This window comes from Blautia sp. MCC283 (assembly GCF_018785565.1).
In the GTDB taxonomy this organism is placed as follows: domain Bacteria; phylum Bacillota; class Clostridia; order Lachnospirales; family Lachnospiraceae; genus Blautia_A.
In genome coordinates, this window is the sequence record NZ_WQQB01000003.1 from 1 (window position 1) to 41,391 (window position 41,391).

Consider the following 41,391-nt stretch of genomic DNA (forward strand, 5'->3'; position numbering starts at 1 on the left):
ATTTAGAAGAGCTTTTAGAAGCTTAAAAAGTAGAAAAAAATAGAATTTGCAGTTGCTAACCATTCATGCGTTTGTCGTGAACCTTCCTACATATACATTGACAAATTTCCCTGTTATGATATACTTTGATGATAAAACTATTTTATATTAAAATCATTTAAAGAACGCAAATGAATGTGAGGATCTGATCATTATGAAGAATTTTAAAATCGGTGATAAACTTACGAAATTTCCCCTGATCCAGGGTGGAATGGGCGTTGGCATCAGCCTTGGCCGTCTGGCAGGCACCGTTGCAAAGGAAGGCGGGATCGGAATCATTTCCACCGCTCAGATCGGCTACCGGGAAAAGGATTTCGACCGGAATACCGAAGAAGCCAACCAGCGGGCTATCCTGTCCGAGATGAAAAAAGCACGCAGGATTTCTCCTGACGGTATCATCGGCTACAACATCATGGTTGCACTGAAGGAGTACGCATCTCATGTAAAAGCCGCTGTCCATGCCGGCGCTGACCTGATCATCTCCGGTGCAGGACTTCCTACAGAGCTCCCTGCTCTTGTCAGCGGAAGCAAAACAAAGATTGCCCCCATCGTCTCAACGGACAAATCTGCAAAGGTTATCCTGAAATACTGGGAAAGAAAGTACAAGCGCACTGCAGACCTTGTGGTGATCGAAGGTCCCCAGGCAGGCGGTCATCTGGGCTTCCACAAGGAAGAGCTGGATTCCTATACACCGGAAGCCTACGACAATGAGATCCGAAAGATCGTCCAGACTGTAAAAAGCTATGCCGCAAAATTCGGCACGGAAATCCCTGTAGTAGCTGCCGGCGGCATCGCCACGCACGAGGATGTAAAGCATGTCCTTGATCTTGGTGTGGACGGCGTTCAGGTCGCCACCCGTTTTATCCCAACGGAAGAATGTGACGCAGACATCCGGCTGAAAGAATCCCTGATCCACGCCGCAAAGGACGACATTGCCATTGTAAAAAGTCCGGTAGGTATGCCGGGACGTGCCATTATGAATCCCTTCATGCAGCACGTCATGGCCGGAGAAAAGATCCCGCACAGTCCCTGCCACCGCTGCCTTGCCAAATGTTCTCCCGGCGAGATCCCTTACTGCATTACAGACAAGCTGATCGCCGCCGTAAAGGGCGACGTGGAAAACGGCCTGCTGTTCTGCGGAGCAAAGGCCTATATGGCAGATAAGATCGAAACCGTGCACGATGTGATCGCTGATCTGTTTGGCACAGAATCGGAGTGCATCCGGCTGTCATAAAGATAAACCTGCGCGGTCAGGCACACCTAAACAAAAAGCCCCTGCTTTCATTGCTTTTCGCAGTGAAAACAGGGACTTTTTGTTTTTCTACCGGTTATCGATCTTTTCAGGGTACATGTCATGCTCTGTCAGACGTTTCCAGGCAATCTCCTCCCATCTGGTTCCGGTCTTTCCGTAATTGCAGTATGGATCAATGGAAATGCCGCCTCTCGGCGTAAATTTTCCCCAGACCTCAATGTATTTCGGGTCCATAAGCCGGATCAGATCCTTCATAATGATGTTCACGCAATCCTCATGAAAATCTCCGTGATTGCGGAAGCTGAAAAGGTACAGCTTCAGAGATTTGCTCTCCACCATTTTTTCACCGGGTACGTAGGATATCGTGATCGTCGCAAAATCCGGCTGTCCGGTAATGGGACAAAGGCTTGTAAATTCCGGGCAGTTAAATTTTACAAAGTAATCGTTGTCCGGGTGCTTGTTCAAAAATGTTTCCAGTACCTCCGGAGCATAATTGTCCGGATATTTTACTTTCTGATTTCCGAGAAGGGTGATCCCTTCTTTTTCCAGGTTTTCTCTGCTCATATTTTTTTCCTTTCTATGGTCAGGCGGATATTTATGATCCGATCTATCTGTCAAGTGCCGGGTCCTTCACTCCATTGAGACGGAATGCCTCTGCTCTGTCAATACAGGTTCCGCACACACCGCAGGGCTTTTCGCCGCCTTCGTAACAGCTCCAGGTCAGTTCATAAGGAACATTCAGCTCCAGGCCGGTTTTTACGACCTCTGCCTTTGTGCAGCTGACAAAAGGCGCCTCAACCTTCAGCTGGCCGCCGCTTCCCTGATAGATCGCCTCGTTGATCGCATTGTGAAACGCACTGCTGCAGTCCGGATATGCATTTCCGGCTGCATCATCCGCATGTGCTCCGTAATAGATCACACTGCAGTTTTTTGACAGCGCAATACTTGCTGCCGAGGAAAGAAATAATCCGTTCCGGAACGGCACATAGGTTGAAACCGGTGAGCCATCGGTTTCCTTCAGCTGCTCTGCATAGCTTTCGTGCGGGATCTCTCTGTCTGAATGCTTCAGCAGCGAGCAGTCACTGTACCGGAAGATCGGCTCCAGATCCAGATAAAGATGCTCCACTCCGTAATATTCTGCTGTTTTTCTGGCAGCCTCAATTTCTTTTGTGTGCTTCTGTCCGTAAGCTACTGTTAATGCAATTACATTCTCTTTTCCATATTTGTTTACGGCAAGCCCCAGGCAGGTGGTGGAATCCACACCGCCGCTTGCAAGTACAAGTGCTTTCATAGCGTTCTCCTTTTCTGCGGTATTTCTTGTTATATTGTGATATGTTTTCCTGTCATACTCCCCGTTTCTGCGGGTCCCAGATCACCTTATGAAGCTGGATCTGAAGCTTTACATCGTTGAGCTTTTTTTCCATAAGGAAATCCACGATCTCCACCGGCTGGATCCTGCCGAAAACAGGGCTGAAATAAACTGCCGTTTTTCCGACCAGCCTGTACTTTTCCAGGATTTCCAGAGCTTTTTCCATATCTCTGCGGCTGCTGACCACGAATTTCAGCGTATCCTCACTGCCCAGAAGCTCCAGATTGGAAAGGAGCATCTCTTTTTCCATGACGCTGTCCGGTGTTTTATAATCCATGGTAAAGGACGGACGTTTTTTTAATATATGATAAGGCTTCAGATCTACGCTTCCATTGGTCTCAATCTCCACCCGCTGGGATGGATCCTCCAGGATTGCCTCGATCAGCTCCTCCATGCCTTTCCGTAAAAGTGGTTCCCCGCCTGTAAGTGTCACATTTTTTACGCCTGTTTCACGGATCCAGGAAAGGATCTCTTCTTCTGTCAGCCTTTCACTCTCACATCCCGGCTCATTTGCCCAGCTGGTATCACAATAGCTGCACTGAAGATTGCAGCCCTTAAACCGGATAAAAGCGGCAAGCTCTCCTGCCCGTCTGCCCTCTCCGTTGATGCTGACAAATTTCTCTACAACCTGATAGGTACTCATAGCCATACCGCCTCCGTTTCTTCTTCCGTTTCCCGGTAAGCTGCACAGTTATTTGGTGTTTCGTAAACAACAGCTCTTTTTACAGGATAGCCCTTTTCTTCCATTTTCCTGAAAAAATACTCTGAAAAATTCTCTGCTGTAGGGCGAAAGGGAACCTTCACCAGATGAAAGCCTTCTTCATCCAGTGCTTCCAGGGTTTTCGGACGTAATGTATTTTCTTCATAGATCAGCGTGTGATCCATGGAATCTGCCAGCTCCCGAAGATCCTTTTTCAGATCTCCGAAGTCTACCAGCATCCCTCGCCCCTGGCCGTTTTTCTCCAGCTTCCGGCTTTCGATCTCAATCTCCACATGCCAGCGATGGCCATGGATATTGGAACATTTGCCGGTGTAACCGGACAGAAAGTGTGCCGAATCGAAATCTGCTTCTGTTTTTAACTGATACATAAATTTTTCCTCCTTCTGGATCTGTCACACCACCCGAATATTTCCATAAATAAAAAAAACCGGGATTCCCGGCCTTGATCCAGTTAAAGTAAAAAAAGGGCAGACCCGCCACGAGTCTGCCCTGATTCTCACATCTTCTTCAGCCCTGGTTTTATTTATAGACAGGATGGTACAAACGAACTGTCTTATATTAATTTGTATGGTATTTCCGGAGATACTGCATCAAACGATAAATCGAACCAGATCATCCGCGTTCGCTGCTCACTCATGAGCGCAGTCGCTCCGCAACGATCTATGGGAACTTTCAACTCCGGAATTACGGTAAATTTTCTGCAGAATTATCTTCTTCCGCAGCACTTCTTATATTTCTTACCGCTTCCGCACGGACACGGATCGTTGGGATAGATTTTTCTTGCAGATGCCGGCTGCATCGGCATTGCTGTCGGCACAAAGCTGTTCGGCATTGCAGTGTGCGGCTTGCCTGTGGCAAACGGCCATACTGCTCCTGAAATCTCATTCGGTGTGTAACCGCGGAATTCCAGCATTCTTGTGTTATTGTTTGCCTCCATGATCAGCTTTGTAAATTTCTCAAGCTGCTCATCGTTAAACTGGATCCCCTTCTGGTTCAGGTTTTCCATGATTGCTGACATTCTGCCATCCATGGAGCATTCTTTGTAAATAAAGAACAGTACCTGATCCTTCACTGCATCGGAAACCTTTATCTCATCCAGCAGGAATCTGCCCAGTCTCTGGTAAGAAGCAGATTTTGTTGGATACCCGTTTTCGGAATAATCCAGGATCTCATCTACAGACGGAATATAGAATTTCCGTCCACCCTGACGTCTCTCGATATCCTTGTAGATGTTATTGACCAGTGCGGATTTCAGAATCAGCTGATCCTCCGCAAGCTCACAGATACAGGCCTTCTCCGGAATGGTATGATACAGCTCGATGAAGCTGTCATATCCGATGTCAAAACCTTTTCTCTGCTTAAACATCTCATATACGGTCTTTGCCGGTGCAGATACATACAGATAGCTTACCATAATAAGGCAATCCTTCAGCCAGTTTACTTGGCTGCGAAGTGTCTGGAACTCCGGTGTATTGATCTGATCGTAAACAGCTGCAACCTCTGCCGGAACTTCTGCGTAATCATCACTGTAGGAAACAAGGTAGCCCATATCGTTCAGCCATTCTAATGTATTCCACTCATCCTCTGTAACATGGAAGCATTTTCTCTGAATAGCCGCCTCAAAAGCCAGTACCTCCTGATCGTCTGCTACGAGGAAGCTTGCTTTCATAACCTCCGGTTTAAGAACCTCTGCGGCAACCTTTGCGGCGATCTCTTCCTGATCCATTCCCTTGCAGTGAAGTCCAAGCTCACCTGCAATGCTGAGAAGGTCTTCTTTACGATAGGACATGAGGAAATCTTTTACTGTAGGATTTCTTCTGCTACCTGTGGCTGCCTCATCTGCTTTTGCAGCTCTGGCTGCTGCCTCTACTGCCGCTACTGTTGCAGCAATGTCTTCAGATGCTTTGGCTGTTTCCACCTCAGTTTCAACTGCTGCAGTGCATCCCAGCTCTGGTGCCTCTGTCCAGTACGGATCATCCTCACCCTTTACTTCTTTTACAATAGAAGGAGCTTCTGCTGTTCCCTCGTCTTTCTTCTCAATATCAACTCTGTATTCCGGAGCTTCCTTATCCGCACCATACTGACGGAAGGTAAACCATTTCTCAGAATCCATAAGCTCTGCAGTCTCTGTCTCGCCTGCATTTAATAATGTGAAATTATTCTTCACTTCTCCGTCACCGTTCTCACGGATCTGTACTTTTTTCTGAAAAAATTCAATCTCATATAGGCTGCCTGCCGGATACTGAACCAGTTTTTCAAGCATGGCTGCCATATTTGCAAATGTAACGTCAGCCGCAACAGTACAACGTCTCCATACCGGCGGTTTCGTTCCTTTTCTTGTGATTTTTAACTGATAAAACATTCCTGTGTTCCTCTCCTGTAAATATATGCCGGATCAGGAGATACGAATAACTCCTGATCCGGCGTAAGCAACTTCCCCTATGTTATACAAAAATAGAGAAATTGTCAATATTTGAGAGGCTTCTACAACACAATATCATATTTCTCAACCTGGATCACAGCATTTCCGTCACTGTGAAACAGGATCTCATCTGCTTCCACTGGTGTTGGGATCACGGTAGTCGCAGTTTTGCTTCCATCATTGATAAAAAGCTCTATGGAGCTTCGATCCAGGATAAAACGCAGCTTCAGATTTTGTCTGTCATCTGTGATCTGGAGCTTTCTTGTACATACAACATCACGCTGCACCCCGCTCCAGGTTCTGTCGATTTCCAGTATCTGTCTTTTTCGATCATAGGTAAAGACCGTTGTATATTCTTCATTGCGTGCAAGCTCGATCCGGAACTCATTGTACACATCCAATGCTTCCTGATTTGGATTTCCGGAGTTCCTGCTTCCATCCATGATGCCATCTGCGTTCTGCAGTTCCACAGTCAGATCGATCATTCGGCCACGGACGCCTTCAAGGCTTAAGCTCTCACCCACTTTTACATTCTCATAACAGCAACGGTTTTTCCGATAATTCTCAATTTCTCGGACCGGCTTCTGCCAGATCTTTCCGTCACGATATTCCAGCTCTCTCGGAAGAGTCATCATTCCCTGCCATCTCTGCTTTTCCTTGATCACACAGCTATCCCAGGATTTCATCCAGGCGATCATCACTCTTCTTCCATCTGGAAGAAGGGTTGTCTGCGGCGCATAAAAATCAAGTCCGTAGTCCAGACTTACCGGTGCGTCTTTTTCAAATGTATGTTTTTCGCTGTCATAATCTCCCGTAAAATACAGGGAATTATGTCCATTATGAAACTCATACCCTTTTGCCCGCATATGCTGCGGAGAACAGATCAGCACATGTTTATCCCCGAGCGGAAAGAAATCGGGGCATTCCCACATAACACCGATTTCTCCTGTGGAGTTCTCCGCAAGAATTGTTTCAAATTTCCATTCTTTCAGATCTTTACTGGAAAACAGAACTACCTGTCCAGGAATTTCTTCGCTGCGGCATCCTACGAGCATATAGTATATTCCGTTATCTTCCCATATCTTCGGATCGCGGAAATCAACTCTGCTGCATTTCTCCGGAAGCATATCCCCGGTGACTATCGGATTTTTCTCTGCCTTTACATAATCTTTTCCGTCACCCCAGGCAAGGCACTGATTCTGCCGGACTTCTTCTTTTCCATCAGGCAGCTTTTCTGTTGTAACTCCTGTGTAGATCAAAGCCTGTTTTCCATCCGCTTCAATAGCACTTCCGGAAAAGCATCCCTCTCGATCATATTCCTGATCCGGTGCAAGCGCTGCAGGAAGCTGCTCCCATCTGATCATATCCTCCGTCACACTATGGCCCCAGTGCATAGGGCCCCAGTCACGGCTGTAAGGATGATACTGGTAAAAAAGATGTACCTTTCCTTTAAAAACAGAAAATCCATTGGGATCATTGATCCAGCCAACCGGTGCAGATACATGAAAGGCCGGTTTCTCTTCCTGCGGGATATTTTTTGCTTCCTCTATTTCATAAAGACGTGCTTTTTCAAGTTTTTCACTCATACTCTGCTCTCTCTTTCTTTTTTATGTTTCTGACCGGTATCTTTTTCTGTTTTTATTTCTCTGTCTCACTAAGAGACTTCTGATACTGGTCAAAATATTTCTGTTTGATTGCCAGATAATCAGACAGTCCATACTGCTCCATCTTTTTCAGATAGGAATCCCATTCTTTATCGATGCCGCCATTCAGGATCCAGTCTGCTTTTTTCTGTTCCGCATACTTCTTGATATCTGTGTCGTACTGAGATACCTTATTGGTATCATCAATACTCATAAATACATTCGGATACACATATTTACTGTTCATATCCTTAAGATATGTTTCGTGCATATTGTCGAGACGCCATTTTGCATCTGCCGGCTCTGTTACATATACATCGTAATACTCGTTAAGTATTGCCAACGGTCCGTTTACAGACTGTGCTTCACGAACCTCTACCGGAGATGCATCTCCCAGATCCATATGTTTCAGCATCTGACCACCTTCTGCATTCTCGGACATCTCAAAGATATTAAATGAATCTTTTTCCCCGTAAGTACCCCAGTTATTCTGCGGAGACTGGATCGGTGCATACATCTGATCGATCCATGCTGCTGCCAGTGCCGTATTCCGACAGCTTGTAGTCAGAACGCAGCGTCCTCTGTCAAAGCCACTGGTTTCACTGTTATTCTGTCTTGTGATATTTACAAGACCATCCGGACCGGCCAGCGCCGGGAGCATTACATAATCTTCATTGTTATCAATATTTGCAATATCCCAGGTGAAACACAGACCATATCTGTGGTTCTTACCTTTTGCAACATAAGTTGACCATTCCTGGGTAAAAGCCTCCGGATCCACCAGCTTTTCTTCTACCAACTGATGGAGCCACTGGATACCTTCTTTATAGCCTTCCTGTACAGTTGTATAAATAACGGTTCCATCATCTTTCACTGCAAAATGATCACCGGTGTCACCATATCCTTCTCCGAATCCGTTGATGAGAATTGCAGGATCCTGATCACCATTATTGATGATAAAGGACATCGGGATCACACCACCCTCAATATTGAATTTCTTTTCCAGTTTATCTGCATTGTCGCGGAAAGCGATCAGAACCTGTTCCAGTTCCTCAGTTGTAGTCGGAACGTCCAGCTTCAGATAATCCAGCCATTTTTTATTAATGTAGGGAATATCTCCAATTGCCTGAATGGCTTCTTTCCCCGCACCAAGCTGCTCGATCCATGGGAAAGAATAAATATGTCCGTCCGGTGCTGTACACATTGTTCTGTATTCCGGGTATTTTTCAAATACAGCCTTAAGATTCGGCATGTATTTATCAATGAGATTTTCTACCGGAATAATGATTCCCTGTTTGGCATAACGAAGAAGATCATAATCACTCATCCCTGCGTTAAAAAGTCCATCCGGAAGATTTCCGAACTGTGCCAGCGCCAGATTTTTTTTGTCATCAAACTGATCCGATACAAAACAGGTCCAGTCAATGTGGACATTGGTCTGCTTTTCCAGTCTTTCAAAGATCGTTCTTTCATTAGGTTCCTGTGTAGATGTTGCAGGTGCACTGGTAATAAAAGACAGCTCTGCTTTTTCTTTCAGAGGAAAGGACACATCTTCCACCGGGGTATCCGGATCTGTTTCTGCTTTCATGTGTTCTTTTCCATTTCCACATCCGGCACTGCATACCATTATAATTGCAGAAAGCCCGATTGCCAATAATGCCTTCATTCTTTTTTTCATCATTATCAACCTCCTGTCATCAGCCTTTTACAGAACCAACCATAATGCCCTGGTCAAAATATTTCTGGAAGAATGGATACATGATCAGAAGCGGTAAACTTGATACAATGATCGTAGCATATTTCAGAAGTTCCGCTACCTTTGCCATCTGTGCAGTACTCTGGATATCTGCGATCATTCCTGGCTGCGGTGTATTCTGTACAAGGATGGAACGAAGTACCAGCTGCAATGGCTGCAGTTTCGCATCATTCAAATAAATCATAGCATCAAAATAACTATTCCACATTCCTACAAAGGACCACAGTGCAAGCACTGCGATGATCGGTTTGCATACCGGCATCATAATCTTGAAAAAATGCTCGATTTCCGTGGCACCGTCAATGGCAGATGCCTCTCTGAGTTCCTTGGGGATAGACTGATAATAGGTTCTGGCAAGGATCATATTCCAGACATTAAACGCACCCGGAAGCAGGATTGCCCAGATTGTATTTACCAGATGCAGCTGATTGATCAGGATAAAAGTCGGGATCATTCCTCCACCGAAAAACATGGTAATGAGAAAAATAACATTGAAGAAATTTCTTCCCACAAATTCTTTCTTGGACATTGGATATGCTGCCAGCAGAGTTACCAGAACTGAAATAATGGTAAACACCAGGGAATAAAAAAATGAGTTTGCAAAGCCTCTCCAGATCATATTATTTTCAAGAACTCTGCGGTACGCATCAATCGTCCACTTCCGCACATCAAAGCTGATCCCCTGGCTGTTCAGCACATTCGGATCCATAAAGGATGCGATCACAACATATAAAAGCGGAACCAGAATGGAAAGTACAAATGCACCCAGAAGTACGTATCCGATTCCTAAAATGGCTTTGTCAGATGCCGAATATTTCTTTTTCTTTGCTTTTGCCATAACAGCACCTCCTATAATCCCTCTCCGTCATTCAGTTTCTTGACTACCCAGTTTACAAAGATCAAAAGAATTACATTGATCACTGAATTAAACAGCCCCACTGCTGTAGAATATCCATAGTCTCCATTCAGAAGACCGATTCTGTATACATAAGTAGAAAGAATCTCAGATGCAGGAAGGTTCATATCTGTCTGCAGTGCATATGCTTTTTCAAAACCAATGCTCATAATATTTCCGGCCTGAAGGATAAACTGGATCACAATGATGTTTTTAATAGCCGGAAGCTGTACATACCAGATCTGCTGCAGGATATTTGCTCCATCCACCACTGCCGCCTCTTCCAGATCCTTACTTGCATTGGCAAGTGCTGCAGTATACATAATGGATGCCCATCCGGCTGTCTGCCAGATTCCGCTGGCTATGTAAATGGTACGAAATGCTGCCGGCATAGTCATCCAGTTGGCATCGGAACCGATCAGTTTATTCAGCGGACCTACCGGTGAAAGAAACATACGAACCATACCACAGAGTACGATAACGGAAATAAAATTCGGCGCATAGATCAGAAGCTGAATTTTTTTCCTGATCCCGGCTCTCCGGATCTGATTCAGAAGAAGTGCCAGGATGATCGGAATCGGAAATCCCCACAGCAGTCCGTAAATACTCAGTTTCAAAGTGTTCACAAGATAATTCATAAAATCCGGTGATGCCAGAAATCTCCGGAAGTATTCCAGTCCTACCCATTTGCTTCCAAATACACCATCAATGACATTGTAGTCCTCAAAAGCGATCAGTACGCCACCCATGGGCACGTATTTGAAGATGATCGTCAGAAGAAGTGCAGGCAGCAGAAAAAACACATACAGCTGCCAGTTCTTTTTCACATACTGAAGCTTTTCTGCAGCAGTTCTTTTTCCTGCCGGAACAGCTTTCGCAGAACCTTTTTTCATTCTCTTTTCCTCCCGTTTTTGTTCTTTCGTTCTTGTTTAGTAACCGGTAAAGTAACCGGTTACTTTATAATTTGATACTACTATATGACATAGCTTCTGTCAACCTTTTTTGTTAATTTATTCAAGAAAAGTTACCGGTAACTTAACTGGTTATTTTTTATTGCTATTTAACGTCTGTATTGTTATACTTAATTACATCAATCCAATTATCTTGTACGGTCTGCAGATTTCTCTTATATGATCACATCTGCATTCCGTATCATAACTTTCTGCTGTTAAAAGGAGACTATTTTTTTATGGCTAAAAAACAGGTAACATTTGCCGATATTGCAGAATACACTGGTTTTTCCAAGACTACGATCTCCAGATATTTCAATCATCCGGATTCTCTGACCCTGGAAAATCAGGAAAAGATCGCAAAAGCCCTTGATGAGCTCGGCTACAGAAAAAACAAGCTTGCCAGGGTTCTTGCCAATGGAAAAAGCGAATTTGTAGGGATCATTGTCCCGAACCTTTATCTTCATTATTATTCCGAAATGCTGACACAGCTTCTTCGAAGTTACTCCGATTATCATTACAAATTTCTGGTTTTTGTCAGTGATGGCGGCCCGGAGAAAGAAATGCAGTATCTGGACGAGCTGATGGCTTATAAGATTGAAGGACTTATTGTTCTCAGCCATACTCTTTCCTCTGAAAAACTGGCTTCCTATAATATTCCTGTGATCGCCATTGAACGTGAAGCAGAACATATATGCAGCGTTACAACAGACAATTACATGGGCAGCATGCAGGCTACTTCTCTGCTGATACGTAATCAGTGTGATGTACTAATCCACATCAATGTCCATGTACCTGAGAATATTCCAGCTTATGACCGTATCCGTGCCTTTGAGGAAACATGCCGGGAATATCATGTTCCTTATGAACTGAACCTTAATGTTTCCGGTGATTCCTATCAGGAGCTTTTTGAACAGATGCGTGTGATCTTTCAGGATATTGACAGTAAATATTCCGGTCAGAAAAAAGGCATATTTTTATCCAATGATACTTACGCAAATATATTTCTCAATCTGATCTTCCAGAAATACAACTGTCTGCCGGATGAATATCAGATCATCGGATTCGATAATTCACCCATTGCTGCGGAGTCCATCATCCCGATCACTACTATTGGACAGCAGATTGATGTGATCGCACAGACTACCATGGAACTGCTTGTGGAACAGATGAACGAAATGAAGAAAAGAAAACCGGCACCGCTTCAAAAACCGATCCACAAAAAGATCACTCCTGTTCTGATACGACGGCAGACAACAGGAGACTGAAAATACTTACAACATTTTTCCATATTCCATAACAACCCGTATATTCATGTACTGGAAACTTCATGCTATAATTCTGTGGAAAAATGTCAGATAACCATTACCGCCGGGAAATATTTTACAGGTTTCCCGACATCTATAAATATCTATTCAGGGAGGAAATCATGAAAAAAGATCAGGAAATTTTTCAGGAACGTTTAAACCATCATCACGACGAGCTTCGATGGCTGTACACAGAGCTTTATCACAATGACGATATGTTTGCAGAGCTCTGCGACCAGATGTATCAGTATTTTACAGCACGCCGCCGCGCTCTCAAAAACCGCGACCTGGAAAGAGAAAAAAATCCGGACTGGTTCCGCCAGAAGGATATGCTTGGCATGATGCTCTATATTGACAACTTTGCCGGCAACATTAAAGGAGTTTCCGCAAAACTTCCATATCTGAAAGAATGCAACGTGAACTGTCTTCATCTGATGCCTTTCCTGGATACCCCGAAAGGCCGTTCCGACGGTGGTTACGCAGTTGCGGATTTCCGCAAAGTCCGCCCGGATCTTGGTACCATGGAAGATCTTTCCGCCCTTGCTGACAAATGCCACAAAAACGGAATGAACCTGTGTATGGATTTTGTTATGAACCACACTTCTGAAGATCACGAGTGGGCAAAAAAAGCACGCCAGGGTGACGGAGAATATATGAGCCGTTACTTCTTTTACAACAACCGCGAGATTCCGGACGAATACGAAAAGACCGTACCGCAGGTATTCCCTACCACTGCTCCCGGAAACTTCACCTGGCTTCCGGATATCGGTCATTATGTCATGACTACTTTTTATCCTTATCAGTGGGATCTGAACTACGGAAATCCCCGTGTTTTCAATGAGATGATGTACAACTTCCTCTTCCTTGCAAACCAGGGAATGGATGTGATCCGTATTGACGCGGTTCCGTATATCTGGAAAGAGCTGGGAACTCCTTGCCGTAACCTGAAACAGGTTCACACCATCGTCCGTATGATGCGTATGATCGCTGAGATCGTCTGCCCGAGTGTTGTTCTTCTGGGCGAGGTTGTTATGGAACCGGAAAAAGTTGTTCCGTACTTTGGAACCGTGGAGAAACCGGAATGCCATATGCTTTACAATGTAACAACAATGGCTACAACCTGGAACAGCATTGCCACCCGTGATATCCGCCTTCTGAAAAAACAGATGGATATTGTGAACAGCCTTCCGAAGCAGTATACTTTCCTGAATTATCTCCGCTGCCATGATGACATTGGCTGGGGACTGGATTTCGCCACTCTGAAAGACTGGGGCATGGACGAGCCGGCCCACAAGCGTTACCTCAACGATTTCTTCACAGGAAAACATCCGGGAAGCGACAGCCGCGGAGAGCTTTATAACGATGACCCGGTAACTCAGGATGCCCGTTTCTGCGGAACCACTGCTTCCATGTGTGGAATCGAGGCTGCACTTTTTGAAAAAAATGATGAGAAGCTGGAAAGAGGTATCCGTGAAGATCTGATGCTTCACGCATATATGCTTACTCAGTCCGGAATCCCAATGCTTTACAGTTCCGATGAAGTTGGCCGTCTCAATGATTATTCCTATAAAGATGATCCGGATAAAGCAGCGGATTCCCGCTATATCCACCGCGGTGCTTTCCAGTGGGATCTCGCGAAAAAACGGAAATCAAAAACTTCTGTTGAGGGCCAGATCTTCCAGACACTGAGTCGCATGGAGCAGATCCGCCGCCAGGAATCTGTTTTTGACAAAGACTGCGATGTGTATACATACGATGTTCATGATGACAGCATTCTCTGCATCCTCCGCCAGAAGGGAAATGAACGTTTTATCGGAATTTTCAACTTCAGTGACAGTGAAAAAACTGCATGGATGCAGGAAGAAGAAACCTTCCGTGATCTTATTACCGGACAGACTCTGGAGCTTAAGGATGTGGTGCTTCCGGCTTATGGATTTATGTGGTGTAAGAGAATGTAACTTATTCTGTGGCATGACCCTTTCTCTAATCTCAGGTCAGAATTCAGGATCTGCCGGCAACTACGAAAATATCCTTTTCACGAGCCGCTTAATCTATTGTAGCATCTTCTAAAATTATACAAGCACAGATATTTTTTTCCTGTTGCTCGGTAAATAAAAAAGACGTAACCTTATGGATTGATATATTTCTCTCATTAACAACTCAGTAAATGAAAGGACCTATCAATCCGGGTTCACGTCTTTTTATTATGTTATATCTTCAGTTTCTTCTGCATATGCCTGGCATTCAGAAATTACTTGCAGAGTTCCTCTGCCATCGCATCGATCTCTGCTACATTCTCATCACTAAGAGAAGACATAATCTTCACATTATTCTCAAGCCATGTAATGTTTTTGCTCTTCTCGAACATTCCTTTCATGACTTTAGCTGCGGTAGGTGCCCAGCTTCCGTTCTCGATGAGGCCGATGGTACGGTTCTGGTAATTACGCTCTGTCAGGTTCTCGATGAATGTTCTCATGAACGGGAAAGCCTCTCCGTTATATGTAATGCTGGCCAGTACCAGTTTGCCGTAGCGGAAAGCGTCCTCCACTGCTTCTGCCATATCTTCTCTTGCAAGATCGCAGACAACAACCTTCGGGCAGCCTTTTTCTTCCAGTTTCTGTGCAAGAAGTTCTGCTGCTTTCTTTGTATGGCCATATACGGATGTGTAAGCAATCATTACGCCTTCACTCTCTACCTTGTAGGAAGACCAGATATCGTATTTCTCCAGGTAGTGTCCAAGATTCTCGGTAAGGATCGGTCCATGAAGCGGGCAGATAGTCTGAATATCCAGAGTTGCAGCTGCTTTGAGAAGCTTCTGTACCTGCGGGCCGTATTTTCCAACGATTCCGATATAGTAGCGGCGTGCTTCGCAGTCCCAGTCTTCTTCCACATCAAGAGCTCCGAATTTACCGAATCCATCTGCGGAAAACAGAACTTTGTCTGTGCTGTCATATGTGACCATAACCTCCGGCCAGTGAACCATCGGTGCAAATACAAAAGTAAGGACATGTTTTCCAAGTGTCAGGCTGTCACCGTTGGCTACGATATGTTTCTTTCCTTCCAGGTCCATTCCACGGAAGAAGTTCTCCATCATGGTGAAAGTTTTAGTATTGGCAACAACGGTTGTATCCGGATATGCTTTCATAAAGTTCTCAATATTTGCGGCGTGGTCCGGCTCCATATGCTGAACTACCAGATAATCCGGTTTCGCGCCATCCAGAACTTCTGCTACTTTTCCCAGCCATTCTTCTGTAAAGTTGGTATCTACTGTGTCCATAACTGCGATCTTCTCATCTTTGATCACGTAGGAGTTATAGGACATTCCGTTTGGTACTACGTACTGTCCCTCAAACAGGTCTACCTGATGGTCATTTACACCTACATAATAAATATCATTTCCAATTTTCATTGTTACAGGATCCTCCTTGGTCTGCTGTATTTTATATTTTCAATATTTCTGAAAATACTGTCTCATTGCTATCATTTATTATACCATTGTTCATACTGAAAGCAACGTTCAATCCATAATTATCCAGTTCATTATTCCGTTTTATTTCTCGATTGGAAATACAACAGTCAGAAGCATCTTAAAACGCTCTACCGCATAAACTGCATGAGGAATGGTTGCCGGCATTACCAGAGCTTCGCCTGCTTTGCAGACATGTTTTACACCACCTACGGTAAATTCTCCAACACCATCCAGAACCGTCACCATGGCATCACCTTTGGAATCATGAGTTCCGATCTCCTCACCTTTCTCAAAAGCAAAAAGTGTCACACTGACCGCCTCATTCTGCGCCAGAGTTTTGCTCACCACCTGTCCCGGCATGTACTGGACTTCACCTGCAAGATCTACTACTTTTTCGTGTTCGATGTTTTTAATGTATGGCATATTCTTATCTCCTTTTCTTTGATTATCTTATTTTTGCCGTTAAATCCAATTTGATTCTATTTCCGTTTTCAACTTTGTAAACATATCATAATAATCTGCTTTCGCTTCTGCCACAATTCCCAGCGCAATTTTCTGATTATAAGAATGCGTTACATTAAAGCTTGCTCCGGTCTGTTCCGCACACTACTCTTCTCCTCCGTACGTTCAGAGCAAGTCTGGGAACCGTTCGCTTCGCTCTCTCTGCGCTGCTTCGCAGCTCCGTCTCCCAGACTTCATGGGCGTCCCGCCCATAGACGTAAATAAAGGCAGCCCTACACAAGCAAGCTTGCTACGGTCTGTCTTTACATACGTCTTATTCTCTGAACTGTTACAGAATGTATTTCCTCAATGCACTTCGAAACTCTCCGATCCTCTGCTCGGCAAGTTCTTTCAGTGTGATGTTCTTCATGCTCTCGATATACCCCTGCTCCTGGCGGTAGAGCCATTTGGTGTCGGCAGGGCGGATCTCCTGGTAGTGGTTGTGAGCCAGCCAGTCTTCGTAGCTGATCGGTGTCGGATAGCCAAGTTTCTCATCCAGAAGCTCCTTGAAGTCGATCTTGTCCGCGCGCTCCAGGATTCCCTCCCAGAATTCCAGGACTTCCTCTACATGCTCATGGATCTCATAACGTCTTGCGCCGCCATCGTAGATAATACATTTTTCAAAAAGAGGGCTGCACATGGAAAGTGTCTCTCTTCGAAATTCCGGTGCAACGATTCCACCCTTCCAGTAGAAATCGACATCCGGAAGATTGATCCCGGAAACGCCTTTATCCTGATAGGTGGAAAAAATTCCTTCATAAAATACCGTGATAAATCCTTCAAACTCCGGCCAGAACTCGCGGATCTCTTTTGTCAGGTTCTCAAGAATATCGATTCCCCTGGTTCCTCCAATAGTAAAGATGATAATATTACGAAGTTTTGTCCCACGTTCTCTGTAAAAATCAGTCACATAACGGAGACAATGGATCAGTGTTTCACCACTTGCGATGATATCACCGATCATCAGAGTACTGTCCGGAACCATGGTCAGTTTGCTGTACTTGATCTCAAGCCCTGTCATCTCATCTTCCGCAAAAACACGCTCGCTGGAAAGAAAGCTGATATCATGAACACGGATATGCTCTTTATAACAGGCTTCCTCAAGAGGATAATTCAGCGCCCCTCTTAAGATAGAAAGAATATTTGCAGTGGTAACCTTCTTCTGCTCCTTCAGATAATAAAGCATCTGGCAGGTAGACGGGATCAGACAGTTATATACCTCATATCCTACCACTTCCGGAGTATTCAGAAGCTTTCTTGTCTCTGCCTCTGAAGTAATATAATATTCGTTTACATAATCTCCGCCATCAAGACGATAGCATGCGACACCCTGCTCGTTAAACTCCGGTACCAGACGTACATTGTCCCAGTTATTCATGTGTATTTTTCCCCTTTTTTCAAAGACTTTTCGATTTTTCCATATCTCTCAACAGCTTATGATGAACCACCGGATATGTCAAGTAGAATCTGCCCGAAAAATATTTATTTTACGCGGTTTTCCCCTCTTTACAAACCTTTTTCAACAGAGTATTGTATAACCTGGATGAAGGAATTTTATATACTTTTTATGAGGTAATTTTATGTGTGAAAATGAAAAAAAGAAAACTCATTCCATAGAGATGACTTCCGGTTCTCTCTGGAAAAATATCCTCCTCTTCAGCCTTCCCTTGATGGGGTCTCAGGTGTTGGAGGTTCTTTTTAACTTAAGCGATGTTGCGGTTGTAGGACGGTTTGCGGACTACCTGGCACTTGGAGCTGTGGGTTCCACAACGCTTCTGGTCACTTTGTTTACCGGAATCCTGATCGGCATGGGTGCCGGTGTCAACGTCCGTGTAGCCCACGAACTTGGCGCCGGAAACAGAAAAGGCACGGAAGAAACGATCCATACATCCCTTCTTCTCTGTGCCATCGCAGGTCTTCTGGTCTGTATCATCTGTCTTATGTTTTCCGGACAGATGCTGGCCATGATGAACACAAAGCCGGAACTGATCGACCAGGCTGTTTTATATATGAAGATTTACGCTCTGGGCATGCCTGCCATGGCTGTATACAATTTTGGTAACGGTGTTTTAAGTGCCCGCGGCGATACGAAACGACCACTGATCTATCTTTCCATTGCCGGAGTGATCAATGTTCTTCTGAACCTGTTTTTTGTTATCGTCTGCCATATGGCCGCCGCAGGTGTGGCAACTGCCAGTGCGATCTCCCTGTATGTATCTGCATTTCTGGTTATGAGCCATCTCCTGAGACGAACCGATGACTGCAAAGTATCACTGAGAAAGATCCGCCTTCATCCCAAGGCCTGCAAAGCCGTATTGCTCCTGGGTATCCCTACAGGACTCCAAAACGGTATCTTTGCCATTGCTAATCTGTTCGTACAGGCCGGTGTCAACTCTTTTGATGCAGTCATGGTTTCCGGAAATGCCGCCGCTGCAAATGCAGACTCCCTGATCTATAACGTCATGTTTGCTTTCTATACTGCATGTGCAAGCTTCATCGGTCAGAACTGGGGTGCCGGAAACAAAAAACGAATGCTGAAATCCTACGGCATCAGTATTACATATGCATTTATTTCCGGCGCGATCCTGGGTGGGCTGCTTCTGATCTTTGGCCGGCAGTTCCTGTCGCTGTTTGCTACAGAACCGGCTGTTATCGATGCAGGTATGCAGAGGATCCGGATCATGGGCTTCTGTTATGCCTTCAGCTGTTTTATGGATAGCAGTATCGCAGCTTCCCGTGGCATCGGAAAAAGTATCCCTCCCACCGTTATCGTCATCCTGGGATCCTGTGTATTCCGTATCATCTGGATCTACACGGTGTTCGCACATTTCCAGACGATATCCGCGCTGTATCTTCTTTATATCTTCTCATGGGGGATCACCGGATTTGCGGAAACTCTTTTCTTTGCTATCAGCTTCAAAAAAATACGTACATAACGAACGCAATTCATCTCCACTCTTAATGGTCGGAGTCTTATTGCTGAAAGACGATAACCCGGCGTAAGCAGAACAGCCTTACGCCGGGTTTTTTCATATTTTTCTCCAATTATGTACATTTGTCTTTACAAGGCGGACAAAATTGTATATAATTGCTATATTGTGCTTTTACGTGATGCAGTAGTAATATTCTATTTCAAAGCAGTAAAATGCCCACTCATACAATAGGAAAGAGGAAAGTAGTTATGAAAAACCTGATTCAAAAATGGAACAGCATCAATCTGATCAAGCGTATCATCTGCGGACTGATCGTTGGTATCATCCTCGGACTTGCAATTCCGCAGGCGTCTGTGATCTCCATTCTCGGTGACCTGTTCGTCGGCGCTCTCCGTGGAATTGCTCCGCTCCTGGTGTTCTTCCTGGTAATGAGCTCTCTGTGCCATATGGGAAAGGGCCAGAAAACAAACATGAAATTCGTCGTTGTACTTTATCTTCTGGGAAATGTACTCTCAGCACTGGCAGCTGTTATCTCCAGCCGTCTGTTCCCGATCATGCTGACTTTTTCCGAGAATACAAATACTTCCGACATCACCCCGCCAAGCGGTGTTGCTGAGGTTCTTAAAAACCTTCTGATGAACATTGTTTCCAACCCGGTTGACGCACTTGTGAACGCAAACTATATCGGTATCCTCGCATGGGCTATCATCTTCGGTATTGCACTGAAGGCCGCAAGTGAAACAACCAAGACCGTCATCGAAAACATTTCCGAGGCAACTTCCACAGCAGTAAGATGGATCATCAACCTCGCTCCATTCGGTATCATGGGACTGATCTTCACAACCATCTCCGAGCAGGGACTTGGCGTACTCTTAAGCTATGGCCGTCTGATCTGTGTACTGGTTGGAACCATGCTGTTTGTAGCACTTGTACTGAATCCGATCGTTACTTTTATCTGCACACGCCAGAATCCATATCCGCTGGTTCTTCGCTGCCTGAAAGACAGTGGTCTCACCGCATTCTTCACAAGAAGCTCTGCTGCCAACATTCCGGTAAACATGGAGCTCTGTAAAGACCTTGGACTTGATGAGGATACATACTCCATCTCCATCCCTCTTGGTGCGACCATTAACATGGGTGGTGCTGCGATCACAATCTCCATCATGGCTCTGGCAGCTGCACATACCCTTGGTATCAGCGTAGATTTCCCGACCGCTCTGATCCTCTGCATCCTGGCTGCTGCAAGTGCGGCAGGTGCTTCCGGAGTTGCCGGTGGTTCTCTTCTTCTGATCCCGATGGCCTGCAGCCTTTTCGGAATCCCGAACGACGTTGCCATGCAGGTAGTTGGTGTCGGTTTCATCGTAGGTGTTATCCAGGATTCCTGCGAGACAGCGCTGAACTCTTCCACAGACGTACTTTATACTGCATGTGCCTGCAAAAAGAAAAAATAATTTCACTTACATATTTATAAAAAAGAGCAGATCTTCCATATTTGCGGACATCTTCTTCACTGGTCCTGTCCAGTGAAGAAGACTCACCACAATGGAAAATCTGCTCTTTTTTTATTGTCCTGCACAGTCAAGCGGATATTCTATGCATCCTACATCTGAAAAAACTTCCAGCTCTCACCCATCCGCACAGCCAGATACACGATCTCAAAGATTACCGCCACAGAGCCCAGTTTGAAAAGCAGAGAGTCCACAAAACCTCCTGCTTTACAGAAATCCAATGCAATCCCTCCAGGCAGAGGATACAGGATCCGTACCCGTTTCCGGTTAAAACAGTCCAGTACCAGATGGGACGCAAATCCCACCACAAAATAAGGTACCATCTGTACAGATACCATAGAAAGCGCTCCGCTCAAAATAGCCATAGCCATGATCGAATGCATAAATGACCGGTGCGGCTGATTTTTCCCAAAAGCACAGACTGCAATAAAAATAATAACTCCCATAGCTACCGGTGCCACGGATTTGTCATTGCGGATCTTCTCCCAGATGGAAAAATTGCAAAAATAATTCAGTGCGATCTCTGCTGCCACGAGCAATACCGCGATCAATGTGATCCGATCCGCATCTTTATGGGACTTGGAAGTTCCCACATCAATGTCACTGATCAGTGCTCCAAGCATTCCCGTTCCTGCGGCAAGTACCAGACCGGAAACAGTGGAAGGCTGTGTAACTGCCAGCACTGTTCCGAGTCCGACTGCCGCGTGTGTTTTTCCTGTCATAATTCTCCCCTTAGTAAAAAAATCTGACGCATGCAAAGCAGACATCTCACCTGCATCCCGGCGTCTTTATAAACGAAAAAAGCAGCTGTCAGCCTCCCCCTTTACTGACAGCTGCCTTCACGAAACAGCATTATATCACACAAAAAAACACGATTCTATCTAAAATCTTTCCACTTTCCTCTACGTCCCGTTTAAACGGAATATACCTCACAAATATTCCTTTTAATCGGACCAGTTCATCCGTCCGTAGCGAAGTGCGATCCCGTGGATCTCCTTCTGAAGTTTCGCAGTCAGCTCTCTCCTGCGGATCCTCCATTTCCAGTTCTTTCCTACTGTGGACGGCTGGTTCATTCTGCAGCTGTTATCCAGACCCATGTAATCCTGCATGGGGATCACACAAAGCTTTGCGCTGCTTCTCATCACAAGACTGATAAAACATTTGTACAGATCTTTATCCGGTGTCCAGTTATCACAGAGATAATCTCTGGCAAGTTTACGCTCTTTTACAGTAATGCTCTTCCACCATCCGGCAATAGTCTCATTATCGTGGGTTCCCGTGTATGCCACACTATTCTCCGGATAGTTATGCGGAAGGTAATCATTGGCACATCCGGAATCCCTGGAATCAAAAGCAAACTCAAGGACTTTCATTCCCGGGAAACCACTGTCATGGACAAGCTGGCGAACAGAATCTGTCACATAACCAAGATCCTCCGCAATGACCTGCTTCCAGCCAAGGGCCTGCTCCACTTTGCGGAACAGATCGATTCCCGGGCCTTTTTCCCAGTGGCCGCCAATGGCATTTTCCGCACCGTACGGAATGGAAAAATACTCATCAAAACCACGGAAATGGTCAATTCTTACCACATCATAAAGGCGGAACACGTAACTCAGTCTGGAGATCCACCACTGATATCCTGTATTTCTGTGATAATCCCAGCGGTACAGAGGATTTCCCCAGAGCTGTCCTGTTGCGGAAAATCCATCTGGCGGGCATCCGGCTACAGCTGTTGGCACATTCTCCTCATCCAGCTGGAAAAGCTCCGGATGAGCCCAGGTATCCGCACTGTCCATAGCTACATAGATCGGAATATCCCCAATGATCTGGATACCTTTTTCATTGGCATATTTTTTCAGTTTCATCCACTGTTCATAGAATTTAAACTGCATATACTGCTGGAATTCAATGTCAAAATACAGCTCTCTGCGGTAATAGTCCATAGCGTTTTCCCAGCGGAGACGGATATCCTCCGCCCATTTGGTCCACTCCACACCGCCAAACTGATCTTTCACAGCCATAAAAAGTGCATAGTCGGAAAGCCACCAGTTGTTTTCCGCCACGAATCTCTGATAATCCGGATTCTCGCTGATGTTGCTGTTTTCGTATGCTTTGCGGAGAAGTTTATAGCGGCCTTTGTAAATCTTCTCGTAGTCTACGCTGTCCGCCCTTTTTCCCCAGTTGACTTTCTCGCATTCCTCTTTTGTAAGAACTCCCTCTTCCACCAGAGCCTTCAGGCTGATAAAGTACGGATTTCCCGCAAAAGTGGAAAAGGACTGGTACGGAGAATCTCCGTAGCTTGTCGGGCCAAGGGGAAGGATCTGCCAGTAGCTCTGTCCTGCTTCTTTCAGCCAGTCCACAAAATCATATGCACTTTTTGAAAAACATCCGATACCGTACTCTGACGGCAGGCTTGTGATCGGCATCAGAATGCCGGCTGCTCTTTTATCCATATCTTTTCTCTCCTTATGTTGAGCCCTGCATCTCAGAGCATCTTATCTATTATCCTCTCACGGATGCATATTCATATAATTTACGCAACCGTTTGCGTAAATTATACGTCCATTTTGCATGAAGTGCAATGCATTTTTGTCTTTTCTACCTTTCTTACAATTTTTACATCCTGATTTTGTGCAGTTTTTCATCATTCCAAGCAGAAATCTGTCTGCATCTCACTACCTGATTCTCTGTGCATCTGTTTTTACGCAATTTCATGCAATTTTACGTGCAATATGTTTGACAGTATCCTTGTTATGAACTACAATATCTCTATCAGACTGAGATAAAAAAGCCGGATCAGAGGCATACTTCCGCTTTGATCCGGCATATCCATAAGGAGGCAAATTTTATGGCAGTAACCATCAAAGATGTGGCAGCTCTGGCCGGGGTGTCCCCTTCCACTGTTTCCAGAACCTGCAAGAATAATCCATCCATCAGTGAGGAAACCAAGGAACGTGTACGAAAAGCCATGGCAGAGCTTGGCTATGAGCCGAATTTCCAGGCCAGCAATCTGGCCGCTCAGATTTCCCGCTCCATCGGTATTATCCTGCCTCCGTCACCGAAAGAAACTTATGAGAATTCTTTTTACCTGGAGGCGATCCGTGGAATCAGCCACTACTGTAACGCCCATCAGTATATCAGCACCATTGTCACCGGACAGAATGAAGAAGAGATTCTGACTGCAGTCCGTTCCATGTCCAGAAGTGGTAAAGTGGATGGATTTATTGTTCTTTATTCCCGTGTGAACGACCCTGTCATTGATTTTCTTTTCAGTGAGGGACTTCTCTATATCCTTATCGGAAAACCGGCACAGTACACGAACCACACGATCTATATTGATAACGATAACCTTCTGGCCGGACAGGAAGCCACCGAATATCTCTATGCACTGGGCCACCGGAAGATCGCATATCTGGGTGTCGATAATTCTCTGGTCTTTTCCGCAGACCGAAAAACAGGCTATATGGCAGCTCTTCTGAACCACGGACTGACGGTACAGCCGGAATATTGTATCGAAGTTCCGGGAGTATCCCAGAATGAATTTCAGGAGCTTCGGAAACTGCTTACAGGTAACGACCGTCCAACCGCCATGCTGGTCAGTGATGACATCCTGGCACTTTCCCTGGAGCGTATCTGCATGGAAGCGGGGATTTCCATACCGGAAGATCTGTCCATTCTTTCCTTTAACAACTCACTGTTTGCCAGACTGACCTCACCCCAGCTGACTTCCATTGATATCAATTCCGGACAGCTTGGAATGGAGGCAGCTACGCAGATGATCAGCCATATTGAAAACCCGAACCTTCCAGCTACGAAGATCATTGTGCCCCATCATCTAATTGAGAGGGACAGCTGCCGGAGGATTTAAATGCCTCTGTCGGCGGATACATTATCTTAAACATGATCGAAGCACTTGCGATTTATACAAAAATATGCACCTCCCTTACTGGTTGTTCATCAATACCCAGTCTGAAAAGTGCATATTTTTTTCAATTCTTTCTATAATGCTTTCTCATAACACCAGTACATATGTCCCCAGAGTTCGCACTCTCCCACGCTCTCAAAATTCAGCTTATCATAAGAACGGAGCGCTTTTACATTATCTTTTGCAACAAGGAAATGCACGGCCTGATATCCCCGGTTCTTCAGTTCTTCCATCACGCCCACGAGAAGTTTCCGGGCAATTCCCTGATTCTGAAATTCCTGGTATACTCCCACCCGGGAGACTTCCGCTGACGGCACCATGGTTTTCGACCAACATGTGAGACATTCCACGTTTGGATCATCATCAATGGAAATCACACCTATGATATTCCCGTCATCGTCCCGCATACAGAACAGGGCATCTCTGGAAAAATCAAATTCCACCTCTTTTTCTGTCGGGTAGTCTTCTGTCCACACACAGTAGGGCGTTCCCAGCAACGAACGATATAATTTTAAAACGGTATCTGCCTCTTCTTTTCTTACACGATCAAATTTCATTTTTTAATCCTCTTTTCTCCCCTGCCTTCGCCAGCACAAGAAGTACGACAAAGGTAATGATCTCCGAGCTCAAAAATGAACTCCACACTCCGTTGATCCCAAACAGTCTGGAAAGGATCACCGCACTGATGGCAATGGCGATCACTCCACGCATAAGAGATCCAGTAATTGCCGGAACAGCACGGTCCACTGCCGAAAAATATGCCACCAGCATAATGTTGATCCCTGCGAACAGGAATCCCAGGAAATAAATCCGCAGTCCCACGTGGGCATAATCCAGAAGCTGCTGATTATTTTCACTGTTAAAAACAGCAATCAGGTTATCCGTAAATCCCCACACCACCAGAATCGTCACCGCTTCCAGCACTGCACTGGCGATCAGGCTCCAGCGAAGCAGGCTTTTTACATGGTCACGCTGTCCTTCTCCGTAGCTTTTGCTGATAAGAGGCTGTGCTCCCTGTGCCAATCCGTTAAAGATGGACATTGCAACAAGAGAAAGATTGGCCACCACTCCATAAGCTGCCACGCTTACATTTCCCGCAATTCCAAGAAGCAGCATGTTAAAAATGATCGTAATAATCGCTGAGGAAAGCTCTCCCACAAAAGCCGAAATTCCAAGCTGACAGCAGGAAACCAGATGACGGATGGAAGGCCGTACCCACCGGAATCCCACGTGATTCTTTTTCCCCAGGTAATGGGTGGTACAGATGGCCATGGTGATCGCAGGGCTAATGGCTGTCGCCAGTGCCGCTCCCGCAAGCCCCAGCTTCATAGGGAACATGAAAATATAGTCAAACACAATATTAAACAGACTGGCAGAAATCGCACCGGTCATAGCTGTGGATGTTCCCTGGTCATTTCTTGCAAAAGCGGTAAACGTATAATTGGTCATAAACAGTGGCGTAGTGATCAGCATGATCCGGAGATAACTTTTTCCAAGAGCAGTCAGTCCCGCATCTGCGCCAAGAAGATGCAGAAATTTCTCCGGTGCAAAAATCCCTGTAATGATAAAAGGCACACTGCACAGAACGCTCCAGAAAACAGACTGGAGAAAATAGTGATCCGTATTTTCCCCCTTGGCCCTGTTGATCCCGAATCGGGTGGCCGAACCAATACCGATCATGGCTCCGATGGCATATACCACACCATATACCGGAAGGATCAGATTCAGAACAGCCAGTCCGTCCGCTCCGGAATGAACCGATATAAAAAATGTATCCGCCAGAATATAAACCGATATCCCGATCATACCTGCAATACTCTGAAAAATATACTTAAAAAACTGTTTCAGCATAAATTCGCAATATCCTTTCCTGATTCTGCAAAAGTCTGCTCCTAATATTATAATACCCCACTCAAAACTGCAACTCCAACCGAAAAATATCACACTACATTAGCGATAATAACACTTTCCGCTGCACCCATTGGGAAACATTGTACGTTTTATCGTACACTGGAATTTTTCCTCATTTTCCGCCATTTCCAGAATATCCAGTGCAGTCCGCAGATTCCGGATATCTTTTTCCATGTGATCCACATAATTTCCACGGCCAACCAGCTTGAGATGAGTGATCCCCGCCTGCCTCATCCTGTACAGGGCACATAATCCACAACCGGTTTCTCCACAGAGATAGCCTGTGTCATCATAAGCAGATGGATCTGGCTCCTGCTCCCAGGACCGTTCCTGAAGAATCTGCAACTTTTCCGGAACAACATCACCATCCTGTACCGTTCCAAGCCAGTAAGGCACCCTGCAAAGATATCCCATCTCATCACAATGCAGAGAATTACAGAAAGCTCCCGTAAACTGACACATTTCGTTGAGCACAAAAGCTTCGAATTCCATCCTCTCTTCCGGCCGGATCCCTGTCTGTTTTTCAAAGGCTCTCTGAGATGCGATCACGGACTGCATATCCTGGAATGTATTTTTCCGGTGAAAAATTATCCGCTTCAGCGGAAAACGCCGGAACATTTTTACCATCTCACTGTTCACTTCCCCTGTCTCTCCGCTGAGATGGATCTCGCAGGAAATCCCCCTGTTTTTCAGATAAACAGGAAGTGCCGGATCTGCAAGGATATAGCTTCGAAATCCCAGTTCCATGCACCGTTCTATAATATCCCCGATCTCCGGATACTGTTCTGGAAGATAATACAGAGAATTGAAGGTGAGATGTACCGGCTTTTTATATTTTTTCACCATATGGGAAAGGATCTCCAGCTCACTGTATGCGCCAAGCTGCACATTGTAGCAGAGAACTTCTCTGCGGTTTAACGGCATTATCGTGCCATATTTTTCCGCCCAGGAAAACGGAACATAGCCGCAGAAAAATTCATCTGCTCCTGCCTGCACGAAACGTTCATATTCATCTATGGACCCTAATCCAGCTGTGATTTTCATAGTTCTTTCCTCCCTGTCACAGATTCACAACAATACGGTCCGGTTTTATTCCCTTTATTTTTTTCCACATTTCCGGTGACTCCAGAAGTGTTTTATCCACACCGAACAGAGAGTTATACCTCCCGATCATGTGTAAATGTTCCGGGTAAAGCAACGAATATTTTTCACAGAATTTCGGACAGTGTTCCGCAAGCTGCTGCATACCACGATCTCCTGTGGTGCACAGGGCGTACAGCGGACAATACTGGGATGTATTCGTCTGATAAAAAGGCAGATGAATGCTGTTTTTCCCTGGTGGAAACTCCTGTGGATAACCGCAGGATTCCCATTCATATCTGTGGATATGAAATTCTTTCGCCAGAAAATCCCGGTAAAATTCCGCATTCAGACTGTTGTGCTGAAATAATGCGGTATCTCCGGATTTATATTTCATCCGCGGATCTTTCTTACGTTTATTGAGCAGTGTCCCAAAAACCGGACTTAAATGTGAAGTTTTTCCACGTAGTATCTCCACCATGGCCCAGTCATTGACCACAATTTCCACATTCACCCCATGAACACAACACCAGTTATCCACTTTTTCCAGAAGTTTTTCCACGGACGAAAGCATAAATTCCCGGATATAGGAAAATGCCAGTGTAACCTCCAGGTCTTCCGAACGCATTTTATCCATAATAGAAAAAAGCTGTTCTTCTGTTGGAAACAGGTTATGGCAAAACTGATTTCCAATATAAAATCTTTCCGGTGTGCGACCGGCAAGCCAGCTGTGAGTGAGATAATTCTTCTGCCAGTAAGAAGCCAGAAAATCCTGCAAAGGCTGACACAGGTATTCTTCATACAGAGAAGGGCCGTTTAATTCCAAGGCAAGCTCTGTCCCTTTGTCCAAAAATGATTCTTCTACACTCTGATCTGCATCCGGATTTCGTCTTACAGAACTGGAATTCCCTCCAAACCACAGCTTCTTCTGCTCTTCCAGGCTCTCACAATGCACCTCATCCAGTTCCGCAGGATAACCGGTCAGCGTCTTCGCCAGCTCTCCATCGTCGCCATCCAGTTTCAGACGAATATATCTGCTGTACTCTCCGGCCAGACGCTGAACTTCCTGTACATAGTCTTTCTGTTCTACTCTCACAGAATATTCCCTGAAAAAGGAGCCATCCTTTTCCTGTACGCACCGTTCCTCTGCTTCCAGAGTCCCCGCCACTACGTTCATTTCAAACTTCCGGATCTCCACCTTCCGATACCCGGCTTTTTTCATATCATAAAAACAGATCAGAAAGCACTCCGGTTCCGGACATTCTTCTGCCAGCCGAAACCGGAATCCATCTTCTCCCAGCTCCGTGATCCGTATTTCTTTACTGTCCATAAAACCGGACAGCAATCCAAATGGTATCATAGAAATCCTCACCGGAAAACCCACCTTCCTTCAGACAAAAAGAGAGATGCCATATGCTTCCATACAGCACCTCCCAACACTTCTTATTATTTCACTTCAACTAATTCAATTCTGAAATTCAGCTCTTTACCTGCCATCTCATGATTGGCATCAAAAGTAATAGTCTTCTCATCTTTTGCGTTTACTTTAACCGGGAATGGCTGTCCATACTGGTTGGAGAGATATACCTGCTGTCCCACGGTAAGATCCTCGGAACCTGGAAGCTGTGCGATCTCAAGAGTAAAGATGGCATCCGGATTCGGCATTCCGTAAGCTTCTTCCGGCATCAGGTGCACATCTACCACCTGTCCGACTTCCATGTTTGCAACTGCCGCATCAAAACCTTTGATCATCTGACCGGCTCCGCAGATGAATTCCAGCGGTTCGCCACGGTCATAGGAAGAATCGAACTGTGTTCCATCGTTAAATGTTCCTCTGTAATGGGTACGGCAGGTTTTTCCAACATTAGGACCTGTGATAGCCGGCTGGGAACCACATCCGCCACCACAGTTTCCACAGGAATGTCCTTCCTCATGTCCGCCGCAGGAGTGTCCATCTTCATGGCTTCCGCAGGAATGTCCCTCCTCATGATGATGATCACAGTTCACACCGGTAGATACCAGCTCACCTTTCAGATAAGCCTCTACAGCCGCATCTGCATCACCCTGTGCTCCGGAACATAACTCAATACCAGCCTCAGCAAGTGCACTCTGTGCTCCGCCACCGATTCCTCCACAGATCAGAACGCTGATTCCCTGCTCTGCAAGAAGTCCTGCAAGTGCACCATGTCCGGTACCATTGGAACCGATCACCTCACTGGAAACAACCTTATTATCCTCTACCTCATACACCTTGAAAAACTCAGTTTTTCCAAAGTGCTGGAAAATGTTTCCGTTATCGTATGTTGCTGCAATTTTCATTTATAAAACCCTCCATCAATCAGATATATGTCTCATTAGTATAGCCTGTTACCAATATAAAAGCAAGGATAATCACCAGATCTTTTTTCCCGTTTCCATATCTACAAGATCCAGATAGACCACACGGAACTTTTCGCCAAATTCCTGATCTCTGTGCCAGTGCCCAAAATACCACCGGGTCAGTGAATCATATACCGTCTCACTTACATACTGCAGATAATTCTGCAATTGCCGTTCTTCCATCGCCGAGTGATATCCCCCAAGTGAAGGTATAAGATTTAACGGACAGGTATGTGTAATCACATAATCTACCTTATAGTCACAGGCCTTAAGATTTTTATTTCCATTCTCATAATCTTCCTCAGAGGGAATCTCTTCCTCCCAGTAACTTTTGTTCAGGGTACGATATGCCCTGTCTATGGAAAAAGCTCCTCCAAAACAGAATATTCGTTTCCCTTTCAGACAAAGAACTTCTCCTCGAAGCACATGAATGATCCTGCTTCGGATCATATGGACTCTGGCATTATTCCATTGTTCAACAGGGAATTTATTCAGTGCACGGTGATTTTCATGATTTCCATCCGCAAAAATAATATATCCGTTTATTTTCTGAAGAAACCGGTCTACATCATCCAAAAATACATGCTCATCTCTGTTATCCCAGAATACAAACCCAAAATCTCCGGCAACAAATAATGCATCTCCCTCTCGAAGCTGTCTGGTAATCATCGTTAATGCCGCAGTATCACCGTGCAGATCTCCGGTAATAAGCAATCTTCCTGATATTTCTGTTTCCATACTGTTTCAACTCCTCTACTGGTATCTGTAACATTCTCTGACCTTCCATCTGATGCTCTGCATAACCGTAACAGAAGAATACCTGTCAGCCTCCAGCGTCTTACATCATTCTCTCACAGGTAAGATAATCTGTACCCCAGTTTTTATAGCAGTCTGCAATCCTGGAATCTGTAAACAGCCACAGTGCGACCTTAATATTTTTCGAATGCGCTCTGGCTATTGTAGCTCTGTTGGTACATCCATACTGAGCACTTACGTCAAATTTATATCTGGCACATTCATTCAGCGCTGCACTGGTGATCTGATCCCGGAGTATCCACTGTATGCTCACGGTTCTGTTTATCTGTCTGAGCATGATCAGCGGTTCTTCCTTAAACGAGATCACAACCGGACTTTTTCTGGATTTTTTTATGATCTGGTTAAACTTTGCAACACCATTCTGATCCAGGTTTGATTTGATCTCGATCACCGGTGTCATGGAATATTTATTACAGCACTGAAGATACTGTTCCAGTGTAGGAATAATATTATGCTTATATGCAGAAGCATTTGTTCCTGTAATAACCGGATACTTCTTTACTTCCTGATATGTGAGGTTTTCAATTCTCTTATCAACGCCACACATACGCAGCAGATTAGAATCATGAAAAATCACAAATGTCCCGTCTTTTAACTGTCGTACATCAGTTTCTACATACTTCGCACCTTTCTGTCCTGCAAGACTGAAAGCGGGAAGTGTGTTTTCCGGTGCTTCCAGACTTAATCCTCTGTGCAGGATCGTACCAGAACTTCCACTCAGAGGTGCATTGGATGTACCTGTCTTTTTGTCTCGAACGTATACCTGTATGGTATTTTTTATTTTCTTTCCACCATCTGCCGTCACTGTGATCTTTACAAGGCCGGGAGCCTTTGCTGTAATTTTTCCCGTCCTGGATACTGTAACAACGGAACTGTTGGATGTGGCATAAGTTATTGTTCTTACATATGCATTTCCCGGATGGACAGTTACCTTCAGTATTTTCTGTTCCCCTTTATCCATTACGATTTCTGAAGAAGTCGAAACTGATTTCAGTTCTGCTCCGACAACCACTTCCGCAGATGCAATATACCGGTTTCTTCCCAAAGACACACAGGTTATTTTGACTGTGCCTGTTGTTTTTGGTGTTACAATACCACTGGATGAAACTGTCGCGATTTTTGTATTCGAAGATTTATAAATTGCCACGCTTCCATGCTTTTCCGGCTTCAGCTGTATTGTTTTTCCTGTTTTTGTTTTTATCGGAGTTGTTTTATATCCGGTAAAATCTGTGTATATGAGCTGATTATATGTATACACTTTACAGGAAATTTTTTTTCCTCCATAAACAGCATAAATCTGAACATTTCCCCAGCTCTTTGCGGTGACTTTTCCATTGGATATGGCTGCAAGTTTGGGATTGCTGCTTTTCCACTGGACTTTCTTTGGATCTACTTTTCTTCCATTGTTGTAAACAGACAGCTCTTTGGTTTTTCCTACCTGCACAGAAGCTGTTTTCTGCTCAAAATGAAAACTTTCTGTTGCCGCTGCTGCCGGTACTGAAAAGCAGATCAATAAGATAACCATTGCTATCAGACCTCTGATTTTTTTCCTCATACTGTGGTTCCTCCTAAAAACATTCTGTAAAGTTATTATGCCGTAAATATCGGACATTTACAAGTTTCATATCTCTGTTTTATATGCAAAAAAACACCTTCCGGATCCAATCCGGAAAGTGTTTCTGCTCTGTTGTTTTTCAGTTTATAATTCTACATTGCTGCTGTTTGTAAAAACCGGATAAACTGCCGGAATGTGCCGCATTCCAACTCTTACACATAATTCCGCATACGCAACCGCCAGAAATGCCGGATCAATGATCTTCACCGGAAGTTCCTTTTCCAGCTTTTCTCCATATCCTGCCATTCCAAGACAACCTAAGATGATCCCGTCGGAATGATCTTCCTCCACTGCTTTTTTGCAGACAGCTTTCAGATATTTTTCTGTAGCCTCCGGATTGGTGCGCAGTTCTCCGATCGGAATATCCAGCGCCCGGACTGCTGCCATTTTTTCCCTGGCAATGCCGTTTCGCATCAGACGACGGTAGGTTCTTGGAATATTGATACTCTCGGAAGTCAGCACCGTAAAACGGTTGCAGATCATGCTCGCCGCAGCCAGGCTGGTTTCTCCGGGACCGATCACCGGAATTCTTACATTTTCACGGATGGCATCAATTCCCACATCGCTGAAGCAGTAGATCACAATGGCATCGTATCCCTCTTTTTCCGCACGGATACTCTCCTTTACCATTTCCGCCGCAGCAAAGGCCTCATCTGTATTACAGTCCAGCTCGTCCGGACCTTTTTTGATACAGTCCACGGAAACCTCAGCATCGGAGGAAAGTGCCACTTTCAGCATTTTCTCACGTGCGTCCATGGTTTCTCTGCTCATGGCCTTGTCTGACATGATTACTTTTATTTTCATTTTTTATCTGTTCTCCTTTGCTGCCTCCGCAGTCCATACCTCAGATTCTACTCCGATATCAGATGCCACAAAACGCCTGCCTGGATTTTTCTTATAATTCTCATATGCTTTGGTAACCAGTTTTCTTCCAACCAGAAGTGTCGGGATGTTGACAAAGATCAGGATTACATTGATCAGGTCAGATACATACCACAGGTTATCCAGCTGAAGTCCGGATAATACAGTCAGGGTTCCAAGTGGAACGAAGATCAGCGCTCCAAGGCATCTTGTAAAATAGATGAACTTTTTATTCTTGGAAATCTTGTTTGCAGCGATCTCTGTATAAGTCAGGTCACAGAGAAGTGTTGTAAATGCAAACAGTCCAAATGCAACGACCACGATGATAAATACGATCACATCCAGGATTCCGTCTCCCGGTACCAGCTCCTTGACGGAAGTCAGGAACGTTCCGATCTTGTTTGCCTTCATCACATCCCAGTCAATGGACGGATTATTCCAGATAGCACCTGCAGTTACCACAAAACCAGCCAGAGAGCAGATCACGATGGTATCTACAAATACACCGATGGACTGAATGAATCCCTGCTCGCACGGATGATTGGCATCCGCAATAGAGGAGGCCTGTGTTGCAGTACCCATACCAGCCTCATTGGATAAAAGTCCTCGTTTCAGTCCCTGTGCCATAGCCACACCAAATGCTCCGCCAAAGATAGCGCTTGGTTTAAATGCTCCTACAAATACAGCCGCAAAGAATCCCGGCACTTTTCCGATATTCAGAACGATCAGTACCAGTACGATGAGAACATATAACCCTGCCATAACCGGTACAACCGCATCGGAAAATTTTGTTACGCTTTTGATTCCGCCAAATGTGATAACTGCGATGACCACGATAATGGCAACTGCGATCACATAGTACAGGGGATCTGTTACCTGTGTTGTTTTTCCTGTTACTTCTCCTGCTGATTTTTCAGGCAGTAGTCATACATTTCCTCACCGGTTGTCCACCATACACCATCAAAAGTTTCAATATAATCCAGAAGCTCTTCCAGAAGTCCGATCCTGCCCGGTGCTCCGATGGCTGCCGGATCCAGCTGAAGGACATAACAGAGGCCGTATTCATGGCATCCGAAAAATTCATCCTTCCAGTTGTTAAGAACTCCTGTATAATTTGCGATCCTGCCCTGGCCTGCCGGAAATGCCGGATGATAGTTGAACGCAAAATACGGAAGATCATAGTTTACCCAGTGAATAGGGATCTCCAGGATCTTATCCTCACCCAGATCTTTCCAGTATGGTCTGTCATCATCGCAGAGATTGCTGGAATACACCAGGCCGTTTTTCTTTGCGATCCGTAACGTATCCAGGGTCAGCTCGCCTTCCGGGGAACGAAATCCCTTCGGTGTAACGCCGCATACCTTTTCAATCGCAGCGATTCCTTTTTTGATGGCGCTTTCCTGCTCTTCCTCGGATAATAATGCCATATGCTCATGATGATATCCCAGTGCTGCGATCTCGTGGCCTTTTTCCACAATGGCTTTCAGCTTATCCGGATACTGCTCTGCCACCCATCCAGGAGTAAAAAATGTTGCGCGGATGCCCCGTTCTTCCAGTATTTTTAAGATACGGTCCACGCCTCTTGTCATTCCGTACTGTCCAAGAGACAGTGTTTTCGGCATATCCTTGCAGGTGGGATCTAACTGCAGCCAGAACAGTTCCGCATTCAGGTTGATGGTGATCATGGCGCTGCATTTTTTGTTTTCCGGCCACTTTGGTCTTTCCAGTTTCATCCTTATTTCTCCTCCTGTTCTTGTGAATGGCTTCGATACCAGTCTGATACTTCCGTTCCTGTTGCCACCCAGACATCCTCTTTGGATGTGATCTGCTCCAGCATATGTTTCAGAATCTGGATCCTTCCAGGGGAACCAATTACCTGGGGATGACTCATATAAGAAATGCAAAGCCCCTCTCTGTAATGTCCGCGGAACTCTCTCATAAAATTGTCTTCTACCAGACGATAGCTGGAAATCCTGTCCTGTCCTGCCGGTTCTGCCGGATACATGTTATATGCCATAGCTACGTAATCATCTACTTCCCATTTCGTAGGGATCTCGATAAAATCTGTTTTCTCACCGTTTATGATCGTACGATATGGTCTGTCGTCACCACGCATGGAGCTTGAATAACGGAAGCCTCTCTCATACAGAAGCTGCGGTGTGATCTTTGCCCAGTCACCGGATGGAGTACGGAAGCCTGTTACTTCATGACCGATAAGCTTTTTAAAGATTGCCTGAGTCTTCTCAATGATCTCGATCTGCTCCTCTGTTGTTTTTCCCGCAAATCTCTCATGTGCATATCCATGATGTCCGATCTCATGTCCTGCCTCTGCGATCCTCATGATCACATCTGGATAACGTTCAGCTGTCAGCCCCGGTACAAAAAATGTTGCTTTTACACCGTAACGATCCAGCATATCCAGGATACGGTCTACGCAGCGCTTTGGTCCGTACTGGCCTACGGATAAGGATTTGATGTATTTCTCACCGTTTGGAAGTCCACGGTTTCCGTTTTCCCAGGTGGTATCTCCGTCTACATCGAAGGTAAACATTACCGCACATTTTTTACCTTCCGGCCATTTTAAATTTCCCATTGTGTATTCCTTTCTGTTCTTTCTGGATTGTGAATTATCGTCTGAATACATATTCATTCTTTTTGAATTAATATTTGTTCACTTGGTCACCCACTTGTTTATAAAGAATAGCACCCGAAGGTGCTTTTCGTCAATGGTTTTTTCATTATCCTGTACTTTTTCGCCTGTTTCCGCCCCCGGTCCATGATTTTTTCCAAGCAAAGGCCGGGAACTTCTGGCATTTTAGCTAAATGCATATTTAATCAATTATCCCTCAGCATATCCATCGTTACCTGAAGATGTTCCTGCATCAGCTTCTGTGCTGCTTCCGTATCCCTTCTGCGGATCGCATCAATGATCTGACGATGTGATTCCAGCTCCTGCTTTTCGGAAGTGGCTTCCAGCACATCATAAAACTGCCCATACATCATATCCAAGATCGCATTCAGGACCAGCTCCAGTGTCTGGGTCATGAACATACTGCCGGTTTTTTCCGCATAGAGCTTGTGCAGTTCAAATTCACCGGTTGTAGTTCCGGTTGTCTCGTAGGTATGTTCCACTTTTTTGTAAGCTTTTTCCAGATCATCAATGTCTTCTTCGGATGCGTTACGGATGATCAGCTCCACACCCTTTACTTCCAGAACCTGACGGACTTCATAAGCTTCCAGCATGGAATAGCGTTCCAGATTTTTGCTGAGACTTTCTGTACGTTTCTCGGATCCGTGGCCTGGCTGTTCCCTTAAGAATCTTCCTTTTCCCTGGTGAGAAACGATCACACCTCTGGTTTCCAGAACATGAAATGCCTCTCTTAACACATTCCGGCTGACTTTCAGCTGCTCGATCAGTTCTCTTTCCGGCGGAAGCTTGCCACCTGGCTGGATATGCTTCTCATCGATCAGCCTGTAAAGTTCTTCTACTACTTCTTCATATAATAAAGTCCGTGCGGATTGACTTCTTAATCTCATATATTTCTCCATTCTGTTGATAATTCTGTATCCTTTAATTTTTAATTATAATTGGTTTTTCTACAGTTGTACAACAGAATTTTTACCGGATTTGTCAAATAAGTAAACGGCAGATTCTTTGTTGTGGATCTGCCGTCAATAATACTGTACATGTATTTCATTTTCGATCAGTCGTCGTAGTGATTCCAGTCTCCGAAGATTCCTTTGCTGCTATGGCCTGTTTTATGGCCATTTGCATCATAATGGTTTGCTCCGCCAAATACTCCCGGACGACTTTCTCCTACTTTGTGGCCTTTGGCATCATAATGATTCATTCCTCCGAAAATACCAGGTCTGCTTTCTCCGATCTTATGGCCTTTGGCATCATAATCATTATACCCTCCGAACAATCCGGGTCTGCTTTCCCCAATCTTATGACCATTGGCATCATAGTGATTAATGCCTCCAAATAAACCTGGTCTGCTGTATCCTTCTTTCTTACTCATAATTGTTCCTCCTTTTTTCCAGGCGGTTATTCATAATCCGCGTTTGCTGTTTATTTCCTTATGCTTTTGATGCGATCAGTCCGACAATACCAATAACAAGAAGTATCGGTAATGCCAGGGAGATCAGTCCTCCTGCTACCATTACAAGCAGGATCAATGGCAGGAATACCAGCGTTAATATAAATTTAGATATCCCCCAGGCTGCTTTCAGGCCGAAAAAAAACAGCTTTCCAAAAACTCCAAACATACATATGATAAATAATAACGTCAACATAATTTCTCCTTTTCTCCAGTTATATTTACTGATATAAATTTTGATTTATTTATGATTCCAAGCTTTTCACTGAATTTCGGATCTCTTTCCATTTTTTCCAGGATCCGTATCATCTGCAATCTTCTTGTCACGTCCACACAGCCACCTCTTTCTCTTTGTCGGCCCTTGCTGTCACTCGATGAATCCAGTATAATAGAACCATCTGTAAAAATAAACGTTCTATATGTTGAAATAACTTCATATATTTCCCTATTTTGGAGAATTAACAGAGGAGACTGAACCATGGGGAAACAATCTACCAGAGAAAACAAGACTATTTATCAGCAATACAGAGAAGAACAGGGTCTGACCCGCGAAAAAGCCAGCCAGGAAATGACCGGTGTTTCTGCCTCCAGGATTGAAAAGATCGAATACGAACTGCAGGAACCAACCCCTTACGACATCATCCAGATGGCTGACTGCTATAAGCATCCTGACTTATGCAATTATTACTGTTCTCACAAGTGTATGATCGGGGACCGGTATGTACCGGAGATCGAGGTTTCCGAGCTTTCTACCATTATCCTGGAAACCATCGCTAGTCTTAATGAGATCAACCCTCTCACCAGCCGTCTGATCCAGATCGCCAGAGACGGTAAGATCACCGACGATGAAATCAAAGACTTTGCATATATCAGCCAAAAGCTGGATGAGGTTTCCCTGGCTATTGATTCTCTGAACCTCTGGGTTGATAAAACTGCTAGTGAGAAGAATATTAATATTGAGCTTTTGAATGCCGAGAAAGCGAAGCTTGAACACAAATAAACTTTTCCCCATATAAAGGAAACATTCACATAACATACTTTGACAAATACTAATTTTTTAATAAGAAGGTTTGAAATAAAATGAAATCATACGAAGAATTACTTTCAGATATTGAAGAAGATATGGAACTTATGGGTTCCTCACATATTGTTTATCACGGAGAAGAGGATGGCATTATTACTGATTATGATTACCTTCCATCCGACTCCTGCACGATCTCCATTCCCTTAAAAGAGCTCCAGGAAAAAATCCAGCTGCAGATGCTCTATGACAAAGCTTCCTCTCATACAGCGGAAGCTGATAACAACGCCCCGAAGCTGGCCGTTGTTTTCCCGGGTATCGGATATGGCCCTGATAAATCGCTCCTTTACTATGCAGCTCGCCTTGCCAGAAATCAAGGTTATCAGATCCTGAATGTATCTTACGGTTCTCTTCCCGAAAATGTCAAAGGCGACCGTGCCAAAATGGAACAGGCCTTCGAGCTTGCGTTGAAACATACCGAACAGTTTCTCCAGAATGTTGACTGGCATTCATATGGAAGTATTCTGTTTATTTCCAAAAGTCTTGGCACTATCATATCTTCAGCCTATGCTTCCAGACATGATCTGACAGTGAAAAGCATCCTGTTTACGCCTCTGGCGGATACCTTTTCTTTCTCACTGGCCGGAAGCATCGCCTTCCACGGCACCGCAGATCCCTGGGCCGAAACCGAAATTATCCAGAAGCTGGCACAGCAAAAAGAGGTACCTCTTTTTCTTACAAAAAACGCCAACCATTCACTGGAAACCGGCGATGTGCTGACGGATATTACGATTCTGAAAACTACAATGGAGCGGGTTGAGCGTTTTATTTAACGCCAGCCTGCTCGTTCTTTGTTTTTTGCATTCTTATTTTTTTGAATATTTTATATTGACGTTCCAGTTCCATGTTCTCATCCATTGGCATTTCTTTTGCCTCCAGTATCCTCTCCACAGCCTGAGATGGATCCATGGTATGATATGGAAGAAATAATCCTCTCAGTTCCTTCGGTTTTATAATTTTATAAACCTGTACTGATGTTAACTCACAGATAATCGCAAAATACCTGTAGATATAACCAATCCAGTACATCTCGTTGCGGGTATATTTTACAGTTCCATAATCCGAAACTCCATACTCTTCATCTACAAACTGTAAAATATCATTTGCCTGAATATTACTTTCAAGGACTGACCCATTATCAAGTCTTTTTGCTATTTTACTTTTCATAAATCGCCTGATAAAAATCTCTGAGCTCGACTCCATTTTATCAACAGAGTTTTCAAATGCAGTCGCCTGAAGTTCACACAAAAGCAATCCATCTTTATCTATTTTTCTCATTCATCGGCCACCTCTTTACACCAGGATTTCATCAATATACAGACCCTTTCCTCTGTATTGCCTTCTTGCAAGTTTCACTTTGTTGTCACCTAACTTGGCATCTTCCAATCGTATATTCTTATAATATTCCCTTTCATTGTCTGAAATATAACATCGTTCTATAAGTTTAGCCTGCGATACTGCCTTTTCACTTATAAATATATACTGCATTCCAAGATTTGTTGCCGCAAGACAGTGTTTGCACTGTTCATCTGTAATTTCTCCATTAATAAATGAATTAATAATCTGAAACATACGGTTGTCTGCTATCGGTGCAATTATGTAGTCACAATCTCTGGACTGTTCTGCAAGCATTTTTATTGTTGGATGTTCCTTGTATTCATCTAGCGCCCCCCGATAGTAGGCAATCGTCATCATCCATTCCTGGTCCACTTTATATCTCTTACATTTCAGACTCGTGTCATTGAAACGAATATAATATACCGATGAATGCTCAAATCCTGATACAAATGAGATTGCCTGCTCGTAACTTTCCCCTGTATAAAATCCCTGTCCAAAATCATTGTTACTCCTGCCTCTATAGATATCTATTTCCCCGGTAATTTCACTTTTCGCCCCATGGAAAAGCAATTTCTCATTTTTTTCCAGATCATCTCTCCAGAGCATTTCTTTCAGTTTATTTATTCTTATATTTTTTGTAAATGCAAATCTGTATACATTCTCCAAAATTCTTGCAGACGGAACTGTTTTTCCCAACTCATTTCTTGAAACAGTCACCTGCTCTACTCCAATCTGTTCTGCAAATTCTCTCTGAGAAAGGCCTAATATCGCCCGAATTGATCTCAAATCTTCTGGAAAATTATATTTCATATTTCGATCACCTCAAACTTATTTAAGTAATATTATATGAATAAGTTCAATATAAACTTATTGATATAATATTACTTAAATAAGTTTTTGTTATTATTTTTTATGCTAATGGGATAATATTTCATTGCTTCTATGCCACTTTTTCTTGTATATATTTGTCAGACGCCTATCAATAAGAATTACTTTCTTCTTTTCATAATCTATATGTGCCTACTCACAGTAAATTTCTATTTCTTGAAATTATTTTTTTATAAAACATTAAGGTTGAATTTGGTCCTATGTCAAGATTTTCTGCACATCCACGTACCCCGAGATCTTTGTGATCTTGATAATACTGGATTGCATCAAGTTTAAATTGTTTGTCATGTTGTTTTGCCATATGAGATCCTCCTTCAGCATGTTTCTATTGTATCATGCTTATGTGTATTTGGAATTTCTCATTTTGGCTTGTACTATTTATATTCTAGCATCACTTATGCTACTACAGCCTTGGGATGGAGTGCATTTCGCAGATATTCTGGCAGTCTTGCTTCAAAATCAGCGGTAAAAGCAGTCAGTTGTTCATCGCTGAGTTTTAAAATTTCCTGAAGGCTTGCCATTAAAGCATCCATCAGGATACCAAGTGATCTGGTGAACTACTCGGCAACTGAGTTACCAGAGCATCTGAATTAAGGCGGGATACCGCCTTTTCAGGGTGCGTCCATGACACC

Annotated in this window: 38 protein-coding genes and 2 pseudogenes; 8 read left to right on the forward strand and 32 right to left on the reverse strand. The window is 44.4% G+C overall.

All coding sequences use genetic code 11. The features are described 5' to 3' along the window. The first annotated feature begins 193 nt into the window (after positions 1-193). On the forward strand, positions 194-1,273 hold the full coding sequence (locus GPK81_RS00680) for an NAD(P)H-dependent flavin oxidoreductase (protein ID WP_178688190.1): 1,080 nt from the start codon (positions 194-196) through the stop codon (positions 1,271-1,273). Positions 1,274-1,360: 87 nt separating this feature from the next. Here GPK81_RS00680 and queF read toward each other — a convergent pair whose 3' ends face one another. From queF to GPK81_RS00725, 9 genes are all read right to left on the reverse strand, one after another. Next, a complete protein-coding gene (queF, locus tag GPK81_RS00685) occupies positions 1,361-1,855 on the reverse strand; it encodes a preQ(1) synthase (RefSeq protein WP_021652909.1) in 495 nt (164 codons plus the stop codon). Positions 1,856-1,898: 43 nt separating this feature from the next. Further along, positions 1,899-2,615: a 7-cyano-7-deazaguanine synthase QueC gene (gene queC / locus GPK81_RS00690; RefSeq protein ID WP_256164017.1), complete on the reverse strand. Its 717-nt coding sequence runs from the start codon at positions 2,613-2,615 to the stop codon at positions 1,899-1,901. A 19-nt stretch (positions 2,616-2,634) separates the two neighbouring features. After that, the gene (gene queE, locus GPK81_RS00695) at positions 2,635-3,303 is read right to left on the reverse strand and encodes a putative 7-carboxy-7-deazaguanine synthase QueE (RefSeq protein WP_215706365.1); all 669 of its coding nucleotides are present in this window, start codon (positions 3,301-3,303) and stop codon (positions 2,635-2,637) included. Continuing rightward, positions 3,300-3,749, reverse strand: a complete 450-nt coding sequence (gene queD / locus GPK81_RS00700) for a 6-carboxytetrahydropterin synthase QueD (protein WP_021976186.1) — start codon at positions 3,747-3,749, stop codon at positions 3,300-3,302. The genes queE and queD overlap by 4 nt, the downstream gene beginning before the upstream one ends. A 338-nt stretch (positions 3,750-4,087) precedes the next feature. Next, positions 4,088-5,743 carry a YecA family protein gene (locus GPK81_RS00705; RefSeq protein WP_118170138.1) on the reverse strand — a complete coding sequence of 552 codons (1,656 nt, stop codon included), beginning with the start codon at positions 5,741-5,743 and terminating at the stop codon, positions 4,088-4,090. A gap of 122 nt (positions 5,744-5,865) precedes the next feature. After that, complete coding sequence (locus tag GPK81_RS00710; RefSeq protein ID WP_021976188.1) at positions 5,866-7,389, reverse strand: glycoside hydrolase family 32 protein; 1,524 nt, start codon at positions 7,387-7,389, stop codon at positions 5,866-5,868. Between the two features lie 52 nt (positions 7,390-7,441). Then, positions 7,442-9,073: an ABC transporter substrate-binding protein gene (locus GPK81_RS00715; protein ID WP_370817453.1), complete on the reverse strand. Its 1,632-nt coding sequence runs from the start codon at positions 9,071-9,073 to the stop codon at positions 7,442-7,444. Positions 9,074-9,143: 70 nt separating this feature from the next. Then, positions 9,144-10,040 (reverse strand): carbohydrate ABC transporter permease, encoded by an 897-nt coding sequence (locus tag GPK81_RS00720; protein WP_015526648.1) that lies wholly within the window; start codon positions 10,038-10,040, stop codon positions 9,144-9,146. A gap of 11 nt (positions 10,041-10,051) precedes the next feature. Next, the gene (locus GPK81_RS00725; RefSeq protein WP_015526649.1) at positions 10,052-10,990 is read right to left on the reverse strand and encodes an ABC transporter permease; all 939 of its coding nucleotides are present in this window, start codon (positions 10,988-10,990) and stop codon (positions 10,052-10,054) included. A gap of 296 nt (positions 10,991-11,286) precedes the next feature. Between GPK81_RS00725 and GPK81_RS00730 the strand changes: the two genes are divergently transcribed. Next, entirely contained in the window at positions 11,287-12,315 is a 1,029-nt protein-coding gene (locus GPK81_RS00730; protein ID WP_015526650.1) for a LacI family DNA-binding transcriptional regulator, read from the forward strand. A 161-nt stretch (positions 12,316-12,476) separates the two neighbouring features. Next, positions 12,477-14,312 (forward strand): amylosucrase, encoded by a 1,836-nt coding sequence (locus GPK81_RS00735; protein WP_215706366.1) that lies wholly within the window; start codon positions 12,477-12,479, stop codon positions 14,310-14,312. Between the two features lie 296 nt (positions 14,313-14,608). On the opposite strand, the pseudogene GPK81_RS00740 reads toward GPK81_RS00735, so the two are convergent. The 3 genes and pseudogenes from GPK81_RS00740 to GPK81_RS00750 form a co-directional block, all read right to left on the reverse strand. After that, positions 14,609-15,763, reverse strand: a pseudogene (locus GPK81_RS00740) (FprA family A-type flavoprotein); the annotation flags it as partial. 141 nt (positions 15,764-15,904) lie between these two features. Next, positions 15,905-16,246, reverse strand: coding sequence for a cupin domain-containing protein (locus GPK81_RS00745; protein ID WP_021976049.1), 342 nt, complete (start codon positions 16,244-16,246; stop codon positions 15,905-15,907). 367 nt (positions 16,247-16,613) lie between these two features. Further along, on the reverse strand, positions 16,614-17,702 hold the full coding sequence (locus GPK81_RS00750) for a hypothetical protein (protein ID WP_215706367.1): 1,089 nt from the start codon (positions 17,700-17,702) through the stop codon (positions 16,614-16,616). A 202-nt stretch (positions 17,703-17,904) separates the two neighbouring features. On the opposite strand from GPK81_RS00750, the gene GPK81_RS00755 reads away from it, so the two are divergent. Together GPK81_RS00755 and sstT are read left to right on the forward strand one after the other, a co-directional pair. After that, positions 17,905-19,260 carry an MATE family efflux transporter gene (locus tag GPK81_RS00755; RefSeq protein ID WP_215706368.1) on the forward strand — a complete coding sequence of 452 codons (1,356 nt, stop codon included), beginning with the start codon at positions 17,905-17,907 and terminating at the stop codon, positions 19,258-19,260. Positions 19,261-19,505: 245 nt separating this feature from the next. After that, positions 19,506-20,708 carry a serine/threonine transporter SstT gene (sstT, locus tag GPK81_RS00760; RefSeq protein ID WP_021976052.1) on the forward strand — a complete coding sequence of 401 codons (1,203 nt, stop codon included), beginning with the start codon at positions 19,506-19,508 and terminating at the stop codon, positions 20,706-20,708. A gap of 149 nt (positions 20,709-20,857) precedes the next feature. On the opposite strand, the gene GPK81_RS00765 is transcribed toward sstT, so the two are convergent. Further along, on the reverse strand, positions 20,858-21,487 hold the full coding sequence (locus tag GPK81_RS00765) for a metal-dependent hydrolase (protein WP_215706369.1): 630 nt from the start codon (positions 21,485-21,487) through the stop codon (positions 20,858-20,860). A gap of 222 nt (positions 21,488-21,709) precedes the next feature. Beyond that, the gene (malQ, locus tag GPK81_RS00770; protein ID WP_118063393.1) at positions 21,710-23,218 is read right to left on the reverse strand and encodes a 4-alpha-glucanotransferase; all 1,509 of its coding nucleotides are present in this window, start codon (positions 23,216-23,218) and stop codon (positions 21,710-21,712) included. A gap of 395 nt (positions 23,219-23,613) precedes the next feature. On the opposite strand from malQ, the gene GPK81_RS00775 reads away from it, so the two are divergent. Then, positions 23,614-24,633 (forward strand): LacI family DNA-binding transcriptional regulator, encoded by a 1,020-nt coding sequence (locus GPK81_RS00775; RefSeq protein WP_021975850.1) that lies wholly within the window; start codon positions 23,614-23,616, stop codon positions 24,631-24,633. Positions 24,634-24,764: 131 nt separating this feature from the next. On the opposite strand, the gene GPK81_RS00780 is transcribed toward GPK81_RS00775, so the two are convergent. From GPK81_RS00780 to GPK81_RS00845, 14 genes are all read right to left on the reverse strand, one after another. Then, a complete protein-coding gene (locus tag GPK81_RS00780) occupies positions 24,765-25,247 on the reverse strand; it encodes a GNAT family N-acetyltransferase (RefSeq protein WP_215706370.1) in 483 nt (160 codons plus the stop codon). Next, a complete protein-coding gene (locus GPK81_RS00785) occupies positions 25,237-26,541 on the reverse strand; it encodes an MATE family efflux transporter (protein ID WP_118063389.1) in 1,305 nt (434 codons plus the stop codon). The genes GPK81_RS00780 and GPK81_RS00785 overlap by 11 nt, the downstream gene beginning before the upstream one ends. 99 nt (positions 26,542-26,640) lie before the next feature. Beyond that, on the reverse strand, positions 26,641-27,645 hold the full coding sequence (locus GPK81_RS00790) for a U32 family peptidase (protein WP_215706371.1): 1,005 nt from the start codon (positions 27,643-27,645) through the stop codon (positions 26,641-26,643). Between the two features lie 16 nt (positions 27,646-27,661). Beyond that, entirely contained in the window at positions 27,662-29,041 is a 1,380-nt protein-coding gene (locus tag GPK81_RS00795; protein WP_215706372.1) for a hypothetical protein, read from the reverse strand. An 86-nt stretch (positions 29,042-29,127) separates the two neighbouring features. Next, a complete protein-coding gene (locus GPK81_RS00800) occupies positions 29,128-30,000 on the reverse strand; it encodes an FKBP-type peptidyl-prolyl cis-trans isomerase (protein ID WP_021975855.1) in 873 nt (290 codons plus the stop codon). Between the two features lie 72 nt (positions 30,001-30,072). Then, complete coding sequence (locus GPK81_RS00805) at positions 30,073-30,798, reverse strand: metallophosphoesterase family protein (RefSeq protein ID WP_118071886.1); 726 nt, start codon at positions 30,796-30,798, stop codon at positions 30,073-30,075. Between the two features lie 100 nt (positions 30,799-30,898). Then, positions 30,899-32,431 carry a glycerophosphodiester phosphodiesterase family protein gene (locus tag GPK81_RS00810; protein ID WP_215706373.1) on the reverse strand — a complete coding sequence of 511 codons (1,533 nt, stop codon included), beginning with the start codon at positions 32,429-32,431 and terminating at the stop codon, positions 30,899-30,901. Between the two features lie 144 nt (positions 32,432-32,575). Continuing rightward, on the reverse strand, positions 32,576-33,295 hold the full coding sequence (locus GPK81_RS00815) for an aspartate/glutamate racemase family protein (protein ID WP_021975859.1): 720 nt from the start codon (positions 33,293-33,295) through the stop codon (positions 32,576-32,578). 3 nt (positions 33,296-33,298) lie between these two features. Beyond that, positions 33,299-34,273 (reverse strand): alanine:cation symporter family protein, encoded by a 975-nt coding sequence (locus tag GPK81_RS00820; RefSeq protein WP_174088883.1) that lies wholly within the window; start codon positions 34,271-34,273, stop codon positions 33,299-33,301. Further along, the gene (locus tag GPK81_RS00825) at positions 34,246-35,085 is read right to left on the reverse strand and encodes a polysaccharide deacetylase family protein (protein ID WP_021976015.1); all 840 of its coding nucleotides are present in this window, start codon (positions 35,083-35,085) and stop codon (positions 34,246-34,248) included. The genes GPK81_RS00820 and GPK81_RS00825 overlap by 28 nt, the downstream gene beginning before the upstream one ends. 2 nt (positions 35,086-35,087) lie before the next feature. Next, entirely contained in the window at positions 35,088-35,945 is an 858-nt protein-coding gene (locus tag GPK81_RS00830; protein ID WP_021976016.1) for a polysaccharide deacetylase family protein, read from the reverse strand. Between the two features lie 242 nt (positions 35,946-36,187). Further along, the gene (locus tag GPK81_RS00835) at positions 36,188-36,889 is read right to left on the reverse strand and encodes a FadR/GntR family transcriptional regulator (protein ID WP_119248175.1); all 702 of its coding nucleotides are present in this window, start codon (positions 36,887-36,889) and stop codon (positions 36,188-36,190) included. 167 nt (positions 36,890-37,056) lie between these two features. Beyond that, on the reverse strand, positions 37,057-37,374 hold the full coding sequence (locus GPK81_RS00840; protein ID WP_181988225.1) for a hypothetical protein: 318 nt from the start codon (positions 37,372-37,374) through the stop codon (positions 37,057-37,059). A gap of 58 nt (positions 37,375-37,432) precedes the next feature. Further along, positions 37,433-37,648 carry a hypothetical protein gene (locus GPK81_RS00845; protein ID WP_215706374.1) on the reverse strand — a complete coding sequence of 72 codons (216 nt, stop codon included), beginning with the start codon at positions 37,646-37,648 and terminating at the stop codon, positions 37,433-37,435. Positions 37,649-37,930: 282 nt separating this feature from the next. Between GPK81_RS00845 and GPK81_RS00850 the strand changes: the two genes are divergently transcribed. Together GPK81_RS00850 and GPK81_RS00855 are read left to right on the forward strand one after the other, a co-directional pair. Next, positions 37,931-38,452, forward strand: a complete 522-nt coding sequence (locus GPK81_RS00850) for a helix-turn-helix domain-containing protein (protein ID WP_021975989.1) — start codon at positions 37,931-37,933, stop codon at positions 38,450-38,452. Between the two features lie 80 nt (positions 38,453-38,532). Next, positions 38,533-39,306, forward strand: a complete 774-nt coding sequence (locus tag GPK81_RS00855) for an alpha/beta hydrolase (RefSeq protein ID WP_215706375.1) — start codon at positions 38,533-38,535, stop codon at positions 39,304-39,306. On the opposite strand, the gene GPK81_RS00860 is transcribed toward GPK81_RS00855, so the two are convergent. The 4 genes and pseudogenes from GPK81_RS00860 to GPK81_RS18115 form a co-directional block, all read right to left on the reverse strand. Then, on the reverse strand, positions 39,299-39,811 hold the full coding sequence (locus GPK81_RS00860; protein WP_021975991.1) for a hypothetical protein: 513 nt from the start codon (positions 39,809-39,811) through the stop codon (positions 39,299-39,301). The two genes, GPK81_RS00855 and GPK81_RS00860, sit on opposite strands and share 8 nt — an antisense overlap. Before the next feature lie 15 nt (positions 39,812-39,826). Then, on the reverse strand, positions 39,827-40,681 hold the full coding sequence (locus tag GPK81_RS00865) for a DUF3990 domain-containing protein (protein ID WP_174088879.1): 855 nt from the start codon (positions 40,679-40,681) through the stop codon (positions 39,827-39,829). Positions 40,682-40,895: 214 nt separating this feature from the next. Continuing rightward, entirely contained in the window at positions 40,896-41,060 is a 165-nt protein-coding gene (locus GPK81_RS00870; protein ID WP_174088880.1) for a helix-turn-helix domain-containing protein, read from the reverse strand. Positions 41,061-41,154: 94 nt separating this feature from the next. Beyond that, positions 41,155-41,316: pseudogene (locus tag GPK81_RS18115) on the reverse strand (IS4 family transposase); the annotation flags it as partial. Positions 41,317-41,391 lie beyond the last annotated feature (75 nt).

Coding starts and splice junctions, on each gene's coding strand:
- GPK81_RS00680 (WP_178688190.1), top strand. CDS start 194: ATGAAGAATTTTAAAATCGGTGATAAACTTACGAAATTTCCCCTGATC.
- queF (WP_021652909.1), bottom strand. CDS start 1,855: ATGAGCAGAGAAAACCTGGAAAAAGAAGGGATCACCCTTCTCGGAAAT.
- queE (WP_215706365.1), bottom strand. CDS start 3,303: ATGAGTACCTATCAGGTTGTAGAGAAATTTGTCAGCATCAACGGAGAG.
- queD (WP_021976186.1), bottom strand. CDS start 3,749: ATGTATCAGTTAAAAACAGAAGCAGATTTCGATTCGGCACACTTTCTG.
- GPK81_RS00705 (WP_118170138.1), bottom strand. CDS start 5,743: ATGTTTTATCAGTTAAAAATCACAAGAAAAGGAACGAAACCGCCGGTA.
- GPK81_RS00710 (WP_021976188.1), bottom strand. CDS start 7,389: ATGAGTGAAAAACTTGAAAAAGCACGTCTTTATGAAATAGAGGAAGCA.
- GPK81_RS00715 (WP_370817453.1), bottom strand. CDS start 9,073: ATGGTATGCAGTGCCGGATGTGGAAATGGAAAAGAACACATGAAAGCA.
- GPK81_RS00720 (WP_015526648.1), bottom strand. CDS start 10,040: ATGGCAAAAGCAAAGAAAAAGAAATATTCGGCATCTGACAAAGCCATT.
- GPK81_RS00725 (WP_015526649.1), bottom strand. CDS start 10,990: ATGAAAAAAGGTTCTGCGAAAGCTGTTCCGGCAGGAAAAAGAACTGCT.
- GPK81_RS00730 (WP_015526650.1), top strand. CDS start 11,287: ATGGCTAAAAAACAGGTAACATTTGCCGATATTGCAGAATACACTGGT.
- GPK81_RS00735 (WP_215706366.1), top strand. CDS start 12,477: ATGAAAAAAGATCAGGAAATTTTTCAGGAACGTTTAAACCATCATCAC.
- GPK81_RS00745 (WP_021976049.1), bottom strand. CDS start 16,246: ATGCCATACATTAAAAACATCGAACACGAAAAAGTAGTAGATCTTGCA.
- GPK81_RS00750 (WP_215706367.1), bottom strand. CDS start 17,702: ATGAATAACTGGGACAATGTACGTCTGGTACCGGAGTTTAACGAGCAG.
- GPK81_RS00755 (WP_215706368.1), top strand. CDS start 17,905: ATGTGTGAAAATGAAAAAAAGAAAACTCATTCCATAGAGATGACTTCC.
- sstT (WP_021976052.1), top strand. CDS start 19,506: ATGAAAAACCTGATTCAAAAATGGAACAGCATCAATCTGATCAAGCGT.
- GPK81_RS00765 (WP_215706369.1), bottom strand. CDS start 21,487: ATGACAGGAAAAACACACGCGGCAGTCGGACTCGGAACAGTGCTGGCA.
- malQ (WP_118063393.1), bottom strand. CDS start 23,218: ATGGATAAAAGAGCAGCCGGCATTCTGATGCCGATCACAAGCCTGCCG.
- GPK81_RS00775 (WP_021975850.1), top strand. CDS start 23,614: ATGGCAGTAACCATCAAAGATGTGGCAGCTCTGGCCGGGGTGTCCCCT.
- GPK81_RS00780 (WP_215706370.1), bottom strand. CDS start 25,247: ATGAAATTTGATCGTGTAAGAAAAGAAGAGGCAGATACCGTTTTAAAA.
- GPK81_RS00785 (WP_118063389.1), bottom strand. CDS start 26,541: ATGCTGAAACAGTTTTTTAAGTATATTTTTCAGAGTATTGCAGGTATG.
- GPK81_RS00790 (WP_215706371.1), bottom strand. CDS start 27,645: ATGAAAATCACAGCTGGATTAGGGTCCATAGATGAATATGAACGTTTC.
- GPK81_RS00795 (WP_215706372.1), bottom strand. CDS start 29,041: ATGATACCATTTGGATTGCTGTCCGGTTTTATGGACAGTAAAGAAATA.
- GPK81_RS00800 (WP_021975855.1), bottom strand. CDS start 30,000: ATGAAAATTGCAGCAACATACGATAACGGAAACATTTTCCAGCACTTT.
- GPK81_RS00805 (WP_118071886.1), bottom strand. CDS start 30,798: ATGGAAACAGAAATATCAGGAAGATTGCTTATTACCGGAGATCTGCAC.
- GPK81_RS00810 (WP_215706373.1), bottom strand. CDS start 32,431: ATGAGGAAAAAAATCAGAGGTCTGATAGCAATGGTTATCTTATTGATC.
- GPK81_RS00815 (WP_021975859.1), bottom strand. CDS start 33,295: ATGAAAATAAAAGTAATCATGTCAGACAAGGCCATGAGCAGAGAAACC.
- GPK81_RS00825 (WP_021976015.1), bottom strand. CDS start 35,085: ATGAAACTGGAAAGACCAAAGTGGCCGGAAAACAAAAAATGCAGCGCC.
- GPK81_RS00830 (WP_021976016.1), bottom strand. CDS start 35,945: ATGGGAAATTTAAAATGGCCGGAAGGTAAAAAATGTGCGGTAATGTTT.
- GPK81_RS00835 (WP_119248175.1), bottom strand. CDS start 36,889: ATGAGATTAAGAAGTCAATCCGCACGGACTTTATTATATGAAGAAGTA.
- GPK81_RS00840 (WP_181988225.1), bottom strand. CDS start 37,374: ATGAGTAAGAAAGAAGGATACAGCAGACCAGGTTTATTTGGAGGCATT.
- GPK81_RS00845 (WP_215706374.1), bottom strand. CDS start 37,648: ATGTTGACGTTATTATTTATCATATGTATGTTTGGAGTTTTTGGAAAG.
- GPK81_RS00850 (WP_021975989.1), top strand. CDS start 37,931: ATGGGGAAACAATCTACCAGAGAAAACAAGACTATTTATCAGCAATAC.
- GPK81_RS00855 (WP_215706375.1), top strand. CDS start 38,533: ATGAAATCATACGAAGAATTACTTTCAGATATTGAAGAAGATATGGAA.
- GPK81_RS00860 (WP_021975991.1), bottom strand. CDS start 39,811: ATGAGAAAAATAGATAAAGATGGATTGCTTTTGTGTGAACTTCAGGCG.
- GPK81_RS00865 (WP_174088879.1), bottom strand. CDS start 40,681: ATGAAATATAATTTTCCAGAAGATTTGAGATCAATTCGGGCGATATTA.
- GPK81_RS00870 (WP_174088880.1), bottom strand. CDS start 41,060: ATGGCAAAACAACATGACAAACAATTTAAACTTGATGCAATCCAGTAT.